Source organism: Bradyrhizobium campsiandrae (assembly GCF_014529705.1).
Lineage (GTDB): Bacteria > Pseudomonadota > Alphaproteobacteria > Rhizobiales > Xanthobacteraceae > Bradyrhizobium > Bradyrhizobium campsiandrae.
In genome coordinates this window covers 1-53522 of the sequence record NZ_JAANIH010000060.1, presented here as the reverse complement: position 1 = coordinate 53522, position 53522 = coordinate 1, and the positions used below count along the sequence as shown (strand labels likewise).

Sequence of the window (53522 nt, the reverse complement as noted above, 5' to 3'; positions counted from 1 at the left end):
CACGGCATCAATGGGCAGTCCGAGCAGTCCGTACAGGTCTCTCTTGGCCTCTCGATGATGGGCGCTCTCGTCAGCCATTTGCGGCTCCGAGCGCATGGCGGGGGCGCCGATCGGGCCGAGACGGGCAGTCTGGACGGTGTTCAAAATCGAGATCCCGCAAACTCAAGTATTAAATTGCCGAGCGAGCCGGCTTTAATCCTTATAAGGACACCGCTTGAATAACATAGGACAGGCGATGTCTGGAAGCCGATTTAATCGGGGTGATTAATGCCCGGGCCGGCCCGATCCGCGGGGGGCGGTTCACCTTAATCCGGCTTTCGGCGCCGTTGGGGTCGGCGGGCTCCGGGTTAATCTTGCACGGAAACGGCCTGCCGCGATATTTTGCCGAGCTGCAGCGGGACCGGACAGGCGTCGGGACCATTTATTCATGGCTGGCTTGAAGCGATGTTCGACAACGTCAGGGCCGATTATGCGGCGCATGGTCGCGACTGCGGGGCCCAGGGTTTCTGGGTCATGCTGGTGTATCGGTTCGGGCGCTGGCGTTATGGCATCCGGCCGGCGCTGCTGCGCAAGCCGGCCTCGCTTCTCTACAAGATCCTCTACAAGCTCGTTCAAATCCTGACCGGGATCGAGCTGCCTTGCGAGGCCGTGGTCGGGCGGAACTTCGTGATCGACCATTTCGGCGGCATCATCGTCAGCGGCTATGCCCGGTTCGGCGACAATTGCAGGATCCGCAACGGCGTCGTGGTCGGGCTGCGCCGGGTCGACGAGCCCTGCGCGCCCGAGATCGGCGACAATGTCGATATCGGCGCCGGCGCCAAATTGCTGGGCCCGATCAAGGTCGGCGACAACGTCGTGATCGGGGCCAACGCGGTGGTGCTCACGGACGTGCCGGCGAACTCGATCGCGATCGGGGTGCCCGCCATCATCAAGCCGCGCCGGGTCGAGGCGCTCAAGGGCGTGGCGCTGTGAGCGCGGCCGAGACGCCCGTCCCGTTGGCCTGCGGCGTGGTGGCGATCGGCCGCAACGAGGGCGAGCGGCTGAAGCGCTGCCTGAGTTCCGCCCGGCAGGCCGGGGCGATCGTCTATGTCGATTCCGGTTCGAACGACGGGTCGGTGGCGTGGGCGCGGAGCCAGGGCATCGAGGTGGTCGAGCTCGACATGCGCGAAGGCTTCACGGCCGCGCGCGCCCGCAATGCCGGGTTCCGGCGGCTGAGGGAACTATGCCCGCAATTGCAGCTGGTGCAATTCGTCGACGGCGATTGCGAGCTCGCCGCGGGCTGGCTCGCGGCGGGCATCGGGTTCCTCCAGCGCGAGGCGCATGCGGCGGCGGTGTTCGGGCGGCGGCGGGAGCGGCATCCGGAGCGGTCGATCTACAACCGGATCTGCGATGCCGAGTGGGACACCCCGCTCGGCGAGGCGCGGGCCTGCGGCGGCGACGTCATGATGCGCTCGCAGGCGCTCGAGGCGGTCGGCGGCTATCGCGACGACTTCATTGCCGGCGAGGAGCCGGAGCTGTGCGTGCGGCTGCGCGCGGCCGGCTGGACGATCTGGCGGATCGAGGCCGAGATGACGCGGCATGACGCGGCGATGACGCGGTTCGGCCAATGGTGGCGGCGCAACGTGCGCAGCGGCTACGCCTTCGCGCTGGGGCGCGCCGCGCACGGCGCCCCGCCCGAGCGGATGTGGGTGTGGGAGAGCCGACGGGCCTGGCTCTGGGGCATCTGGCTGCCGCTGGCCTGTGCGGCCGGCGTGATCGCCTTCGGCGCGCCCGGCCTTGCGCTTCTCGTGATCTACCCCCTCCAGCTCGCCCGCCGGATCCCGCGGCAGCACGGGGCCTTGCGCGAGCGGATCGGATTGGCGGCGCTGGAGCTGCTCGGACGGTTCGCCGAAGGCACCGGCCAGCTCCGCTTCGCGGCCGACCACCTGTTCAGGGGGCGGAGCCAGATCATCGAATACAAGTGAGGCGGAGGGGTTTTGTGGGCCGCCCTGATCATGAAAGTGAAAAACAACCCCATGCACAGTAGAACAGGGCACTTGAGGCAATTTACTAAACGGCCTCGAATTTCCTGTCATTCCAAGGGATTAAGCTAAGCGACCGGCCTCGAACGACCGGCAGCCTTTGCGAACCCTCTAGCGACCAAAATTTGCGCCGGGCGCGCCTGGTGAGAAGAGATGAGTACATTCATTATGGACCGTAACGACACCGATTTGGCGGCAAGTGCCCGCATCAAGGCTAGCGAAGTGCAGCTGGCTCCCAATCTAATCATGGGGTTCGCGACGAATACAGATGAGGCTTCGGTTCGAATTTTTGCCAAGTCCATCCGGCGAATCTACTCCCAGCAGGAGTGCCATATCGCCATCATCACAAATCGCTTCGAGCCCTATTTCGCAGAGTTGGCAGAGGACGGCGTTCAGTTCATTCCGACTTCGAACAACTACAGCAATCAGACGAGAGCCGTCTCGAAAGTCATCAATCGGGCTGCTCTTTGGAGCCTTCGTGCATTTCGTTCGATTCTCGAACGGGCGGCTCCTGAAATAGCTTCATCATATCCAACCCTGCTTGAGACATGGCACCACCCGCATTTCGTGCGATGGTTTGCCTATGAACGGTTTCTCGATCTGAACCGTCACTACAATCAGGTGATGCTTTCCGACGTCAAGGACGTCGTCTTCCAAGGCAGAATCTTCGACTACTCAGATCCCGATTTGGTTTGCCTTTGCGATCAAGGCCTGACCTATGGCGAGGCCAATTGGGACACGATGTGGTATCGGGAAGCTTACGGCGAAGAAGAATTGAAGAAGATTGCTGGACGATCTCCGATCTGCATTGGCACGATGATTGGCCCACATCACGGGATACTCAGCATTGTAAGAGAGCTCAAGGACGAGTTCGCTCAGCGTCCCTTTGGCCGAATTGAACAAGCCGTTTTCAATCACATGATCCTGAATGGAAGCCTGAAGACATCGTTCAAAGTCCTACCGAACGTGACGGGACCGATCGCCACCTTGTGTGGAGACAAGATCCAGCTGAATTTTGTCACAAACGAGGGATTCATCCTCCGAGCAGGTGACAATAGTATTGTCCCAGCCGTGCACATGTACGATCGACATGCCGCCCTCAATGACGTGGTTAAGGCGACCTTTGGCATCTAAATGCGTCAGATGATCGTAGGCAACTGGCCCAAGCCAGAGAGCAACCAGTTCGTGCGCCGGTTTTGTGACGCACTGGGGTGCCTTGATATCACCGCGAAATCCTTCTCTCATCCCGCCTTGTATAAGTGCACTCGGTCAGCATCCGCATTTGAGCTCCAACATGCAAAAACTGTTTCAAAACTTTGACGCCATTTTTCTGATCAACCTTCCTGAGAGGAAAGATCGGCTTGCCGCCACCGTCCGTGAGTTTGAAAAGATCGACTATCCGATCGCTCACCCTCACAATCGTGTCCGTATCATTCCCGGCACAAAATTCCTTAGCGCCGACGGTTTTCCTTCCATCGGAATGCGGGGCTCCTTCACCAGCCATTTATCTGCCATTCAGTCAGCTCAGGCTTTAAAGCTGCGTAACGTTCTCGTCTGCGAAGACGACATAAGGTTCAACAGTGTCGACGAAAGCACGATCGACCGACTGTCGAGCAGCATGCCGCCCGAATGGGACATAATCTATTTCGGATATCTTGAACCGAAGGAAGAAAATCGTGCTATCGGCTTCCTACCATACGCGAAGGGTACGATCGGTGGTCACTTCTATGCCGTGAATGGACCATTCTTTGAAGTGCTAGCTAACTACATGCTTGCGTGCCGAGATCGGCCTCCGGGCCACCCGCTGGGAGGAAAGATGGGAAGAGACGGGACGTTCAATCAGTTGTTGATTGTTCGGCCCGATACCAAAGTCTTCCTAACTTCGCCAAATCTCGCCGGGCAACGCAGTTCGAGAAGCGACATTACGCCGTCACGGCTAGATAAGATCGTCTTTCCGTCGCTGATGAGCTTCGCAAGATCGCTGCGGCACCGCCTAAAGAGGTAAGCGGTTCTATTGATCACTGCCGCTGCCGCCAGATACTAACCTGCTAGACCAATATGCCTCTTTACGGCATGAACCAGACCGCGGACCGATTGGCGACCACTTGGAGTGCGCGCGAGCGCGGAATCAACCTGTTTCCTGGCGCTCTCGATATTGTTCGAGTAGAGCTCCGGCAACACAAAATCTAAATCGGCAGGATTATCAACCGGCGCGATTCCGGAGGGGCATCGGTCGGCCCGACAATACACGACAATATTCTGGCGATACCAAGCCTCGACATCTTTGTTGTGGCGCACTATCGGTCGGATGAAGTCGAATGCCTTATAATCATAGGATAGAAATTTCTTGGCCCAGTAGGACTGCCATTGTTCGTTGATGTGGTCAGTCCCCCCTTGATCAGGGATTGCAGCCGAAAATAGTACAACTGGAGCAGATTTAATCAGACTTGCTACAAGAATATCTGCGCATTCAAAGGGCAGATGTTCTGCAACTTCGAGGCAGCAGACAACATCGAACTCGCCAACTTCAAAACGCTTGCTGAGATCTACGGCCTTGAACTTTTCACGCGGTATGAACAGCTTATCTCGCTCAACATAATCTCCGTCAATTCCGAGAAAATCGTTTACTCCAAGTTTGGCAAACTCACTCAACCAGGTGCCGAGACCACATCCTACGTCCAGCACGGATTTTGGCGAAAACACCTTGAGCACGTGCGGAACGATATTGCGAGCCGAACGATTCGATCCGGCGGATTGGCCATCGTAGAAGGCCGAATTGTAGATCGTTTCCATGCAACCCCCGAACCTAGTAAGGATGTACGCTAAAACGTTCGGCGTCTTGTCATTGACGCCCCGCGGGATACCTGCACCGCTCGACGAAGCGCAGCCTCGAATGCCGCCGCGCTATTTTCCCACGAACTCGCAGCTACAGCTTCATATGCACATCGGGAGAGCTCGCTCCAGCGCTGCTCAGAACAGCTGAGCACTTTTAAGATACTGTCGGCGAGTCCTTCAACATCGTTCACGTCGACCAAAAACCCATTCTCTCCTTGAACGATTGCTTCGGCAGGCCACCCTGTTCTAGTCGATACCACCGGAGTACGACAAGCCATCGCCTCCATAGCAGGTAGGTTAAATCCCTCGCTCGAGCTGGCCGTAACCCAAACATCGCAACGGCTGTAAATGTCACGAATTGCATGCTGGGCGGGAGAAAGGACAAACTCAGTACCGACAGGTAGCTGATCTGCGCCGGACGCGTCGCTTCCAAACGATAACAATCTGGCGTCAGGCAGCAATTGCCGGACACGCTTTAGCGCTGCGAGAGTAATGTCAAGTCCTTTGAACGGCACGCGCGAATAAAGAAACCCGACAGTCGGAGGGGTTTGTTTCGCCCTCGTTGGCGCGAAGAACTGTGAGTGATCAACCGCGTTAGGCACCAGATCTACGTCGAAGTCGCCGTACTCCGTTTCCATTACGTCCTTTAGCCATTTCGCGACTACAATCTTGTGGAGCGGCAACCGATAAGTCGCCCGACAGCGCTCAAATGGCAGGTAGGGGAAAATTTCATGGTGTTGGATAAAGTAAACCTTCGCGCCCTTTTGCGGGCCGAGCGAAGCTACCCATTCGGCGGTCTCCCACCAAGTCGCAATGACTACATCAGCATCGGGCAAGTCTTTATTCGTCACGGGACCAGGGTGGTTAAGCACTCGGTGATTGAAATCGCCATGATCCAGGTGTGATCCAGTGGGAGGGCGGTCCCACCATGAGCGACCTCGAAGGACGTCCCTCAACTTTGTCCGCATCGTACGCGTCGGCGCTTGAGGGGATACCAAATGAACGGTATGACCAAGCCGCACCAACTCGCGTGCGTAGATCGCAGCGACACGGATTCCCCCACTCATGTTTACGGTGGGAAGAACGAAATTAACTATCACCCATCATCCCCAGCTACGCTAGCTCAGGCTGATACTAGCACACTCCGCGAGTAGCGCGCTAATTAGCCATAGATTGAACTGCGATTGAAATCGACTTACTTGTACGATATCAAGCATTCCGATAATTTGGGCCCACGCAGCGAATGGACGATTACGTTTCAGGCAACTGGATCGCCTACGCTGCCTTGTTAGCATGGCCGCTGATCTCGATAGCTCTGTTCGCGAGTTTCCGACTCCCCACAGCGATCATCTGGAGCGTTCTTGGCGCTCTTTTGCTGTTACCGGCGCAAGTTCCCATTAAAATACCGATGATACCTGCCATCGACAAGAATTCGGTGGCTACTCTCGGTGTCCTGCTCGGCTGCACGATATTTGGTCGAAAGCAATCGCAAGGATCACGCCTCGGCTTAACCGAGTTTTTTCTCGTTCTGTATTTGGCGGCACCGCTAGTTACGTCAATCATGAACGGCGATACACTTTACCTCGGTAATCGAGCGATAGCCGGAGTAGGCCTGTACGATGGCATTTCCGCGCTGCTTAGCCAGGTAATCATGGTCTTTCCCTTCATCATCGGGAGGCGCTACTTCCGCTCTGCCGGCGAATGCATCGCGATTCTTCGCGGATTGACGTTCGGTGGATTGTTGATGACTCTGCCGATGCTCTTTGAAATCCGTATGAGCCCACAACTTGCTAACTGGATCTACGGGTATTTCCCTTCTTCGTTTGCCGTCGAGATGAGGAACGGAGGTTTTCGGCCAGTCGTGTTTATGAACAACGGGCTTTCGGCGGCATTCTTCCTCTCGACTGCAGTGCTCTCGGCTTGCGCACTTTGGCGCGCCCGCGTACGCGTGTTGCCCCTGCCGCGAGGTGCGCTGACGCTCTATCTTGGCGGCGTTCTGCTGCTGTGCAAATCCGCCGGCGCTTTGGTTTATGCAGTCGTGATGGGTCCAGTCATCCGATGGATGTCGCCGAAGTCGCAACTTCGGATCGCACTCTTCTTGGCATTGGTCGCGCTACTTTATCCGACCCTAAGACTCTCCGGTTATTTCCCTACTGGCGCCTTGCTGTCCGTGGCAGAAGACTTCAATCAGGAACGGGCGCGCTCTTTGAAATTCCGCTTCGATAATGAAGACAAGATGCTCGCGCACGCTGAAGATCGGCTGTTCTTCGGATGGGGGCGATATGGTCGAAATCGCATTTACGATGAGACCACAGGCTGGGAAAGCGTTACAGACGGGCTTTGGATCATCACACTTGGTCAATTCGGACTCGTTGGCTTCATTGGACAGTTCGGACTATTTACTCTTTCCGTCTTCAGAGCAGCTGCCGCGCTGCGCTATGCTCGTGCGTATCACGAACAACTACTGCTCTCCTCGCTGAGCATAGTTGTCGCCGTCACCGCAGTAGAACAACTTCCCAACGCATCGGTGAGCCCGTGGACATGGCTCCTAACTGGGGCCTTGCTTGGGCAAGCAGAAGGCTTGCGCAGAAGCACCAGGACCGCGGCCAGTTCACCAGCTCCAACGTCTCACGTCACTCACCTCGCTTAGATCGGGCTATTCCCCAGTTCGTATCTTTGCACCCGTAGTCTCGAACTCGCTTTATTTGGACCGGTCTCTAATGAGGACATTGCAGCTTCGAGCCATAATTGGGGGCGCATGGGTCTCGATTGGCTTTGGTACTCAGAAGCTCGTTCAGCTTGTATCGAATCTCATATTGACCCGCCTTCTCGTACCCGAGGCCTTTGGCCTGATGACGCTAGCGAACGTCATACTCATTGGCCTCTCGATGATCAGCGATATCGGCATCAAACCGTCTATCGTTCAGAACAGGCGGGGCCATTCGATTGCCTTTCTCAACACCGCTTGGACTCTGCAAATTGTCCGCGGCTTCTCGCTGTGGCTTCTTGCTTGCGCATTAGCATACCCAGCAGCTCTCCTATACGGAGAGAAAATACTGTTTCCCCTTATTTGCACGCTCGGCATCACTGCCGCAATCAATGGGTTCTCGACGACAGCACTAGCGGTCAAGGAGAAGCAGGTCGCCTTTGGGACGCTCACAATAGTTCAAACAATTGGAAGCATAGCGACTTTGCTGGTGACCACGATGTTGGCCTTGTGGCTCAGATCGGTTTGGTCGCTCGCCGGTGGCGCGATAGCCGGCGCCACGATCAATGTTTTGATCGGCTACTGGTTCGCTCCCTCCCATCGGCATCGCCTACAAATTGATCCAGAAGCGCTTTCGGCTTTGGCGCGCTTTGGACGATGGATTCTTTTGAGCACGCTTGTCACTTATCTCGGTGGCCATGGCATCCGAGCTTTCCAGGGAGCTTTGTTGCCGATTTCTACGTTTGGCGTCTTATCGATTGCGCAGACGATCGCGTGGATGCCTGGGGAGTTCGTTAGCCAGATTGTCGGCGCTGTTGGCTTCGCGTCACTATCAGAGGTGAGCGCCAAAGACGGGAACACCTTTAATGCTCTTCGGAAAATTCGAGCCGTAAGCCTGGGCATCGCCGTACCCTCTTTCATTTTTCTCGCATTGGCATCCCACGAAATCATTGGAATCCTTTACGACAGCAGATATTCACAAGCGGGTGACTACGTCTCATTAATTGCACTTGCAGGGGCGGTTGCGGTGCTCCCGATCGGATATCAGAACGCTTTTCTTGCCGAAGGCAGGAGCCAGCTACAATTCTACATACAATCCTTCCTCGCGGTAAGCCGGATAGCCGGAATGGGTATCGGCTTTACATTAGGGGGCGTTTACGGACTGCTTGTAGGCGACGGGCTCGCGATATTGTCGCTTTATCCAGTGGTTGCAGTGCTTGCGCATAAGAGAAGAATTCTCGATACGACTATGGATACTTTGTTGCTACTGGCCGTCATCGGTTCGGCAGGCTTGATCTACTGGCGAGATTATCATGTCTGACGCAATGTTTTGCGTAGATCCACCGCAAGCGGCCTTAATATAGAGCGATTGATTGCTGGCAGCAGGGCCAGCACACCAGGGAGCGGCACTTGCAAGTCAATTCGCCCGCTATTTCGGTCTTGTTGCCAGTCTACAATGCTGAACGCTTTCTTTGCGAAGCGGTCGAAAGCGTACTCGGGCAATCTTACTCGGATTTCGAGCTGCTAGTGCTGAATGACGGCAGTACGGACGGATCACTCGACCTATTGCGAGGCTTTGAGGGACGCGACTCGCGGGTAAAGGTCTTCACCCGCGAAAATCGAGGTCTCGTCTCCACCCTTAATGAATTACTCGAGACCGCGCGTGCTCCCTACATAGCCCGAATGGATGCAGACGATATCTGTGTGGTCGATCGTTTCGCAAAGCAGCTTGCATTTCTCTTGGCCAATCCCGGTCATGTTGCGGTCGGCGGATGGGTAATGCAGATCAATCACATTGGCCTGCCGATTGGACCCATTCGATCTCCTACCTCACATGACGACATAGATGCGATGCACTTAGTAGGCCATGCCTCAATTTGGCACCCTACCGCTATGGTCCGGAAAGACGCCATTTTGGCAATAGGTGGGTATAGTCCAGAATACCCCCACGCTGAAGATCTTGACTTGTGGTTGAGGCTTGCAGAACGGGGCAAACTCGCAAATTTGGCCGAACCCGTGCTCTTCTATCGGTTGCATGACCAATCTGTCAGTCAAGTGAATGGTTTAGCGCAACAATCCTCGGCCGAACGCGCTTGTCGGTCTGCTTGGGAGCGGCGAGGATTGCAGGCTCATTTCGAGGCGACTGATTTATGGCGAGCAACAGGGTCCGTGGAATCTAGGTACCAGTTCATTCTTAAATACGGATGGACTGCTTGGGCCAACGGATACCGTAAGACCTGGTGGTACTACGCGACTAAGGCTCTTCAAGCTCAACCCTTCAGTCAATCATCCTGGAAGTTGCTCTTGTTTGGTCTGAGGACCTCGCCTGCGCAACACGCGCATTCATCGGCCCGTTCAGAGCGCGTCGACTAATTCGAGTTCGTCGAATCTGGAGATCGAAAGTCACAAGATGCCAGTGCCAACCGCCAGCATATTGGTGCCTCTTCACAACGCCGAACGGTACATCCTAGAAACTCTTACCTCTCTTCTTACTGAACAACACGTCTCAATCGAAGTGATTGTCGTTAATGATCATTCGACTGACAAATCGGCTAGCATTGTAGCTGCCGTCGCCGATCCAAGGGTCCGCCTCATCCCAAGTTCTGGGCGGGGAATCTCAGCGACACTCAACACTGGGCTCGCCGCTGCTCGCGGGGACATCATTATGCGATGTGATGCGGATGACTTGTATCCAGTCGGCAGGATTAGATCGCAAGTAGATTGGCTGGCAGCAAATCCTGAATTCGATGCAGTATGCGGAAGCTATTCGACGATCAACGAACGAGCAAGATTGATTAGGAGCATGCCTTGTGGGGACCGTGAGGCGGAGATCACCGATGAATTGCGGGGAGGCGTATCACGCACGCATCTTTGCACATTCGGGATGCGGGCAAATGCTGTCAAGAAGCTCATCGGCTTCAGAGAATATTTCAAAACTGCGGAAGATCTTGATTTCCAATTTAGGTTCGCAACTCATGGGCGAGTCGCGTATTTGCCCGAAAATTGGTACCTTTATCGCATCCACGGCACGTCCGTGACGCACGTGCAAGCGACTAAACAACGCCTCTTCTTCGAGGAACTCGCTAGAGAGCTCGCAATTGAGCGCCGCGCGTATGGGCGCGATGCGATCGAAGTAGGAATAGCGCCCGAAGCTCCCGGTCTGGCTACCTCCCCCGCCTTAGATGATTACAAGCACCACATTCAAGGGCTGCTTCTGAGTAGAGCTTGGGCGGAGTTCGAACAAAGCCTACGGTTCAAATCGTTGCTAACGATTGCGAGGGCCGTTCTGGTCAGGCCAGAATCCTTAAGCACGTGGCGAAGCGCACTAGCGCTCGTGTGGAAGACCGTCCTAACTTCGTTCGCTCGACGCTGAACCGCGAGACGTCCAGGATGGCTCCTAGGACGTCAGCTGCGCGTCAGTCCCCGACGATTATCGGTTGCTCATGAATGGTTGAAGGACACGATGGCCTGCCACTGAGGAGAACTCGCCTGATAGATATCCTCCAGAACTGCCCAGGCGTTCTTCGAAGTCGCCATACCAGAGAACTGAAAGCAAGACGGGAATTCGGCGGTGAAGCCTGAATCGGTCAACCCGACAAACGAGTTGTAGTTCGTCAGTGTAAAGTTTGTCAGACTAGGAGCTTGCTTCGACGCTGCACGCAATGCGTTGATCTGCGCAGTCGAGTTGAGGTCCGGCGAATAACCGCCCTCATAAGCGCACATCTTTTGGACACCAAACCCCTTGGCCCAAGCCTTCCATTGCGCGTAGACCTTTGCAGCATAAGGTAATGAGATTTGAGCTGTGCCAGCGTAGGCGAACGCGATGTTTGCCTGCATTACAGTATCGTTGGCGGCAACTGCGGCAGCGAAGTTAGCGGCATCTGCCACTTCTTGGGAGGTGCCCTGTTCATTCGGATTGTAGTAGATGGCAATACTTACGTGTGTGACCCACTTGGACGCGGACGATTTAGTATAAGGTGCCTGGACAGGGGCAGTCTGAGCCAAGAATTTAGTCGAGGCGAGGCGATCGTTGCTAGTCGCCGTACCGGAAGCCGTTTGCCCAATGGGCGTCTGGACGCCGCATAGCACCTGATATTTCGCGCGGTTACCTGCGTACGTTGTGCTAACCGCCTGCCCAAGAACAGACAGGATTTTACCGTACCAGTTGTGGTAGTCTTGGCCCCAGCCATACGAGGATGCCTTGGCTTTCGCATACCCCGTCTGGAAAAATCCCGCGGCTGTATTCCACAACTCATTCGGTCCCTCGAAGCGAGGAATCATCCATAACGGCGCATTGTCGCGGCAATAGGCGGCCAAGCTTGTCATGTAGTCTGTTGCTGGATCAATTGCTAGATGCGGTGTCACGAAGTAAGGGTGCGCACCAATCTCAGCGCAAAGCCGGACCATCAACTCTGGAGGACATCCGTTGTTCAGACCCATACCGTTATAGGCGACATCGCCACCATGCTTTATCCAGGCTTTCAGATCGGCGTCGTAGACTAGCGTAGCGAAACTCTGCCAACTTCCGCCAACGATACTTGTGTAAGTGCCTAGTGGAGAAGCGTTCTCGGCAAGAATGTTTACAGGACCTGTTCCATTCACGTTCAAGGTGCATGGACCGGTGTTGCTGGCGTTGAATTTTACGATGACAGTGGCCTTATCGACGAGCTTGAAGTTCGGCAGACTAGCCGAGTAAGCCGTCCCAACATTCGTTGTTTGGCCTGCATATAGACTAGGCCGGAATTCGTGACCTGCATAGAATACATATGACAGAGGCTTTCGCGTCGCCCACGTCGTTACGTTTGTGGTGTTAGCACATTGCCAATTGAGGAAACGAACTACGCCAAAATTGGCTTCCAGCAGCCGCTGCTTAAACTTGACGCCGAACACTTGGCCTGCCTTGAGCGCCGCTTCGTCTCCAACATGAAATACCTGCAAGTTGGAAATGCGCGGGCTGCCTATGGCAGAAATGCCGATGACGAACCGTGAATCTGTCGTCGAGAACACATAGCGACCGCTGCCGTTGGTACTGGTTTTGCTGCCGCTAACGGGCGTGTTGTTCATGCCACAATAGATTGTACCATTGCCATTCCAGGTAATGACGTAATTCCCCGGGCGCACCGCCTGCGAGGGCACGAAGCACACGGTGTACACGCCTTTGTTGGTGATGACAGTCGGGTAGCCGTCGCTGTCGAGTGTACTCGGTTCCGGCCAACCACTATTGTCGATCAGTCCCCAGCTTTGCGCCGTTTTTAGGACATTCAGAAATGGAAAGTCGCCACCCGTCTGAAGGAAATTCAGATTGATTTGCGTCCGACCGCCATTGAACTTTGCAGCGACCAGCGAACCCAGAGCTGAGGTCGTGGTCATGCTCGCAGCGGCCGCGAGCGGCGCAGGGGCGGCGTCGGCAACCCCAAACAGTTCGCTGGGCACAGCGGTGCACAGGGCGGCAATGCTCGTTCCCTGAAGGAATGTTCTGCGGTCCATTCTGGTCGTCATGATGGGGTCCAAGGGTTAGAGAAATTAAATCCAGCTAACAGAAGAATTCAAGCGCGAGAGAGGCCAGGAAATCCTTCGAATTCGTCCTGCGATCCTGTTGGGCGACCCGTGACCAAAGGGTTGATGCGTGGAACTTGCCCGCGGAAAGGTCAATTTCAGGTTCCCGCGAGCCCCGCGCTGACCGTCACTTGTAAACCTGCGCTTAACTTCAATCCTGCCAACACCGATACCGACACGCATCCATGCCCGTGGCCCGTCCTCGCAACGGCCCCGTCATTTACCTGTTAACCGATCATCCGCGCAGAACGCGACGGGCGGTCGCGGCTCGCCATTGCTGGCCATGGCGCCATGGGATAATCCTGAAAATCAGGACACCGGGTTTTCCGGACAGGCTTTCCCTTTCAATTTGCGACATTGCGCGCCTCCACCCGCAACGCCTCGCGCGGCAAGATATTTCGAAAAGCACCTCCTTCATGCGCCTGTTGATCGTCATCGTTAACTTCCGCGTCGCCGCGCTCGCCGTCGACTGCCTGCGCTCCCTCCGGGACGAGATCGCCGGCCTGCCCGGCAGCCGCGTCGCCGTGTGCGAGAACGGCAGCGGCGAGGACCAGGCGGCGACGATCCGCCAGGCGATCGAAACCAACGGCTGGGGCAGCTGGTGCTCGCTGCTGGCGAGTTCCGTCAATCTCGGCTTTTGCGGCGGCAACAATGTGCTGATCCGCCCCGCGCTGGAGGCGGCCGAGCCGCCGGACTATGTGCTGCTGCTCAACCCCGACACCGTGGTCCGGCCGGGCGCGATCAAGGCGCTGGTCGACTTCATGGCGCAGCACCCCGACGTCGGCATCGCCGGCAGCCGCCTGGAAGACCCCGACGGCACGCCGCAGCGCTCCGCCTTCCGCTTCCAGTCGGCCTTGAGCGAGTTCGAAGGTTCGCTGCGGCTCGGCCTCGTCAGCCGGCTGCTGAGCCGCTGGACCGTCGCGCCGCCCGTGGTGGACGCACCCGTCGCGACCGATTGGGTCGCCGGCGCCAGCATGATGGTGCGGCGGCAGGTGTTCGCCGATATCGGCCTGCTGGACGAGGGCTATTTCACCTATTTCGACGACATCGACTTCTGCTTCAACGCCCGCAAGAAGGGCTGGGCCACCTGGTACGTGCCGGCGAGCCGCGTCGTCCACCTGGTCGGGCAGTCGACCGGCGTGAACAAGACGCCGCGGCGCCTGCCGGCCTACATGCTCGAGGCGCGGCGGCGCTATTTCCTGAAGAACCACGGCGCTGCGTATGCGGCCCTGGTCGACGGCGCCGCGCTGGCGGGGCTTGCGCTGTTCGGGTTGAGGAATGTCCTCAGCGGCCGCAAGCAGCAGATGATTCCGCACGTGCTGGGCGACTATTTTCAGCACAGCGTCTTCGCCAAGGGTTTTCGCGTTCCCGTCGTCCAGGCGCCGACGGGCCGGACGTAGCGCGCACGCGCCCGCAAGCGCCATTTACCGTGTCGAGATGCCGAGCTTGTGCGTCGCACACCGTTTGATAGTTTACGCCCGGTAAACCGGCGAGGGGCCATGAAAGGGATCATTCTTGCCGGCGGGACCGGCTCACGGCTCTATCCGGTCACGACGGTGGTCTCCAAGCAGCTGCTGCCGGTGTTCGACAAGCCGATGATCTATTATCCGCTGTCGACCCTGATGCTGGCGGGAATCCGCGAGATCCTGATCATCACGACGGCGCCCGACAAGCCGCTGTTTCAGCGGTTGCTCGGCGACGGCGCGGATTTCGGCCTGACGCTGTCCTACGCGACGCAGGACACCCCGCGCGGCCTCGCCGACGCCTTCATCGTCGGCCGCGACTTCGTCGGCGACGATGCCGTGGCGCTGATCCTCGGCGACAACATCTTCTACGGCCACGGCCTGCCCGAGATGCTCGCCAAGGCCGCCGCACGCCGGAGCGGCGCGACCGTGTTCGGCTACGTCGTCCAGTCGCCCGAGCAATACGGCGTCATCGCATTCGACGGCGCGGGCAAGGCGCTCTCGATCGAGGAGAAGCCGAAGGCACCGAAGTCGAACGTAGCCGTGACGGGGCTCTATTTCTACGACAACGACGTGCTCGACATCGCCGCCAATGTCCGCCCGTCCGCGCGCGGCGAGATCGAGATCACGGACGTCAACAACGCCTATCTCGAACGCGGCGATCTCTTCGTCGAGGTGCTCGGCCGCGGCTTCGCCTGGCTCGACACCGGCACGCACGCCTCATTGGTCGAGGCCAGCCACTTCGTGCAGATCCTGGAGCAGCGGCAGGGCATGCGCATCGCCTGCCCCGAGGAAATCGCGCTTCGGAAAGGCTATATTTCGCTGGACGCGTTCAACAAGGTCGCCGAAAAGACCGCCAAGAGTAGCTATGGTGAATATTTGAAGTCGGTTGCCCGGTCGTTCGGCCAGGGACCGTTTTAGCCCAAGGAATTTTCAGGTGCGGTTTTCCGGAGCTACGATCTTCGTCACGGGCGGCGCGGGCTTCATCGGATCGGCCGTCATCCGCCATCTCTTGCGCGACACCGGCGCGCGCGTCGTCAACATCGACAAGCTGACCTATGCCGCCAATCTCGATTCGCTGCCGGGCGCGACCGAAAATTCGCGTTACGCCTTCGAGCGACAATGCATCTGCGAAGCCGAGCCGATGCGTGTGCTCTTCGAGAAATACCGGCCCGACGCGGTCATGCATCTCGCCGCCGAAAGCCACGTCGATCGATCGATCGACGGTCCCGCGGAATTCATCAAGACCAACATCCTCGGCACGTTTACCTTGCTGCAGGAAGCCCTCCGCCATTGGCGATCGCTAGCTCCGGAGCGGAGCGCCCGGTTTCGCTTCCTGCACGTGTCGACAGACGAAGTGTTCGGGTCGCTGGGCGTTGACGGCTATTTTTCGGAACAGACCGCGTATGCGCCCAATTCGCCCTACTCGGCCAGCAAGGCCTCGTCGGACCACCTGGTGCGGGCCTGGCACGAAACCTATGGACTGCCGACGCTCGTCACCAATTGCTCGAACAATTACGGCCCCTATCACTTTCCTGAAAAGCTGATCCCTCACATGATCATCAAGGGTCTCGCAGGCGAGACATTGCCGGTCTACGGCGACGGGCAAAACGTGCGCGATTGGCTGTTTGTCGAAGATCATGCCGAGGCGTTGAGCCTTGCTCTCGAGCAGGGCCGGATCGGAGAAACCTACAATGTCGGTGGTCGCAACGAACGTTCGAACCTTCACGTCGTCGAGTCCATATGCGACCTGCTCGACCAGATGATCCCCCGGAGCGACGGCCCCCGAAGGCGCCTCATCACTTTCGTCAAGGACAGGCCCGGCCACGACCAGCGGTACGCCATAGACGCGACGAAAATCGAGAGCCAGTTGGGCTGGAAGGCCAGGGAAACCTTCGAGAGCGGCCTGACGAAGACCGTAGGCTGGTATCTGGAACACCGTGCATGGTGGAACGCGATCCTGGAGCGTGGCTACAAGCAGGAGCGCATTGGGCTCGGCTAGCACCTTTTTCAATTAATCTGGCAGCGTTTCGTCTCACCGCAAAAGCGTTATCGAACAACCTCTGACTTGATCAGCAAGAGCCCAACTCAGAACTGCCTGGGCTGAATTCTTCGCTGATCCGGGATCAAGCTCGTGGCTCAATCGCTCTATTCTCTCGGGAACGGCCTAAGGACCTTGCTTTTTCACCGGTTCTTCTTTGAGGGAGAAACGCGTGAGTTCGCACGCGACAGACTCAAACGCCAGTGCGACTGGCTCTCCAGAACATTCAAGCCATTGCGGCTCGGTGAAGCGGAAAAGGGCTTGAGTGCACGTGGCTTGCCGGAGGGTGCGGTGCTCGTCACGATCGACGATGCCAAGGTCGAAATCCTCGACATCCTCGACATCTTCCGCGCGTTCTCGATTCCGATCGCAATATTCGCCTGCGTCGGCTGGTGCGCCCAGGAAGAGACGTCCGAAACCGACGGCGAGGTCGCGCTCGCCCGGCTCATCGCCGACTTGAACTGGTACCGTGGGCCTGCTCGCAAGCTGAAGGTCGCAGGCATTGAACTTGTCGTCGGTCAAAGCGAAGAGCGGACAGCAGGCGAAATCGACCAGCTTCTTGATCGCATTCGATCTGCCCCAACGACGGCACACGACCTTCCGTCGCTTTGCGCCCACGCACCTCGAATATCTTGCACGTTCGCTGAATTGGCCGACATCTCGTCCGACTATGTTGCGATCGGCGGCCATTCTGTCAGTCACATCAATCTCGGCAATGCCAGCCCGCTACGGCAGGATTATGAAATCCAGACCACGAAGCGGATATTGGACAAAGCCGTCGGCCGGATCGGCACGTTCGCTTATCCTTACGGAATGAACAACACGCACAGTCCGGCCACCCGCCGCCTCCTTGAGGAAGCCGGTTTCGACTTCGCGTTTTTGACGCATTCCGGCCTCGCAACCTCGAAGACCGACCATTTCGCTCTGCCGCGCATCTCGATGCCGGACCGGGCCATGTCAGACTACGAATTCCGGACCCGTTGTGCCGGCGCGGGGATTCTTTACCGCAAGCTCCGGCTCGCCCTTTCAAGCCATCGGGTCTGATATGTGGCTCGTCATTTTGCTCGTCGTCTTTGCAAGCGCACTCGCCGTGCCTTCGCTGGTCCTGTTCGTCGAGACTCTGGCGGCTCTCAATCCGTATCGGGATCTGCTTCGGACAGGACCTCCAAGCAGCGCGGGGACGGTTGCGATCGTCATTCCCGCTCATAATGAGAGCGTGGGCGTGCTTCCAACTTTGTCGGACCTTCGACCACAGCTGCAGGAAGGAGATCGCCTGCTCGTGGTTGCCGACAACTGTACCGACGACACGGCGGAAGTCGCAGCCCATGCCGGCGCCGAAACTCTCGTCCGGAACGACCTCTCCAAGATCGGAAAAGGCTATGCGCTGGCCCACGCAATTGCCCATCTTCGGGACGCTCCCCCGGAGTTCGTCCTGTTCGTCGATGCCGACTGCCGTGTCCAGGACGACGTGGTCCCGCGTCTGAAGCAAATGAGCGCGCGCACGAAACGACCGGTCCAGGCTTGCTTTTTGATGGTTGCTCCGAGCAAAGCGGCGGTCGATCACCGTGTTGCTGAATTTTTCTGGCTTATCCGGAATTGGGTGCGCCCTCTGGGGCTAGCCGGTCTCGGTTTTCCCGTACAGCTGATGGGCACGGGCATGATTTTCCCATGGCATGTGATCTTGAAGGCCCCACTTGCACACGGAAATCTGGTTGAAGATCTCAAGCTCGGCCTGGACCTCGCGGCCGATGGACACGCTCCCGCTTTCTACCCCTTCGTTGTGGGCACGAGTGAATTCCCCATGACCAAGAAAGGCACCGATTCTCAGCGACAGCGTTGGATTCAGGGGCACATATCTGTAATTGCGGGCCTCATCCCGAAGTATCTTTTGCGAGCATTACTAACCTGTAATGCGGGTCTGCTCGCCCTGACACTCGATGCTCTTGTCTTGCCATTCTCGCTGTTCTTGCCGCTTTTGGCCCTATCGCTTGTTGCAAGCCTTGCATTCCTGTTGCTCGGTTTCACCACACCTGCCATTATTTCCGCTGCGAATATTCTGATCGTAGCTTTGGCGCTTGTGTTGAGTTGGCTAAAGTTCGGTCGAGAGGTCCTTCCGGCACGTGAGGTTGGATCTGCGGCTGCGTCGCTGATAAAGCGCCTCACCTTCTATGGGCGGCTGTATTTTGGACGAAAGGCGAGCTCGTGGATCCGAACTGATCGATCGGAGAAGGATTAGGATAACAGTAGCCCGAACCATGCAATCGCCGTCTCATGACATCCTCTTGAAGACGCTCGACGAGCAGCCAAATCCAGGAGTCTTGCGTGCTCTCGCATTGGTGCTCGTTTTGACCTGCGTCGGTTCCGATAAACTACTCGGCGGGACCTGGGTCGCGGTCTTTATTTCGATGTTCTTGTCAAGCGCTGCATTTTTCGTTCTGCCAACATCGAGCAACGCTCCTCGCCTCCGGCTCGTTCTCGCCGGTTACATTTCCCGCCTCTACGCCGTTTCAACCTTGGTGCAAATCGGACTGGCGCTCGGTGCGTTTATCCTGATTGAACTGCTGGACTATCGAGTCGGCGGCCTCCTCCTCGGAAGAACCTTCAACCTCTATCTCTGCGCCATCTTCATTCATTCGCTCTGTTTCGGACTACGAACCTCCCTGATCGTGTGGCCCATCGCATCAGCGGCTGTGTATTTTTTTGAGCTGCCTCCCGAATACTCATTCAAGCTCGAGAGCCTGCGCGACTACCTCCATCTTCTGCTTTTCATTTTTCTCGGCTTGGCATCGGCGTCATCGGCATTTCTCATTCGCGTCAGCTCTGTTCTATACGACAAGCTGGACGAGCGGCACTAAGCGACCCTCTTCGGGCAGAGCTCTCGAGACCATTGAGGCTCCCCACTCGGGCCCCCCAATCGACCGCCGAGCCCTCAGAAACCGCAACCTCCATAGCTTTGTGACCGGCGGTTCACACGCCGTGCATATGCGTGCATATAAATGTTATCGAGACGCCAATTTTAATCCTATTTTACCCTTATGCGTTGACCGGACTATGGAATTGGCCTAAGCGAAAAATCGCAGCTTAAATAAAATTTAAACCAGAAAATTCGAGCAGGCAGAAAACAAAATGAAGAACACGATCTTGGCTGGCTTTGTTGCTACCGGCCTCCTTTGGAGCGCATCGAGCCAGGCTGCGACCTACACCTATTATTCGACCGGATGTTTCACAGACACCAGCTGCTCGCCTTCATCGCAGACGGCATCGACGGGCGGCGCGCTCCACGGTGAGGGCGGCCTGACATTCAAAGGCGCGGGCACACCGAAATCGGAAATCAGCAGTTCGGGACCGAACTTGAATCTCGGGACTATGTCACTCCAGAATTTCCTGTTCGACGATCCGTCCGCGACGAAATTCGACCTGCAGGTGACTTTCACGACTCCTCAGGCAGGCTCGCATATATTTTCCGCGGATCTCCTGGGCTTGATCGTTTTCGGTCTCGGCTTCGTGGAGATCGATTTTGGCGGCCCCCGGACCTTTAGCTATGACGGCGGCTCATTCAAATTGGCGGTGAAGGACGTCTACCTGTTCTCGCTCGACGCCAAGGATCCTATCATCGGACACATCTCCGACGTGAGGTCGGACCCGCCTCCGATTGCCGGCGCGGTGCCCGAACCCTCCACCTGGGCCATGATGCTGCTGGGTTTTGGCGGACTGGGCTTCATGACCTATCGCCGCAAGCGGACAACGGCGATCGCTCGAGCTGCATTGGTCAGAAGCTAACGCGGACGAGTTCGATCATCGTCCCGTGACGGGTCGTGTTCGAACCGCAGCCGGTCACCTGGAGGAGCCGGACGGCGCGCCACACCGCTCGCCCAGCTAGCTTTCGTCGGCGTCTGCAACCTTGCCGGCGCACCGCAGTCCTCCCATTCTCGGCGCGCTCGGCGATGATTCCAGGCACAGCGCCTCCCCCGGGGCGCTCGAACCTTCCAAAGTGCGGTCTTCATGCCTTTGACAAGGCGGCTTGAAAGGATTAGCGTCCATTTAATTAAGAAGAAAAAGGGACGATTTAATTTAAGAGGAAACGCAATATGATGAATAGGTTTATCGTTGCGCTTGGCTTCGCATTCATTGCCTCCGCTGCACAGGCGTCGAATGTTCTTCCGGGATCCGGCGCGACAGTAACAGGGACCTCGCTGTATCCGGGCTTCGACTCGACGGCGGCTGCCCACAATCTGATCGAAGGGCCGCCATACCAGCAGGCCTACTTCAACACCGACACGCGGTGGGTTTTTGCCAATGGCGACATCAGTCAGGCTCTTGTCGTCGACCTCCACACCCCCACGGCTCTGAATTCGTTCTCGATCCTGTATGGTGCAGACCGGGCTCCCGCTTTCTTTGAGATCTTGACGTCGAACGACGGCACGCATTTCACGGCCCTCGGATCGACGATTCCCTTCTTTGATGGATCGCCCCACCTGTTCACGGCCACCGTCAACGGCTTCGTCGACGCCCGGTATATCGAGTACTATTTCGGGATCGCTTCGCCAGCCGCGCCCGATGGCGGCAACGGCGCAGGCATCGTTCAACTGACGGCGTCCATTCCCGAACCATCGACCTGGGCCATGATGATCCTTGGATTCCTCGGTGTCGGCTACATGATCCGGCGCAGGAATCGGCAGTTCTCCCTGCCGGCTTGATTCCGGCGCAGGCTGTTACAGGCCGCAAAGCCTGGACCACCTCGGCAACGACAATGCCTCGGCGGAAGATTTGACGGGCGCGAGCAACCTGCCGCGTCCTTTGGTGTGGGAATGTCTTCATCTTTGCCGGAGGCTTGGAGCACAGGTCTCGGCGCCGCATCAGATGCCGGCGATCAGCACTGGCCCATCCTTCGCCTCTCCGCCGGCACGCTGCCTTAACCGTCGGAGGCCCGGAGCGCGCTATTCATCGTTTTGCATCACGTCCACCGTCTTGCCCTCGCCCGGTTGATTTTCCGGCCCCGACCCAACAAGCTGGCGGGCCATGTTCTCGATCTCCCAGCCCTTCATCCGCAGGCCGGTCGGCACGACGCTGCTCTCGATCGGGCTGTTTCTGCTTGGCATCGTGGCTTACCGCTTCCTGCCGGTTGCCTCCGTCCCGAACGTCGATTTCCCCGTCATCTTCGTGTACGCGTTTCGCCCGGGCGCGGACCCCTCGATCATGGCTGCGACCGTGGCCGCGCCGCTGGAGCGACGGCTCGGCGAGATCGCCGGGGTCAATCAGATCACCTCGACCAGCACGCTCGGCCTCAGCAGCGTCCTGCTGCAGTTCGACATCGGCCGGAGCCTTGATCGCGCCGCGCGTGACGTTCAGGCCGCGATCAACGCGTCGCTGCCCGATCTGCCGGGCGACCTGCCCTCGCTGCCCCGCTTCGGCAAGGCAAACACCTCCGGCGCGCCGGTCTACGTCCTGGCCCTGACGTCCGGGACCCGGTCAACCGCCGCCCTCTACGACGTTGCCGACACTGTCTTGCTCCAGCGCATCGCCCAGGTGCCGGGCGTCGGCAACGTGACGGTCAGCGGCGCCGACCAGCCGGCGGTACGGATCCAGCTCAACCCGGTGGCGCTTTCGAATGCGGGCATCGCCACCGACGACGTGCGGACGGCGATCATCAATGCCAACCCGCTCGGCCCGATCGGCATCTTCAACGGCGAACGCCAGAGCGAGACGCTCGCGCTCAACAGGCAGATGCGCACGGCCCAGGAATTCCGCGACATCGTCATCAAGAAGGCGAATGGAAGCTTCGTGCGCCTTGCCGACGTCGCCGAGATCGAGGACTCCGTCAAGAATGTGCGCTCGGTTGCCTGGTTCAACAAGCAACCCGCCGTGCTGATCGAGATCAGGAAGCAGGGCGACGCCAACGTCATCGAGACCGTCGACAAGATCAAGGCGCTGATCCCCGAGTTGAAGCAATGGATCCCGGCCGGCGTCGAGATATCGACGCTGGTCGACCGCACCGGCACGATCCGCGCCAGCGTGACGGACATGCAGTGGACACTGCTGGCAACAGCCGTCCTCGTCATGGTCGTGGTGTTCGTGTTCCTGCGGCGGCTGACGCCGACGATTGCCGCGGGCATTTCCGTGCCGCTGGCGCTGGCCGGCACCTGCGCCGGGATGTGGCTCGCAGGCTTCTCGATCGACAATCTGTCGCTGATGGCGCTGGCGATCTCCGTCGGCTTCGTGGTCGACGACGCCATCGTCATGATCGAGAACATGTACCGCAATCTCGAGCACGGCATGCGGCCGATGCAGGCGGCGCTGGAGGGCGCCAGACAGATCGGCTTCACCGTGGTGTCGATCAGCCTGTCGCTGATTGCGGCCTTCACGCCGCTGATCTTCATGGACGGCATCGTCGGCCGCCTGCTGCGCGAGTTCTCGCTGACGTTGACCTTCGCGATTCTGGTCTCGACCCTGGTGTCATTGACGGTCACGCCGATGATCTGTGCTCACTACATCAGGCGGACACCCTCGGGCAGCGCGACCCTGTTCGATCGCATGATCGAGGGATCGTTGTCGCGCATCGTGGCGTTCTACGCCCGAACCCTGCGTGCGGCTCTGGACTTCCCGCTCATGACGCTGCTGGTGTTCTTCGCCACCATCGGCCTCACGGTGCTGCTCTACGTCAAGGTGCCCAAGGGCTATTTCCCCACGGACGATTCCGGCTTCATCATCGGCGCAACGCGCGCATCCGCCGATACGTCATTTCAGTCGATGCTGGGGCTGCAGCAGCAGCTCGCCGACATCGTTCTCGAAGATCCGGCGGTGGCCGGCCTCGGCTCCGTTGTCGGAAGCGGCGGAGGTCCGGGCGGCCAGGGCGCCAATCGCGGCACCATGTACATCAACCTGAAGCCGCCGGAAGAACGCGACCACGTTTCGACCGAAGTCGTGATCGATCGGCTGCGGAAAGCGCTCTACCGCGTTGCGGGCATCCGCCTTTTCATGTTCGCGGCCCAGGACGTGCGCGCGGGCGGACGGCAGAGCGACTCCAATTATCAATACACGCTCTCCAGCGCCGATCTCGACCTGCTGCAGCAATGGGCACCTGTGGTCGCCAAGCGCATGGAAACGGTCGAAGGCATCACCGACATTTCGAGCGATCGCGATCCGAACGGCTTGCAGCTCAATCTCGTGATCGATCGCCAGGCGGCCTCCCGGCTCGGCGTCCGCGTCCAGGACATCGACAACGCATTGAACAACGCGTTCTCGCAGCGGCAGATCTCGACGATCTACACCCAGCGCAACCAGTACATGATCGTGCTGGAGATCGACCCCAAATTCCAGGTCGATCCCTCCAACCTCGATCGCATCTATGTCGCCGGCGCGGGTGACGTGCAGGTGCCGTTGTCGGCCGTGGTGCGCGTCCAGCGCGGGCTGGCAGCCCTTGCGGTCTATCATTCGCAATCGTTTCCCTCGACCACGGTGTCGTTCAACACCTTGCCCGACGTGCAGCTCCAGACGGCGACGCAAAACATCCAGCGCGCGGTCGACGAACTGCACATGCCCGAGGGCATCCGCGGCAGTTTTGACGGCAATGCCGGCGATTTCGCCAGGACCAGCGGACGACAGCCGCTTCTGATCCTCGGCGCGCTGGTGGCGATGTATATCGTGCTGGGGGTGCTCTACGAGAGCCTCGCCCATCCATTGACGATCATCTCGACACTGCCGTCGGCAGGACTCGGCGCGCTGCTCGCGCTGCAGATCACCAACACCCCGCTGACGGTGATCGCCTTTGTCGGCATCATCCTCCTGATCGGCATCGTCAAGAAGAACGGCATCATGATGGTCGACTTTGCGCTCGATGCCGAGCGCCAGCGCGGCCTGTCGTCGGCGGAGGCGATCTTCGAGGCCTGCCAGGCCCGCTTCCGCCCGATCCTGATGACGACCATGGCGGCGCTGTTCGCAGGCATTCCGCTCGTCGTCGCGACCGGTCCCGGCACGGAGCTGCGGCGCCCGCTCGGCATCACCATCATCGGCGGTCTGTTCGTCTCGCAGGTCCTGACGCTCTACACCACGCCCGTGATCTACCTGTTGATCGACCGCCTGCGGCGGTCGCGAGCCCCAGCGCCGAGCGTTGCGGCGGCGGAATGATCCGGACGGGTCGCTAAAGCATGATCCGGAAAAGTGCGAAGCGGTTTTCCGGAAAGATCATGCTCAAACAATAACCTAAAGCGCGATGACGATTCATCCTGACCTCATCGCGCTTTAGACCGCGTCGTCAGGCCGTCCGATGATCTGCAACTTCCATTTCATCTGGGGCTGGCTTTGCCTGATGCAGAATCGTCCATCGATGACGGGAAGCTTGAGAACGGAGCTGGGCTGGCTATGACAGCAGCTCTGGGTGCTGTCGGGAAAGCCCGGCTGGTAGACGTAGAGCCGGGTGTAGAAGGGCTCGACGGAAATCAGCAGATCGATCGTCTTGATGGCACGCGGAAGCTTGCCGCTGAGATCGATCAACCGATCTCCGGGATTGCAGGCGAGCGCTGCGAGCGCGAGAACCCAAGATACCATCTGAGCTTAGCCGCAGGAATTGGAGGACGTCGGAGAGCAAGCGCCGCTCGACCATCGGGACCGCGACGGAGCCATACCGGAATTTATATGCGATCTTTCTCTGCCGAACAGAGCTCGCCGCCAAGTTGATCAGGCTAATCAGCAACGCCCGGTTCGGTCCTGCCCCCACGCGGGTCGTCCTCGCCCCTGCGCATCGCACAGACAACTCTCTGAGCCAGGACCACGCCGTCGGCCGCGTTCCCATCCGCGCCATTCTCGTCATCTGCCGGCGGTCGCAGACTTGAAAGCTCGGAAAGAGACCTCAGGGTCAGCTTTGACTTGAGGCGCACACCACGCGAATGAAAAAGGGCCATGGGTGTTATCTCATCAAAAAAGCCGAGTTTAACCGCTGTGCCGCCGCCGTCAATTCGGTCGGGCGGAACAGTTACCGCGCTAACGCCGGCTTCAGTGAGCGAACAGCTCGATCGTTTTACCCATTGTCAGCCCAAGCACGGTTCGCGCTCGCTGCAGAGGTCGGCTTCCTGGCTCCCTTCCCGTTTGGTCCGAGCGAGTAGACATTGTACTCGCCCTGATCCGTCACGGAATACTGGTAAGGCCGCCCCCAGGGATCGAGCAGAGTCTTGGCATTCTTCAGGTAAGGACCGTTCCAACGCGGCGCCTCGGGTGTTGCCTCGACGAGCGCCCTGAGCCCGGCGCTCGCGCTCGGATAGGAGCCGTTCTCGACATAGTACATTTCAAGCGCGGTGTTGATGTTCTCGATCTGGAGCTGGGCGGACTGCGTTTTCGCTTTTCCGAAATATCCCATCACTTGCGGCGTCGCCATCGCGGTCAAGGCTGCGAGAATGCCCATCACGACGAGGAGTTCGAGCAAGGTGTAGCCAGCTTGCTTGCGACGCCAATCGCGATTGCGGAGCTTTGCGATGCGCGACGGCCTCACGGACGTAGTCCTGACGATGGTCATGATGCCCCCAAACGATGCCTTTGTATTTCGGGGTATCCTCAATGCCGCCCGTGTCTACGGAGTTAATGGAACCCGCAACCTCGCGCCAGTCTGAATACGGGGTGAGCGGAGCCGCGAAGATCTTCGGCCGCACGAAAGGCGTTCGTTAATCTTCCCTTCAGGTACGGTTGTTCAGGCTAGGCCTGCGATCGTTGTCAAGCTTAACTGCCGAGTTCATTTGTCTCGATATCGGGCCGTTCATATAGTCGCCGCATCCATGGCGAAGCCAGAAATTAACCTAATAGTTGCCGGAGAAGCCGACTTTGCAGCGCATAACCACCAAGACGGATACTGCTCTGGACGCGTCCGATAAATCGCTGGGCCTGCGTTACGCCGAGGTCCTCGCGCTCCGTGACGCCATCCAGAAGGAAATTTCAGCGGCGACGGAATCGAAGAAGCCGAAGCGGACGAACTCCAAGTAGGATCTCGTTCGCGCGGCGTGAATGCACGTTCACACGTGACGTCCGGGGACGACTCCGATCGCTCTCAGGCGCTGCCCGCAAATCTCATGCGCCCACGATGGCCAACCCTCGGCAACATCGCTCGCTCCTCACTCGCACCGGTTCAGACTGCGCAGCCGGGGACCATCGAACCAAACGAGACGACAGCGAACCACGTCGGGGCGACCGTAGCGATCGAACGCCCATCTGCCATAGATGGCATATTCGCCGTAGCCAACCGGATAGTCATATCCATCGTCGAGACGGTTGTAGACGTAGCGCGCGACTGGCGCGTCGAGGTCGGGTGTGACCACGGTCACGACCGGAGGTGCAATCTGCGCAAACCGGTGCCAATTCCTGTGGGCACCGTGCCAGCGATACGCTCGCGCGCTGTCGCGGGCCTCTGCTTCTGCGGCGATCTGCGCGACCAGCAAGGCGACCGCGGTCAGCACAAATGCTTTCGTTCTCATCGACACTACTCGCTGGTACACGTCGCTGAACTGGCGTCAGCTCGAAGGTTCTACCCTATCGCTCCGCCCGACGAGTACCATTCGCCCAAGACGTGGTTAAGTTTCCCGACAGAGCTGCCGGTTAAGAAACACCTGCCATGTGCATCTGCGGCTTACCCAGGTGCCATCGGCGGGCCATCAGGAGCGAGCGAGCTCGCGAAAGATCTGGAAGGCCCACGCTTTCCCCTGCATAGGTGTGGCATGAACAAATCGATCGTCACCACTGCCCTCACTCTTGCTGCCTGGGCAACGATTTCCTTGATCGGCTACGCCACCCTCACAAGGGTGCAGTTCATCTATGTCGTTTACGGCTTGATCAAGCCATTCCTGTTCGGCGTCGATGTCGCCACCTGGGCTCACATCGAGCACGCAATCGCCTTTCTGACGTTGGGCGTTCTCTTTGCGCTGGCGTATCCGCGGCGCTCACTCATGACCTACGCGATCGTCATCGGCAGCGCGGTCACATTCGAGCTGCTACAGACCCTCACGCCCGACCGGCACGGCACCCTGATTGACGCATCCGAAAAGATCCTTGCCGGCTGCATCGGCATTACCCTCGTCAAGCTGGTGCAATTCATTCGAAGAGGCAAGAAGCCGTCCTGAATGCAATGGGAGCATCGTAGGGCGCCAGGCGCGGCTCGCCATCCTACCCCAGGACGAACGACATGGGATCGAACACCCACGCCAACCACAGGCCAACGGCCAGATGCGGTCCAAAGGGAATGGCATGCCGGCCGTCGACCTCATAGCGCTGCACCCTGAGCAGAAACGCACTGGCGAGCGCCGAAGCGACGGCAATCAGGAGCAATGCAGGCAGCGACCGAACGCCGATCCAGAATGTTGCAGCGGCAATGAATTTGACATCGCCGAAGCCGAGGCCGTCATAGCCGCGCAACCAGCGAAAGGTCGATCGAAAGGCGGCGATGGCTGCCGCAACGAATACGACCTCCAGAATGCGGGAGATGCCCTCGTCCGGCTCCTTGAGCAGCACAGCAGCAAGCCCACCGACAGCCATGAGCACGACCAGCTTGTCCGGAATGATGCCGAAGCGGGCGTCAATGGCGCAAATCGCAGCGAGAACTGCGAACAGACCCGCGGCCAGCGCGACGTTCGCGAGCCATTGCGGCTCCGGCTCCGCCGCGCTGTTCAGGAAAGTCCAGATCAGCCCCACGACCAGACACCAGGCGACCAGGACCTGATCTCGATAAGGCTCGCGGCATAGGAGGGCATTCGCCAGGAAGCGGCCGGTTCGCTGTGCGGTCTTGCGCAGCTCTGCGATCATTTCGCGAGAACGTTGAGCGGCAGCGTCTGCCGCTCACCCTGGGCTTCCAGCACGACCTCGTTGGGCCTGATCTCCGCAATCCGCCAGCCCGACCATTGCTCGTTGGCCGAAATCCAGACCCCCACCGGATTGTCCGACGAAGTCAGAAACGCCTTGGCCTGATCGCCATTCATGAAGACGCCTCTGAGCGCAACACTGGGATCGAGCATGACGCGGCTCGGCGCGACCGTCTCGGGGGCTGCAAGGGCCGGCGTCGTCGGCAGGCTCTGTCGATTTCTCGAGAACAGGGGGCGCTGCAGAATATTCTCATAGACCGCAGCGGACCGGCTTTCCTGACGCCCAGTACCGGATGTGCCCGGGCCGCCCGAGATCGATTGGCTGGCGATGGCAATCTCCAGTGCGACGATGGTCCCGACCGGCGCTATGACGGCAAGGCCGACCAATGCAACAAGAGCCATCAACATTCCCCGCCTGAGAGGCGTGATTGCCATCATCTCGCGACGGCTCGGAAAATCATCGCGCAGGAACAATCGCGAAGCCATCGATGCGACCAGCTCGCGCGGCGTCAAGATGGCCTGCCACGTCCGCCGGTGGCCGGATTGGGAGACGATCTCCGTCATCGGCCTGCCGCCGTCGCGGTTTCGCCTGGCCGGTTTTCGCTCATGAGCGGCCCGGTCGGCGGACTCTCCGGATTGCGCATGGCGCCCTCGATCGTCAGGCTCACCCGCAGCCGGCTGTCATCGCCATCACCAAGCGAACGGAGGGAGAAATCCGTAATGAACAGGAAAGGGGTCTGCATTTCGACGGCAGAGACCAGTTCCCGCACGGCCGTCGAAGACCCTTCGACCTCGAGCCGCACCGGGATTGCCCGCCATTGCGCTGCCTGCCGGCCCGGAAGACCGCGAACGGTCTGGATCGAAAGCCCCTTGGCGCCCGCCAGAGCCTGCAGGCCCGCCTGAAGATCGGCGCTGGCGACCCGCTCTTCCGTCGCCGGCAAATAGGGGTCTACCTCTTGTGTGGTCGTCTTGGCGAGCCTCGTGGCCTCATCCGCGACCCGCTCGATCTGGGCCAACTGTGCCGCATTGTCGAGGATGTCGTCGTTACGCTCGCCGAAATGCGCGATGACCGGCCCCAGGATCAGGAAGCAAACGGTCAGTACGATCGCGCCATTCAATCCGACGAAGAGAAGGCGCCGCTTCAGAAGCCCGTCGCCATTCATGATTCCGGCCTCTCCGCCATTTTGACGGCACGGCCCACGCCGGTCTTTCGTATCTTCAATGTCATGCGGAAGCGATCTTTGCGCTCAGCAGTGTCCGGCGTGATCGGACCGGCCAGAGTCGCGCCGGCAAAAAGGCGGGAGGCATCCAAAGTGCGTACGAGCCGGGCCGCGTCGGATGACAGACCCGCGAGGCTGACCACATTCCCATTGATCCGCAGCTCGGTGAGGAAGGTGTGGTCCGGAATGACGCGCGAGAGTTCGTCCCAGATCGCGAGATTGCCGGGCACCGCCTTGAGCGCGAGGAGACGAAGCGAGACGCCGGCGCCCTGAGATCCATTCTGGACTCCCTGTCTGGCCTCGTAGAGCGCATCTTCAAGCTGGCCCGCCCTGATCGATTGCCACGTTTCGACGGCGACCAAGGCGAGAACGATGGCGGCGAGCGAAGCCAGCGCCAGCGTGCGGGTCGCCCGAAAGGCCCATGGCGGATCCCGATCCTGCGCGGCGCCGAACGTGACAACGGTGAGCGGCTCACCGCCCGGCTGCTTCGCGGCGATGAAATCGATGTCCGAACCGCGCCACCCAAGGCGGGCGAACTCGGATTCCGCGCGATCCCTCGGAATGATCCAGTGACGAAACTCGACCACGCCAGCGTGCGGTGTTTCACCGACCGGCCTTGCGCCATGCCAGATCTCGGCGGGCTGGAACGGCGTGCGATGGATGACCTCCTGCGCCAGAATTCGCGGCAGGGCGTCGAGCTCCGATCGAGGCAGGTTGAGCCGACGCTGAAAGAAATGATCGGCCTCCAGTGCGATACCGATCTGCACGGCATCGCGCTGGCAGCCAAGCTCGGCGAGCCAGGCATCAACCTGCGAACGCCCCGAACTGCCGACCGCGAACCGCTTCTCGTGCACGCCCGACGGCGTCACCAGATGACATGTCAAACCGCCCTGCTCGTCCCAGATGAACAGGCGAGGAGCAGTTTTCGCCTGGAGCAGATGCCGCCAGGCTTTCGGAGTGCACTCATGCAGCTCGTTCAACCACCAACGCGAAAGCCATCGCCACGCCGCGGTCAGCATGCCGAGCCGTTCCAACCGTGCCACCGTGACCTCGGTCATCGGCTTGCCTTCCCGCCAAACCAAGCTGTCGATTCGGCGATCCTATTTACTAAATCTTTACGAGAGGTAACGCCGGGCGACGATCCGCGGGCTCAAGACCCCGGCTGATTGCGGAGAGCGATGATGACCGCCGGACCGTTCCGCACCGAATCCTCGAATTCGCAGCCGACCTCGATCAGCAATGGCAACTGCTCCGCCTTGACCCAGTCGTTGCGCCACCCCATCTCGCCTTGCGAGCCGGAGACACCGAAATAGCGAAAGTGTATTGCGCGAACGCCTTTCAGGACGACAGTTGAGGCTAACGGCGATTTGCGCTCGCCATCCTTCGGCGCCCCGAAAGTATCGAGGATCAGTTCGTCGCCGGTGCGGCGAATGCGAATGTCCTGCAGGCCCCCCGGCAATCCGCGTCCCTCGCTCAGCGCCACGAACCGCATTCGCTCGCGCCCGCCCTCGAACAAGATGCCTCCAGCCTGAGACGGATTCGCCGTCGGCATTGCCGAGGCGATGAAGCCACGCAAGCTCTCGAGCGCGGAGTTTGTTTCCACTTCCACGCTGTTGCGACGGTCAGCATCAAATGCCCGGATGGCCATCGAGAATCCTCCGACGATGAAACCGGTCAATAGAGCCAAAAGCGCCAGCGAGACCAGGAGCTCGATCAAGGTCAACCCACGTTCGCTCTCGCGGCCGGCCGGCGCGCGGATTGTCCAACGAGGCGATCGCCGCCTCATTGCGCGGCTCCCTTGGCGAGCTTCAATGCCGCCAATCTCGTCTCAAATCCGCCCTCCGCCTGCACGACGATCTCGACCCACATGGGGATGGGTTGAGACGTCGGCCTGGGCGCAGCATCCTGCTGGCGCGATTTTCCGAGATCGACGGGCGTGACAATCTCCTGCCACTGATATCGTCCGATACGCCCCTCGCGACGTCCGCTCTTCAGCGAAGTGGCCCGTCCCGCGGCTTCCAGCCGGGATTCCGCGATCCGATCGAGAACATGCCTGGTCTGAACTTTGGCGTCGGAGCGCAGCGCGGCCGTGATGCCGGCGGTCAAAGCACCGAGACCGATCGCGAGCACGGCAAACGCCACCATCACTTCGATCAACGTGAAACCGCGTTGTCGCCGCAGGACGGCGCTGGCGGTCATGGATCGACGCAGGCCGATGCGAGCGGCAATCATTCAATCCTCGGCTCGCCGGTGAACCAGTTGACGACGATCCGCTCCTTTTGTCCCTTGTAGCTGAGCAGGATCTCGCCGCCGCTCGACTGACCGTCCGGATAGAATCGCAGCCCACCGATGCGGCCACGCCGCTCGGATTCTGCAACGGTCAGGGCAATCTCCATCCCATCGGGCAATTGGCGCATGGAACGGGCCGCCCCTATGCGTCGATTCCGCGTATCCACGTCGACAACAATTTCGGCATTGCCGGCCCGCGCGCGGCTTCGGGCAAGTTGCAGGGTCGCCGCGATTGCGCGTGCTTCGGCACCGGTGCGCGCGGCCGCCGATCTCGGTTTGGCCGCGAGAACCGACACCACGACGAACGCCATGATCACGAGCACCACGAGTGTTTCTATCAGCGTGAACCCCGCCGATGAGGTGTCGTGCCGCCTCATTGATAGGCCAGATTGTTGATCGAGAGGACCGCACTCATCACTTGAAGGATGAGAGCCCCGACGAGACCACCGATTCCGACCGTGAGGAGCGGCGTGAGCAACCCTACGAATTGTTCGATCTTGCCCTGGACCTCGGTTTCCAGATTCGCGGCGACGCGAGTCAGCATCTTGGCCAGTTGCCCGGTCTCCTCGCCGACCGCGACGAGGCGGATGGCAGCCGGAGGCAGCAAGCCATCTCCATCCAAAACCTGGCTCAACGCGTTTCCTTCCGGTACGCGAGCGATGGCGTCTCCATATCGAGCCTTGAGATGCCGGTTACCCACCAAGGAAAGCGCAGTCTGCAACGCCGTCATGAGCGGAACTCTCGCGTCAATCAAGCTGCCCACCGAGCGGGTAAACTGGCCGGCTTCGCGACGCTGAATGACGGGACCAACCACGGGCAGGCGGCATTTGAGACGATCGAGCCTTGTCATCATCGACGCATCGCCGGCGATCCTGCGGTAGACGATCAGGCCAGCTGCCGTCAGGCCCCCGAGCCAGATCAGGAGCTTCGGCCAACGCTCCGGCAGATCAGCCAGCGCCGCCAGGATGCCTGGCAACGGCAGGCCCGCATCGGAGAAGATCGGCAACAAATTCGGAATGAGCACCAGAACGATGACGGCGATCGATACCAGCGACATCATCAGGAGAATGGCGGGATAGACCAAAGCTGCCCGGATCTTGTTTCGAACCTCGACCCTGCGTACGAGCATCTCGCTGATCTGCGTCAGCGCCTGCGAGGCTTTGCCGCCGGCTTCGCCGCCAGCCAGGATCGCGACATAGTCGGCGGGAAACACCTCGGAGCGGCGCGCCATCGCTTCCGAAAGCTGGAGGCCGGCCAGGATGTCCTTGAGCAGGCCATTCGCCAGACCGACCTGTCTGCGCGACGCACCGGCACCGGCCAGCACCCGGAACGACGCATCGACCGGCACCCCCGAGCTGACCAGCGACGCCAGCTCGGTCGTGAACGCAGACAGCTCCTTCAATCCGATCCGATCGGAAGAGATCCAGCTTCGTGCCGGCGCCTTCTTTTCGCCCCGATGCAGCTTCGACGATGCGTCGTCGTCGCATGGCGTGGTTTCGACCGGCGTCAGACCGGACCCGTAAAGCGCTTCGATGGCAGCATCGAGCTCGTCGGCGACGATCTTCCCCGAAGTGATGACGCCTTGGCTGGTGTAGGCGCGATACTGGAAGGTGGACAAGCAAAGCTCCCTAGCTCGTTCGCGACACCCTGAGCACTTCCTCGATGGTCGTCTCGCCCTGCGTCACCTTGACGAGACCGCTCTCATAGAGGCTGCGGAAGCCGGCATCTCGTGCCCGCGACATCAACGCCCGCTGATCATCACTTCTCCTGCCGATTGCTTCCCGCATCTCGTCGTCGATCACGAGAAGCTCGACGACACATGTGCGCCCGAGATAGCCGGTCCCATGACAGGCTGCGCAACCAACGGCCTCGCGTGCGCCTGACCAGTCGAGCTCGAGCGTATCCGGGACCGGCCAACGCAGCCGCGATGGGGCCACGGTACGATAGGATGCGGGCCGCGCGCAGCTTGGGCACAGGCGGCGGACCAGGCGCTGGGCCATGACGCCGGCGACCGTCGATGCAAGCAGGTAACGCTCTATACCGATGTCGATGAGACGGGTGATGGCGGCAACCGAACTGTTCGTATGCAGGGTCGAGAACACCAAATGACCGGTCAGCGAGGCCTGAACGGCAATGCGAGCCGTCTCCAGGTCGCGTATTTCGCCGATCATGATGATGTCGGGGTCCTGACGCAGGATCGAGCGAAGCGCCGCGGGAAAATCGAAACCGATCTGAGGCTGGACCTGAACCTGGTTGATACCACCGAGCTGGTATTCGATGGGATCTTCGACGGTGAAAAGCTTGAGCTCCGGACGGTTCAATTCCTTCAATGCCGTGTAGAGCGTCGTGGTCTTGCCGCTTCCCGTCGGTCCGGTGACCAGAATGATGCCGTTCGGCAGCGACATCAGCCCATGCAGACCGGCTTGCACGGCCGGGTCCAGGCCGAGCTTGCCAAAATCGAGTTCGACCCTCGTGCGGTCGAGAATTCTGAGGACCAGACTCTCGCCAAACGCAGTCGGCAGCGTGGCCACGCGAATGTCGATCTCGACGCCGCGAACGGCGGTCTTGATCCGGCCGTCCTGTGGCAACCGTCGCTCGGCAATGTCGAGCCTCGCCATGATCTTGATTCGGGTCGTCAGCGCGGCCTTGAGCGTTGGCGGAACGACACGTTCCTGCTGGAGGAAGCCGTCGAGCCGGAAGCGAACCAGGACTGCATCTCGTCCCGGCTCGATGTGAATGTCGGATGCCCCGCGTTCAACAGCACTCGCTATGATCTGATTCACCAGGCGGATGATCGGCGCTTCGTTCGCGATGTCGCGAAGGCGCTCGACATCAATCTCATTTCCATCGAGCTGGCCGGCAACGATTGCGTTCGGATCCCCATCGACCGACTGTGGCGCCGTGTCCTGATAGAGCTTGCGGAAGGCGCGCTCCATATCGGCAGGCGCAATCACTGCGAGGTCGACGCGACAGCCGAGCATGTAGCTGATGGCCTTGCGCGCCTCCTCATCGAGGGGATCCACCGCGGCCAGCACGAGGGAATCACCGGCCACCGAGATCGGCAGCGCACGACTGGCTTTCAGAAAAGGCAGTTTCAGACGATCGGGAAGCACCGGCTGCAACGGAATGTCGGCGGGCCGGACGACTGGAAGTCCGCAATAATCGGCGTACGCTGCGCAGAGATCCGCTTCCGAGATCAGGCCCAGCTTCACCATGACGACGTCCAGTCGCTCGGACGTTGCGTCAGATGCCCGCCGGGCGCGGGCGACCGCGCCGGCATCGACGAATTCTCCACGCACCAACAGCTCCGCGAACGCATCGGCAAAGCCGTCGTTCAGAGGGCCCAGGATCTTGGCCGGGCCGGTCGCCGGCTTAGCCGGGCGTGTCGGTGTCTGTGTGTCGCCTAGCATTGGCTCGTGAAGGTCCGGATCTCGCACGTGGACCACGACGCTAGAGCGATTTTGTTAAGGAAGGCTTTTCACACTTTATTTGCCATTTTCATTTACCAACCGGCAGTCAATGCGGCTGACAGAGCATTCCACCTTGCAACCAGGGTCCAGGCCGATTGCGTCGGCTTACGGGCGCGCTCATCCTGACCGCCGCGGCTTCGCTCTGGTTACGGTGATCTGGGGGCTCGGCCTCCTGACCTTGCTTGGAACCGCCGTCATTGTCGGCGCCCGGTACCGAGCCAAGACGGCCATGACCGACGGCATCGTCGCATCCACTGCCGCGGCGGCGGAAAGTGCCGTCAATTTGGCCATCGCAATCATTCTCGACCCCACCTCGGGTGCGAGCTTTCCGCTTCGCTGCCGAATGCCGCAGGGGGAGCTCCTCGACATTGCCGTCGAAGAGGAGATCGGCAAGGTCGACCTCAACGCCGCCAGTTCGTCCACGCTTGAGCGTTTCTTCGTCGGGCTGACGCGGGACAAGGCGCTGGGCAGCAGGATCGCCCAGAACGTCGTCGGCTTTCGCAAACCTCCGCAGGCCGCCAACGCCAAAAACCCGGCCAAAAGCTCCGGTTTTTCGACCGTCATGGAGCTTGATCAGATCGAGAACGTCTCGCCTTCGATATTCCGCGCGGCCGCCCGCTACACCACGGTGCTCTCGGGTCGCGAGCAACCCGCACCCGAAGCGGCAACGGCGGCCTTGCGGTCTCTGATGAATTTCGATTCCGGCCGACCGGAACGAAGACGGCCGACCCTGCCGGGCAGCCTCACCATCCGGGCCGACGTCAGCGCGCCTGATGGTTCACGATACATTCGGGAAGCCTTGGTCTCGCTCGGGGCCGCATCCGGACAACTCTACGTCGTCCGCGAGTGGCGTCGCGGCGACATCGTAGGTGAGCCCGTCAAGCGGTCCAACGGCGAGACACTGCAAGCCTGTTTCAAGCTCTGAAGCTAGACTAAAAGATGCCGTGCCGCTTAGCCCTTCGAATGAAGAACCTGTTGCGAACGGGACGTTCTCGCGGATTCCTCGAGGCGCTCCCGCTCCTCCACGACTGCCGGTCCGGGCTCAAGCACCGTGCAGCCCTTTGTGCGCTGGAGATCCGTCAAGGCATCCAGCCGTCGGCGTTCTTCCATCAGCTGCTTGGGCGCATCGAGCGGAAATCTGTCGGAATCGTAGCCGGCGAGCGATCCCGCGGCGAGCCAATATTCGAGGCGCGCCGCCCGCCTGACCGAATAGCGAAATGACCCAGCGATGGCGTTGCAGGACATGGACTCGTCGACGGGCAGAAGCATGTAGGGCGGTGGCGGATCGATCACCAAAGGCTGGTCGGTGACGCAGCCAGCCAACAGCAGCGGCAAAGCGCAAACCCTTCCCAACCAGCAGATCGTGAGGACGGAGCGCGTCACGGCGTCACCAGACGCTGCGCCGTGTTGAACGGCGCCCGCTGTCGCGTCGTCGCGTGCGGCATATAGACGTTCATCTTGCGCCGGTATTCCTCCGTGACCAGCCGGCTTTCCGTACCGTCGCGAACCACTTTCGGCGTGATCAGGATGACGAGCTCGGTCTTTTGGACCGAGTCCTTCCTGTTTGCGAACACCGCGCCGATACCCGGGATATCTCCCAGGATCGGCAATTGGTTGCTGCTCTTGTTCGCGCTGTCCTGGATCATGCCGCCCAGGGCCAGTACCTCGCCGTCACTCACAACAACCGTCGTCTTGACGCGCCGCTGCTGAATGGTCGGAGAATCGATGTTCGACGTCGTCGTCTTTACGACGCTGCTGACTTCCTGCTCGATATCGAGCTGCACGCGCCCGCTCTCGTTGATCCGGGGCGTCACCGAGAGAATCACGCCCGTATCCTGCATCGTGATGGAATTCACGATCGCGGTCTGCGCGGTGACGGTGCTCGTCGCCGTCTGGGTCGTGATCGGAACCTGATCGCCGATCTGGAGGCGCGCGGTCTTGTTGTCGAGCACCATCAGCGACGGTGTCGAGATGATGTTGACGTGCGTCAGCGCGTTGAGAGCGCTGAGAGTTGCGGCAATGTTCGCGGTATTGACCGCGTAGTTGAACCCGGGAAACGCGGCTGCCACTGCACCGGTGGCAGCATTGGAGAATGTGGCTGTCGGCGTACCGTTCTTGGCGAACTGCCATTGCAGCCCAAACTGGAGGTCGTCATTGAGAGACACCTCGGCGATGACAGCCTCGATCAAGACCTGGCTCGCGACCACATCGAGCCCCTGCACGACACGCAGCACGCGCTGGTAGTCGCGATCATTCGCCATGATCAGCAGCGAGTTCTTGGTGTCATCGGCAACGATCTTCATCATCGGCTCGGGAGCGCCGTTCGATGTGGAGCCATTGTCGGCGATATCCGTAGCCTGGCCATCGAGATCGGCGTTGGAGGAACGCGATGTTCCCATCGGATCCGCCGTCTTTCCCAGCCCCGCTTGTATTGTCGGATCCGGACCGGCCGGGCCGGCCGTTGAAGATTTCGTCTGATCGCTCGCGAAGGAGACCTGCTTTGTTTTTGGCGAAACGTTGCGGCTCGTCGGACGCACGACCTTCATCTCTTGCGAGAACATGGATTGAAGGATACCGGCGAGTTCGGCGGCCGTCCGATTTTGGACCTGGTAGACGTGCAGTTGCGGTTCGGTGCCGCTCGCCCGGGCATCAAGGCGACGGATCCAGGACTGCGCCCGGGGCAGATAGCTAGGATTGGACGTCACGACCAGGATCGCGCCAAGTCGCGTGTTCGCAATGAACCGTACCCTTCCCTTCAGCGGGCCTTCCTTGTCGGAGGCGAAGACGGCCTTGAGTTCGTCGACCAGCTTTTCCGGCTGAGGCCCTTTTACGGGGACGACCGCGAAGGACATGCCCTTCATCACGTCGACGTCGAAGATGGAAACCGAATCGAGCATGGACTCGATTTCAGCCGGAGATCCCTTCAGCGCGATGATATTGCGGGCATCATCGGCCTGCACGATGGCGCCCTTCGGCACCATTGGCTCGAGCACACGCGCAACCTCTGTGGCAGCCACGTATTTGAGCTGCACGATACGGACGCCGTTGCCTGTGACGGCACTGCTTGTGGCATCGCGGACCGTGCTGACCGCTCCGGTGGCCGCCTGGTCCGTCGGCGCGATCCGGTAGATGCCGCGGTTCTGCACCAGCACAGCACCGATGGGTGCGAGGGCGGTCTGGAACAGCTCCAGCGCCTCCGCCTTGGAGACCGGCGTGCTGGTCTGGACCGAAACCACGCCATCCACGCGTGGGTCGACGACGTAGTTGACCCCGATCAGGTCACCCAGGACGGTCTTGGCCGCCTGTTGCAGCGGGACGTTAGCGAGATTGAGGACCACGTTGCCGTTGGCTGCGGAGCTCGACTTCGTGGATGTAGAACCGATCATCCGACCATCGCCGCCCTCGACCGTTGCGACCGCCTTCGATGACGGTGTCGGGAGAGCGATGGCCCCCGTCGGCATCAAATCCTGAGCGTTCGCCTCAAGGGAAACCGGCTGTGCCGATAGCCTAGGCTGGGCGTTGAGCGTTGGGCTGATGAGACCAGGGCCACCACAGCCAGCGACGAGGCTTGCCGCCAGGCAAACCATCAGACCCGTGACAAAACCACGAGAGACCGGCAATGAAAGCTCCGAACAAAAGAAGACGCGCGCACGATAATTCGAGCGTAAAAAATGGGTAAATCATCATGGTTAACCCAAAGTAAAAGTTCCATGCGCCCGGGATTATACGACCGGTAGTTCGTTACGAGACGGCCAGCGGGCCAAGGCGCGCCGGTGGCACGCGAACTGGCGGATCAAAATGCAAGGCCGGTTGATCCCGAGCGATGCCGCGGAACACACAAGGCCCCGCGCCCCGCGTGGCCCAGCCCGCGCTGATCGGCAACTGATAGGCGAGCCCCGAGGGGCCGGTCACTTTGATTGGGATTGGCAGCTCTGACGACAGACCTGTGCCTGGCTGTCGCAGGAGGCAAGGCAGGGCGCGCCGAGGGTGGTCGGGCAAACCCGCTTACATGCCGCGTTTTGATTGTCGCAGTTCGATATGCAGACTTCGGTGGCAGCGTCAGCCAGTCGAAGCTTCGCCGGGCTGAAGTTCGCGGCCGAGACGCTCCCAAGCGGAGACCACGCGACGCAGACAAGTAGGGCCAGAACGATTCTCATGAGAACCTCGCACGCGCCGCGTATGCGGCGGCAGCCGAATAAGCTATCCGTTCGGAATTAGGAAATCCTCGATCGAGCGGCCGGTTCGCAGGGCAGCGGCCAGCCATTTCGGCTGTTTTCCGCGACCGGACCAGGTCTCGTGCGGAAGGTTGGGGTTCCGATATTTCGGGTGAACCCGCGGATAAGGGCGCCTCGGCCGCGGCGACGGTTCTGCCGGAGCGCTGGCAGCTTCATTTTCGCGGCGGAGCTGTGCCAGGCGAGTTTCAAGGGCACGCTTTTCGGCGGTCAACCGAACTGACAGCAGCCGATTGAGCTCCTCGTGCAGCTGCCAGAGCTCATCTAGGGATAGGCCTTCCAGGTTCGGTTTCTTCATCCGCTCGTCATAACGCCGGTGTTCTCGGCTGCCCATAGAGCAACCCCTGATTCGGTCCGCCAATAATGTTGCAATTTTCTTCCTTTTTCCAATCGCCAATTATTTTGGTCATAGCATGGCGAACCCGGAAAAGCTGGTGAACCGACCAAATGACGGGAAAACCGGCCCTTGTCAGGTTGCGCCGACGCAGAAATTCAACCCCCAGCTTCAGGAAGCAACTGCAAAACGGTTCAACTAATACGCGTTTCGCTTCCGCGCGACCTCGAAGAAGGTCTTGATCAAGATCTGGATATCGAGCCAGAGGCTCCAATTATTGACATACCAAAGGTCGAGCCTCACGCGTTCGGCGACATCCTCGACCGTGGGCGTCGCGCCCCGCGAACCATTGCACTGGGCCCATCCCGTGAGGCCCGGCTTCACGTGGTGTCGAAACGCGTAGTCTTCCAGGATCTTTTCGAAATAGCTGTCGTGAGCCAGAGCATGCGGCCGGGGGCCGATCAGAGACATCTCCCCCTTCAGAACATTGAAGAGCTGCGGCAGCTCGTCGATGCTGGCGCCACGCAGCACGCGTCCGATTGACGTCACGCGCGGATCCTCTCGCGTCGCCTGGACTACAACGGGACCATCCTCCTGCACCCTCATGGTGCGGAATTTCAGCATTACAAATTCCTTGCCATTGAAGCCTTTGCGACGCTGGCGGAAAATGATCGGCCCCTCGCTATCCAGCTTGATGGCGACCCCGGTGAGAATCAGAATTGGAAACAGGAGGGCCAAGGCGACGCTTGCGACCACCACGTCCATGGACCGCTTGACAAAGCGTTCCGCCGCGCTGAGGGGCGCGCGCTGCACCTCGACCGCAAGCACGCGTTGCCGAGCGGAGGACACGAAATTGGACAATGACCGGATGTGCGAGTCGGGCAGCAATCGCGCCGAAACCGGGAGGTTCTTGAGGTGTTCGCGCACGAAGTCGATCCGCGCGTCGTCATTCCACGGCAGCACAAGCAAGACTTCGCGGCAATTGTTGCGGCGAATAAAGTCTCCAACCGCCCCGAACGTAGTCTTATCTGCAGCCAGCCGCTCACCGGGATCGGCGTCTCCGCTCAGGCGGAACTCCTTGACATCCGTGGCGCCGAGGAGAGCAAGGCGATCACGAGGGCCAAGGGCAGCCAACTCCCGATGGTCTCCGACGAGAACGACATCCAAGCGCCTGATGCCCCCCCTGGTCACCGCCAATGCCAGGTTCAATTTCGTGAACTTGCGCACGGCGAGCAGACCCACCGGAGCAATGAAATAAAACGTAACGAACGCGCCTCGAGAATAATTGCCGCCGACCTTGAGCAGGAATGCGAAGAAAGCCAGCAGGATGCCTGTGCTGAACCAACAAACCAGGATCTGCGTAATTTCGACCCCGGGCTTGGCGCTGTCGGGCAGGTCGTAATAGCCGATCCCGCTCATCCTCAAAATGTAGATGAAGCTCGCCATGAGACCGACGGCGCAGCACGGAAGCAGATTCGGAATCGGTGTGCCGGTGACGACGTGATACCCTATTCCGCCACCGACGCAGGCAAGGATGATAACGAATGCATCCAAGGTGGAAAGCACATAGGGAATGAGGTCCAGCGACCACAGAACTCCCTTGCCGTGCGTCTGGTCGGCCTTATGCGGCTCTTCGCGGAGATCCGACCCGATTGACATCGAACGCCCACCCAATCCCTAATGACTGATTAATCAAGAGTTTCAACCACAAACTAAATCTGGTGACAAACAGTCGATAACTCTTTGTTAATGTATTTTAAAATAGGCTTAATGGAAGTGCGAAGCAACAAGATAGTTCGCTCCCACATTGCTCCCTCGACCAGATGGGCCGTCGCGCGGTCACGCCCGCGGCCTAAATAATCAGCAGTTTTCCGAGGCCTCCAGCTTGATGGAGCCGAGGCTCCTCCGGGCAAACGCTCGCTGGAATGGCCAGCCCAAGAATGCTCGCGTATCGGTCGCCAATGGCGTCCGGACCAAGGGGGCCATCCGATGCGCGCCTGACAGGATCCCGTTCGGATGGCGCGCCTCCGGCGCTTTTTCCTTGGCTTGATGAGAAGCCGGGGATCCGGCCGAGAAAGTCAGCACCCAGTGCGCCTCCCTGGCCCTTCAACCACACGATGCCGGCGAGGGCCGGCTTCGGTCCCGATTGAATGTCTTTGCAGGATTATCGCGCGCAAGAATTGCGCGTTACATCACTCGGGGACTATAAGTTTTCGAGGTTTCCCGTCCTTTGCGCCTTGAGTGGCCTTGGAGAAGTTTAAGTGGTTCATCGCGAAGCTCCGAAATCGTTTCTGGTGAGTTTTCTTTTCACGGTGAGGCGATTACTCGGAATTGCAACTTTCGCTCTTGTTCTCGTCCTGCTGGTCCCGAAGCTCTTTCTGCTCTTCGACAATCCCAAGAACGCGAGCTTTTCGGCGACCTTGCTCGAGGCGCGCGACCTTGTCCTGAAGAAATCGGCGCCGCTTCTACATCATTACATTCCAACCAATATCGCTGGCGCAGACCGCTCCGACTGGATTTTGATCGGGCTCGCCCTGATCGTCACGTTCATCGCCGGCTCGATCGCGCAGAGAAGCCAGCAATCGCTCAATCGACGGCTCCTGCGGAAATCGGCGCAGGCCTGGCGCAGAAAGGAGGGCGTCAAGCCGGGGTCCAAGCTGGATAACGAGCTGGAAAGCACCCTGAGGGCCGCGGAGGCCGGAAACACGGTCAATCGGCAAGAGCTTTTGCGTGTCTTCGCCGAAACCAAGAAAAAGCTCGACTCCTTTGGCCGCGAAGTCGCCTTTCTCGCCATCGACGTGGTCGGCTCAGCCGCAATGAAGGCGGGCGAAGATCCGGCATCCGTTCAATACGACTTCGCGGAATATCGAAAACTGGTCGAGCGCATATTCCGCGCGCGTGGCGTCCTGAAGTCGGCCTGGACCCCCGACGGCGTGATGGCTTGCTTTGCTCACGTGGAGGACGCCTGCCAAGCAGGAAAGGACGTGATCAAGAGCCTGAAGGCGTTCAATAGCGAGGTGAAGATTTCCAAGGCCGATTTTTCGGTACGCTGCGGGGTCAATGCCGGCCTGGTCTATTTTGACGATTCGACCCCGCTGGAGACCATATCGGATCGTGTCATCGACATTGCGGGCCACATGCAAAAACACGCCGAGCCCAACACTGTTCTCATCGCGAGGAAGGTGATCGAGCCCCTGCGGCAATTGCAGGAGTTCACCCACACGAACCAGATCATCGATGGTTACGAGGCAAGCGTGTGGCGCGACCAGCCAGCTACTTAGGTCGCAATTGCCGGGGATTGGTAGCGGCCGCGGCCGGCGCGCCCCTTATTCTAATCTCTTTGGCCGCCTAACCCGACAATATTTACCCTCTCCAATCAATCCTTTGAATTTGGCGAGAAAATACCGAAACTTCAATTGTCTGGCGCAGGCGCCCAGTTTAAACTGTCATCTCGATTAAACCTTGAGAGATCAAACCGGCCTTGCGCGGCAGAGATTCGGCGGCGCTAGCAAGTCGTTTTTTTTTGGGGCTTCTGGCATGCATCACCCGCCTCAGGTTCAATTTTCGCGTTCTATTCCCATTCGGACCTTTTTAATTGTCATCGGCACCCGGCCGGAAGTTATCAAGGTCGCGCCGATTATACGCCGCCTGCGAAGCGCGAGCTGGGCGCGCGTCAAGATCGTTGCCAGCGGCCAGCAAAGCGACCTGCTCGACCAAACCCTGGCCGAGTTCGGCCTGCGGCCTGACATTACGATTCGCCATCGCGATGCGTCATGCGGTCCTGCGCAGGTCGCCAGCCGTCTTATCCATCGATTGGACCGCATCCTCGCCGACACGAAGCCGGACTGCGTCCTCGCCCAGGGCGACACCACGACGGCCTACGCAGCTTCGGTTGCGGCATTCTATCGGAAGATCGCCTACGCCCACATCGAAGCCGGATTGCGAACGTCCGAACTCGATGCGCCGTTTCCCGAAGAATTTCATCGACGGGCCATCGCGGTGTCTGCAACGCTCCACTTTGCTCCGACTTCGGCCGCGGCAAAAAACCTGATCGACGAGAACGTGCCAAAGGACAAGGTGCATGTCTCGGGCAACACGGTCATCGACTCGCTGCTGGAGGTCGCGGCGACCAAGCCCCCGCCGCCGGCCGAGTTCGGATCTCGTCGGATGATCTTGCTGACGGCGCATCGCAGGGAGAATTTCGGTGCGAAGTTGCGGGATGCCCTCACGGGCGTGCGCGCATTCGTCGATCTGGCGCCGGACGTCGGCGTGTACTTCCCGGTTCATCCAAACCCGAACGCGCGCGACGCCGCCTTCGAGATTCTCTCCGGCAATCCGAGAATCCATCTCGTCGAACCGCTTGGGTATCAGGAAATGGTTGCCGCGATTCAGAACGCATGGTGCGTCGTCACTGACAGTGGGGGCCTGCAAGAGGAGGCTCCGGCTCTCGCCAAACCCGTCCTCGTCCTACGCGATCTCACCGAACGCCCCGAGGCCGTGGCCTCCGGTGTCGTCGAACTCGTCGGCACCTCGCGCGAGGCTGTCTTCAAATCGCTTTACGAGCTGCACAAATCACCGGCAAAGTACGCGCAAATGGCTCGTCCGGTGTTTCCCTATGGGGACGGACATGCCAGCCGAAGGATCGTAGACACTCTCTATCGACATTTTTCGGCTGCTCCAGAGCAGCGAGACGCGACCACCGTTCCCCTTCAATATGCATCGTAGCCGATGGTAAATGTGACTGGCTTCCTGGCCCAATATCTCTATGTGATCGAGATCATGATGCTCGTGGCGGGCATCATCATCGCCGTCTCCAGCCTCGACGATCTCTTGGTGGATCTCTTGTACTGGGGTGGCAGGCTGCTCGGCACCACCGGAGCCAGATCGAGCGAATTGCCAGACGTCGAGCTTCTCGAGCAGCTGCCGGAGCGGCCGTTCGCGATCATGATCCCGTGCTGGAAAGAGCACGATGTGATCTTCTCGATGCTGTCGTCCAATTCGCGGCTTATTCGCTATGGCCAGGCTCACTATTTCGTCGGCGTCTATCTCAACGATCCTCTGACCCAGGACGAGATACGCAAGGCGCAAAGCCTCTATCCCAACATCCACATGGTTCTGGTCCCTCGCGACGGCCCGACCAGCAAAGCGGACTGCCTCAATCAGATCACCTCGGACATCTTCATGTTCGAAGCCGAGCACGGAATTCAATTCGCCGGCCTGGTGATGCACGACTCCGAGGATCTCATCCACCCCCTGGAGCTGAAGCTCTTCAACAAGCTCGTCGATATCTACGACTTCGTTCAGCTGCCGGTCTATTCGTTCTCCCGTCCGATTCTGTCTCTGATCGGCGGCATCTACATGGACGAATTCGCGGAAATGCACACCAAGGACCTCGAGGTCCGTCAACGCATCTCAGGCGTAATTCCCTGCGCCGGCGTTTCAGCGTGCTTCAGCCGCGAGGCAATCCTTCACCTCATCGACAAGAATCAGGGTGAAGCGTTCCGCGTCGCTTCCTTCACCGAAGACTACGACATCGCGTTCCGCGTCTCCGAGCTTGGCTTCAAATCGGCTTTCATTGCCTATCCGGCAAGCTATGCAATCGACGTCGACATCGACGCGGGCGCACCCGGTATCCTGCACCGAAAGCTTCCGATTGCCACTCGCGAATTCTTTCCCTCCGGGCTGGAGGCTGCATACCGGCAGCGAGCGCGGTGGCTGTTGGGAATTGTCTTCCAGGGCACCGAGGAAATTGGCTGGAAGGGCACGTTCGGAACGAAATACTTCCTGGCACGGGATCGAAAGGGCGTGATCACGAGCCCGGCCGTGATGCTCGCATATTTCGCGATGGCCAATCTGGTTGCCTTCGAGATGTTTCGATGGTTCTTCGATCCCAACCTCGAGCTGAGCTATACGCTGCTGTCGGCCGAATGGGTTCGAACGCTGTTTTGGGTGACCTTCGCGTTCCTGATCTGGCGCCTGCTAAGTCGCATGATTTTCACAGGCATGATCTACAACCTGCGGCACGCGCTGATGTCGGCTCCGCGTCTCGTGGTCGGCAACTTCGTCAATTTCTTCGCGACATGGCGTGCGGTTCGCATCTACACCAGTCATCGGGTGTCCGGTCAGCCATTGGTCTGGGATAAGACGTCTCATTCCTATCCAATCCAGATGGGCGAGCTTCAACTCCCCGATCCAGCCGCCAACGCTCCGAGCGTCACTTAAGTCGGAGCCGCCGAACCGGATTGAGCCGACTTAACGATATGCCGGCTCCGATGCGCCGAACGCGCTTCGGAATGCCGTGCGGGTCACCATGAAACCGCCACAGAGGCCGATTGCGACGAGTTGCACCTCCGGATGCAGCACGACCGTCACAAGCGCCGCCCAACCGCAGACGATTGCAAGCACGTCAAGCAATTTCCCTCCGCGTGGAGAAGGCACAGTATCCAGGCCCTGATCGAGCGCCGAAGCGATCGCTGCCAGCCCGTCCACGGCATCTCTGCCTGGAGGGACGGCGAAATCGGTCAAAGCGCGGTAGTTGCTAGTAGACATTAACGCCCCCGTCGCAAGCCTCTTGCGGGCTCCACGAGGGCATTTGATCTCCGGGCCTGTTTCGCCCGCCTCAAATCGATTGCTACAGTTTTACGGACATCCCGCATTCCAGGCGGCGAGCCCGGCACTTCGACGGAGATGAATAACGCCTGCTTAACGGACTCCTTCCAAAGCTCGCCTTCTGCGATCGGGACGGCTACGCCCGTGCAGTTCTGAACGCGTGAAGAGTGGACACGTTCCGAAACATGCGAAGCTGTGGTCGCATTCGGATCCATGGAGATGGACGTCGTTGCCGTTGGTAGGTACGGCGAAGCCGGCAAAACCTTGTGTTCCGTTACCGGACCTTAACGCTCGGCCCGCAATCTCACCGACTGGACCGGCGGGCCACGCTGCCCTGTAGAGATTAGCGACCCATGCTCACCGCAACCCTGGAGCAGATCCAGGCTTCGCCCCGGAAACGGATGACCTATGTCTGCGTCATTCTCGCGCTGCTGGTGGCCATCCTCGGATTCAAAACAGTCCGGTTCCTCGAAGGCGGCCTCTGGTACGGCGGCCAGACCGCCGACTTCGCCGCCTTCCACATTGTCGCGCAGCGGATCTGGCTCGGCGATCTCGATCTGACTTACCAGCTCGCATCGTTCACCAAGATGCAGTTGGCGGCGGCCGGCGGCACGACTGGCATCATGCCCTGGACTTACCCGCCGCAATTCGACCTGCTCGTTGCTCCCCTCGCATTCCTGCCGGGCTGGGCCGCCTATTTTCTTTTCACGACGGTCACGCTGACGGCCTATCTGATGACGCTGCGCGCCATCACGGGAAACAACTTTGCACTCGTGCTCGTCGTCTTCTTTCCGGCCATCGCGATCACGATCGGCATCGGCCAGAACGGCCTTCTGACCGGTGCGCTGATCGGGCTGGTCTGCCTCAACGCGGAACGACGCCCGGCGCTATCAGGCATCGCGCTCGGCATGATGGTCATCAAGCCGCACCTGGCCGTCGCGGCCGGCATCTACATGCTGTTGACACGCAACTGGCGAGCGGTGCTGACCGCCGCAATCGTGGTGGTCGCAAGCTCGATCGTCTGCACGCTCGCGTTCGGTCCGCAAATCTGGATCGCATGGCTCGGCAGCGTCCGCGAAGCCGCCAGCTACCTGGAAGAAGGCCGTTATCAGCTGTTTCGGATGATCTCGGCCTATGCGGCCTTGTACAAGGCCGGCCTCCCCGCAGCCGGAGCGTTCTGGGGGCAAATGGCCATGGCAGCGTTGGCGCTGGTCGCCGTCGCGCTCGCGATTGCCCGCGGACCATCAGCCCGCTTCGCGCTCGGCATCGTCGCGGTCGCCTCGGTGATGATCAGCCCTTACGCCTACGACTACGATCTGCCGATCGTTGGGATTGGACTTGCACTGCTTCTTCCCGACCTTGCCCGCCTCGCGAGTTCGCGCGAACGCGGCGCCGTCTACGCCCTCCTCCTGCTGGCCAATGTCTATGGCCTGCTGCAATCGGCACGGCTGTCGGCGGGAAGCGCCAATTCGAGCGGGATCGAGCGCTACATGACGCCGGCCATCGGGGGATTCACCCTCATGGCGGTGCTTGCAATGCTGTTGTGGGTCCTGCTGCGAGAGACCAAGCCCGCCACGATCAGCCTGCACAGCGAGCCTGCTTAGCTCGAAGCCTGTTACCTGCGTCAAAGAATCACCGCAGCTGACGCAGCCACGCCATGGCAACCGATGGAACCGGAACGGCCGGCACCCGTTCAGTTTGGGAGCGGCAAACGCCGCAGCGCAACTGACGGAGACCAGCGATGCCCGCAGCCGAGAAGGATCACGTCTACAAGATCCTGGAACTGGTCGGATCGTCCGAGACGTCGATCGAGGACGCGATCAAGAATGCGATCAGCCGCGCCTCCAAGACCATCCGCGAGATGAAATGGTTCGAGGTGGTGCAGACGCGCGGCCATATCGAGAACGGCACCGTGCGCCACTACCAGGTGACGCTGCGCGTGGGATTCACGCTGGAGGAATGAACCCCGCTCACCAGGCGTAGCGCACGCTGCCCTTGCCGGCGTAGCTGCGCGTGACGTTCGAGAACTCGCCTTCGAAGGTTGCGGAAGTGGACCAGCCGTTCAACCATTTCATCTCCAGCGATGCGGTGGTGAGCGCAGAGTCGCGCGCCTGCGCTGCGCCGTTGACGACGAAGCTTGCGCCTGGAAGTGCCTGGAAAGTCGTCGCAATCGAGCGATCCGGATTGAAATCGTGCGCCCAGGCGATGCGGCCGCGCAACGTCAGCACGCCGTCCTTCATGGCGAAGGATTTGTCGGCGCGAAGGCCGAGCTCGCTACGCGTGTCCGTAACGCTCCTGGCGGCATAGCCGAGCGCAAACGCGGCCGAGCCCGCGACGACTTGCTCGGCATAGGCCGGCAGATCGAGCGTCGTGACCTGCGCGGCGCCATAGGGGGTGAGGCCAATCCCGCCGATCCAGGCCGCGACGAAGCGATAGCCGCCCTCAAGACGCCCCGAATAGGCATTGGCCTCGAACTCCGCGCGCAGGCGATCGGGGCCGGCGATCGTCACGGTTCGATCGGTCGTGACGTCCTGCCAGCCATAGGCCATTGCGGCGGAGACGTAGGCGGGACCGTCGGCATGACGCAGATAAGCGCCGGCCTGGAACAGGTCGGAGCGGCCTGAGCCGAGACCATTCACGCCGAAGCTGGTGCCACCGCCGGCAAGCGCAAAGCCGAGCAACGTGTTCGGCGAGAGCAGATAATCCGCGCCAACCGCCGTGCCCGCAACGCGGCTCGTCGTGTCGTTCGAACCGGCAACCGCATTGCCGTTCGTCGACTGCGAACCGCCAAAGCCCGCGGCCCACACGCTCCAGCGCGGTGTGAAGACTGTCGGTGCCGCCTTGGTCATCATGGCAAATGCGTCGGTGCGCGAGCCGGCGGCATAGGCAATGGCCTGATCGTCCTCGGCAAAGCCGGCCGCCCCCATCCCGCCAGTCGCGCCGTCGCGCGGTGCGAGGGGATCAGTCAGCAGACCCATGAACTGGCTCATGGCGCTGAACGTGGCTTGTTGGGAGCCCGTTCCGGATTCGCCCGAGGCCTGCGTCAGCCCCGCGGAGGTCAGCGCAGCATAGACGGTCGCGATACCGCCATTGGTGTTGAAGAAATTGGTCAGGGCATTCGCGACCGCCTGCTGGTTGCCGTTGAGGGCGGCGGGAAACCCGAACCGAAGCGCGAGGTCGAGATAGACGTCGTTGGCGTCATAGCTGAGGCTGGAGACGAACGTCGAGGGAAGGTGGCTGTTGACGATGACCGGATTGAAGCTGCCGCTGACGCCGCCGCTCGCGGTCAGGATCGTATACCGCTTCGCGACATAACTGCCGGCGGCGAAGTTCGCTGCCACAGTCGCGCCGCCGAGTTGGGCTGCCCCCGTGACATTCGCGTAGGATGCAGTCGTCGGATTGAGTTGGACCAGATAGATCGCGCCGGACTGGAAAGCGAGACTGCCGTTCACCGTCATCGAACTGCCGGGCGCGCCGTTGCCAGGCGCGAATGTGCCGCCGGCATTCACCGATGTCGCGCCGACCGAGCCGCTGCCCGTCAGCATGCCGCCGCCATTGACGGTCGAGGCGCCGATCGAACCTTCGACATCGAGCACGCCGCCGTTGATTGCCGTGCCGCCGCTATAGGGGTTGGTCCCCGTCACGATCGTGGTCCCGCTCGTCGTCGTCAGGCTGGCGGTGCCGCCGATGCCGTCGACGGTGCCCCCGCTCGAAGTGATAGGCGCGGCGAGGCTGCCGTTCCGGATCCTGCCGCCGGCAAGGTTGACCGCCGCCTGTGTCTGCGACGTGCCGCCGAGATCCAGCGTTCCGCCGAACACCGTGGTCGTGCCGGTCACGGCGCCGAGCGTCCCCGCGCCGGAGAGCAGGAGCGTACCGGCCGCAACAATGGTCCCACCGCTGTAGGTGTTTGCGCCGGAGAGAACGAGCGTTCCGGAATAGCCACTCGTAGCGTTCACGACCACGTCGCCCGTGCCCGACAACACGCCGGTCAGGTTGACCGTGCCGCCCGTCACGACATTGTAAGTGGGATCGCCGGTCGCAACGATATTGTTGGCGATGCTGAAGCTGCCGTTGAAGGTCACGGTCACGCCCGTGGTGCCGCCATTGAGCGTCAAGGCACCGCTACCGAGCGCGCCGCCATTGCCGACGACGAGTGTCGTTCCCTCGTTGATGGTTGTGCCGCCGCTATAGGTGTTGGCGCCCAAGAGCGTCAACGTGCCGCCAGTGTTCTTGGTAATCGCGACGCTGCCCCCCTGGTCGGCCGCGTTGGTGCCGCCGCCGGGGTTGGTCCCGCCCGAGCCGATGTAGTCGGCGATGCCGTTCGCGATGGTCTGGTTGCCGGCGCCGAAGCCGAGCGTGGTCGTGGTGCCGGGACTGCCCTGGAAGAAGATGCCGGAGCCGAAGGCTGAGCCGGCGCCGCCGCCAAGAAAGCCAGTCCCGCCCGCGCCGCCGCCCGCCTGCTGCGAAAGGTCGCCTTGGACGGTCACCGCGCCGCCGCTCTGCACGAAGATCGCGCCGCCGGCGCCGAGACCGCCACCACCGCCCGAGGTGGAATTCACGCCACCGCCTCCACCACTGCCGGCTCCGAATCCGCCAACGCCCCCAGTGCCACTCCCTGGCGTTTGGCTATACGTGAATCCGCCGCCTCCGCCGCCAAAGCCGCCAGCGCCCCCGGTCTGAACGTCGCTGCTCGACGCCGAACCGCCACCTCCGCCATAACCACCAGCGCCGCCTGTGGCGGATGACCCTGCATTGCCGGCACCGCCGCCTCCGCCGAAGCCGCCTGCACCTCCGACCGTAATACCCGGAGAGGAACCACCGCCACCTCCGCCGCCAAATCCGCCCGCACCGCCGGTCGCATTGCCTGAGTTGGCATTGTTGGGTGCCCCCCCATTCGGGCCTCCCCCGTGGAAAATAATCGCGTCGGAGCCAACGAAGAGACCTCCGCCGCCGGCTGGCGTTGCGTTCAGGGTGCTTTGTCCTCCCATTCCGCCGCCGCCGGCTGCCCACCCCTGAGATCCAATGACGACGCTGCCTCCGTTGGCCTGCGTGTTCGAGACGACAACGTTCGATAAGGTCAGCGCCCCGTTACTCGAGACGAAGATTGCGCCGCCCAGGCCGGCGCCGGCCCCGGCGCCGATCCCCGCACCGCCCTGCGCCACCGCGTTGGCGATCGTCAAATTCTTCAGCGCGACCGAATAGGTCGAGCCGGTGGTGCCGGCGTCGCCGATGAAGAACGGTCGATATGTGCCGGCGCCACTGATGGTTGGGTTGTTGCCGTTGCCGTCGATGGCGATGTTCTTGGTGATAATCGGCAACTCGCTGAGGAGCGTGATCGTGCCGCCGACCTGGAATTGGATGTTGTCGCCACTTGCCGCGCTGGTGATCGCGGCACGCAGGCTCCCGGCGCCGCTGTCGGCCGTGGAGGTCACCAGCAAGGTGGATGCAATTGCCTGCACAGGCGGCACAAACGCCATCGCAAAGGTCGCAGTGCCTATCAGGGCGCCAGACACGCGGCGTCCGCCGGAGCTTCGCGTCGTCGCCATGCGCGCCGGCCGATGCAATCGAATTGTCATTTATTCCTCGACCAGAGCCGCGCCACTGGCAAACGACGCCGTGCGTCCATTCCACGATGCTAGCTAGCAAAGGCGGGCTCGGGCCGATGTGCCCGGAGTCTCATGACCGCTTTTCGAGCGCAGGTGATGCCGTCCCGACACAGTTGATGTTCGCGGACTTCCAGCCGACCTGCCCTGCTCGCATCCACTTGCCATCGGCAGTTCCAATTGGATATGCAACGCGCGACGACGCGGCTCAATGCCGAGCCGCGCCGTTCGACCCGACGTAAACGGTGCCGCCTTGAACAAAAGCATGCCGATTGAAGAGCCCGGGCGCGGGCCGCGCGCCCTTGCGAACATGCGGGCGGAAGCCAGGGACATTTGCGAAGTCATTCCGCTCACCTCGGAGAATGAATTCCACGTCACCACGGCGACGATGATGACGGGTAATGCGGTGTTGTTCGATTCCCGCATCACCGACGTGGAATATGCGAGAACACCCGGCCACGTCGCACGCGGCGTCCTCGATCACTTCCAGATCAGCCTCTGCATCGACGGCGAAATGCGGTTCAGCTCCGGCCGGCGGGACGTCACGATGATGCCGGGCGACATCTGCCTGATCGACATGGCCCAGCCCAACCACACGGTGCTGCGTGGCGGCGGCGGCCGGTCACGGCTGATGGCCCTGATCCTGCAACGGGCCATGATGGCTCCTCGACTGGCGCACCCGGACTCGTCGACCGCAACGCTCCTGCCCGCAAACCATCCGCATGCGCGCCTGATCGCGAACCATTTCGCCGAACTCGCGGCGAATGCGAGACCCGGAATTCCGAGCGTCGATGCCACGGTCGAGGCGATCGCGGACCTGGTCGCCGCAGCCGCCGGCGGCACGGCAGACATCATGGTGGGAGTCGACCGGGCCGAGCGGCAGCTTTATCTTGCGATGATCAAACGCCACATCGCTGCAAACCTGGAGACCGCGGCGCTTACGGCAGGCGAACTCTGCCGCGAATTCGCGATCTCGCGCGCCACGCTGTATCGCCTGTTCGAGGCAGACGGCGGGCTTGCACATTACGTTCGCGAGCAGCGCCTCAACCGCGCCTTTCAGAAGATGATATCGCCGCTGGAGCAGGACAAGGGACTGATGAATCTTGCCGTCACCATGAGGTTCAGCAGCGATTCCACCTTCATCCGCGCCTTTCGCCGCAAGTTCGGCGTCACACCGGGCGACCTCAGAGAGGTCGCCGACAGATGGTTGCAGGAGACCGGCGCAATTCCGGAGATCGACACTGTGCTGCATCAACTGGCGAGGCAGCGGAAATCGCACGCCAAATGATACCGCTCACGCCAGATGGCAAG

At 60.3% G+C, this 53522-nt stretch carries 44 protein-coding genes and 4 pseudogenes; 26 read left to right on the top strand and 22 right to left on the bottom strand.

Annotated elements, in window-relative coordinates:
- The first annotated feature begins 444 nt into the window (after positions 1-444).
- The 4 genes from G8O24_RS32900 (at position 445) to G8O24_RS32885 (ending at position 4026) form a co-directional block, all read left to right on the top strand.
- On the top strand, positions 445-972 hold the full coding sequence (locus G8O24_RS32900) for a serine O-acetyltransferase (protein WP_188106661.1): 528 nt from the start codon (positions 445-447) through the stop codon (positions 970-972).
- Complete coding sequence (locus G8O24_RS32895) at positions 969-1964, top strand: glycosyltransferase family 2 protein (RefSeq protein WP_311972309.1); 996 nt, start codon at positions 969-971, stop codon at positions 1962-1964. Before G8O24_RS32900 ends, G8O24_RS32895 begins: the two co-directional genes overlap by 4 nt.
- 210 nt (positions 1965-2174) lie before the next feature.
- Positions 2175-3155, top strand: coding sequence for a hypothetical protein (locus tag G8O24_RS32890; RefSeq protein ID WP_188106659.1), 981 nt, complete (start codon positions 2175-2177; stop codon positions 3153-3155).
- A gap of 160 nt (positions 3156-3315) precedes the next feature.
- Complete coding sequence (locus G8O24_RS32885; RefSeq protein WP_188106657.1) at positions 3316-4026, top strand: glycosyltransferase family 25 protein; 711 nt, start codon at positions 3316-3318, stop codon at positions 4024-4026.
- A gap of 35 nt (positions 4027-4061) precedes the next feature.
- Here the strand turns inward: G8O24_RS32885 and G8O24_RS32880 are convergent, their stop codons facing one another.
- Both G8O24_RS32880 and G8O24_RS32875 read right to left on the bottom strand, forming a co-directional pair.
- The gene (locus G8O24_RS32880) at positions 4062-4814 is read right to left on the bottom strand and encodes a class I SAM-dependent methyltransferase (protein ID WP_188106655.1); all 753 of its coding nucleotides are present in this window, start codon (positions 4812-4814) and stop codon (positions 4062-4064) included.
- A 29-nt stretch (positions 4815-4843) separates the two neighbouring features.
- Positions 4844-5923 (bottom strand): glycosyltransferase family 4 protein, encoded by a 1080-nt coding sequence (locus G8O24_RS32875; RefSeq protein WP_191093423.1) that lies wholly within the window; start codon positions 5921-5923, stop codon positions 4844-4846.
- 176 nt (positions 5924-6099) lie between these two features.
- Between G8O24_RS32875 and G8O24_RS32870 the strand changes: the two genes are divergently transcribed.
- The 4 genes from G8O24_RS32870 to G8O24_RS45730 all read left to right on the top strand — a co-directional run bounded on the left by G8O24_RS32870 (position 6100) and on the right by G8O24_RS45730 (position 10936).
- Positions 6100-7506: a hypothetical protein gene (locus G8O24_RS32870; RefSeq protein WP_188106651.1), complete on the top strand. Its 1407-nt coding sequence runs from the start codon at positions 6100-6102 to the stop codon at positions 7504-7506.
- 70 nt (positions 7507-7576) lie between these two features.
- Complete coding sequence (locus G8O24_RS32865; RefSeq protein ID WP_244646125.1) at positions 7577-8884, top strand: oligosaccharide flippase family protein; 1308 nt, start codon at positions 7577-7579, stop codon at positions 8882-8884.
- Positions 8885-8931: 47 nt separating this feature from the next.
- Positions 8932-9936 (top strand): glycosyltransferase, encoded by a 1005-nt coding sequence (locus G8O24_RS32860; protein ID WP_497717862.1) that lies wholly within the window; start codon positions 8932-8934, stop codon positions 9934-9936.
- A 37-nt stretch (positions 9937-9973) separates the two neighbouring features.
- Positions 9974-10936: a glycosyltransferase family 2 protein gene (locus tag G8O24_RS45730; RefSeq protein WP_188106646.1), complete on the top strand. Its 963-nt coding sequence runs from the start codon at positions 9974-9976 to the stop codon at positions 10934-10936.
- A 68-nt stretch (positions 10937-11004) separates the two neighbouring features.
- Here G8O24_RS45730 and G8O24_RS32850 read toward each other — a convergent pair whose 3' ends face one another.
- Positions 11005-13062, bottom strand: coding sequence for a hypothetical protein (locus tag G8O24_RS32850; protein ID WP_188106645.1), 2058 nt, complete (start codon positions 13060-13062; stop codon positions 11005-11007).
- Positions 13063-13535: 473 nt separating this feature from the next.
- On the opposite strand from G8O24_RS32850, the gene G8O24_RS32845 reads away from it, so the two are divergent.
- The 10 genes and pseudogenes from G8O24_RS32845 to G8O24_RS32805 all read left to right on the top strand — a co-directional run bounded on the left by G8O24_RS32845 (position 13536) and on the right by G8O24_RS32805 (position 24747).
- A complete protein-coding gene (locus G8O24_RS32845; protein ID WP_188106643.1) occupies positions 13536-14519 on the top strand; it encodes a glycosyltransferase family 2 protein in 984 nt (327 codons plus the stop codon).
- A gap of 99 nt (positions 14520-14618) precedes the next feature.
- Positions 14619-15503 (top strand): glucose-1-phosphate thymidylyltransferase RfbA, encoded by an 885-nt coding sequence (gene rfbA / locus G8O24_RS32840; RefSeq protein ID WP_188106641.1) that lies wholly within the window; start codon positions 14619-14621, stop codon positions 15501-15503.
- Positions 15504-15519: 16 nt separating this feature from the next.
- Positions 15520-16584, top strand: coding sequence for a dTDP-glucose 4,6-dehydratase (gene rfbB / locus G8O24_RS32835; RefSeq protein ID WP_188106639.1), 1065 nt, complete (start codon positions 15520-15522; stop codon positions 16582-16584).
- A 132-nt stretch (positions 16585-16716) separates the two neighbouring features.
- The gene (locus G8O24_RS32830) at positions 16717-17667 is read left to right on the top strand and encodes a polysaccharide deacetylase family protein (protein WP_188106637.1); all 951 of its coding nucleotides are present in this window, start codon (positions 16717-16719) and stop codon (positions 17665-17667) included.
- A gap of 1 nt (position 17668) precedes the next feature.
- On the top strand, positions 17669-18859 hold the full coding sequence (locus G8O24_RS32825) for a glycosyltransferase family 2 protein (protein ID WP_188106635.1): 1191 nt from the start codon (positions 17669-17671) through the stop codon (positions 18857-18859).
- Positions 18860-18905: 46 nt separating this feature from the next.
- Complete coding sequence (locus G8O24_RS32820; RefSeq protein WP_188106633.1) at positions 18906-19478, top strand: DUF4118 domain-containing protein; 573 nt, start codon at positions 18906-18908, stop codon at positions 19476-19478.
- Positions 19479-20286: 808 nt separating this feature from the next.
- Positions 20287-20403 (top strand): annotated as a pseudogene (locus G8O24_RS46410) (PEPxxWA-CTERM sorting domain-containing protein); the annotation flags it as partial.
- A gap of 308 nt (positions 20404-20711) precedes the next feature.
- Positions 20712-21140: pseudogene (locus tag G8O24_RS32810) on the top strand (discoidin domain-containing protein); the annotation flags it as partial.
- A gap of 81 nt (positions 21141-21221) precedes the next feature.
- A pseudogene (locus tag G8O24_RS46405) lies at positions 21222-21320 on the top strand (PEPxxWA-CTERM sorting domain-containing protein); the annotation flags it as partial.
- 322 nt (positions 21321-21642) lie between these two features.
- On the top strand, positions 21643-24747 hold the full coding sequence (locus G8O24_RS32805; RefSeq protein WP_188106628.1) for an efflux RND transporter permease subunit: 3105 nt from the start codon (positions 21643-21645) through the stop codon (positions 24745-24747).
- A gap of 114 nt (positions 24748-24861) precedes the next feature.
- On the opposite strand, the gene G8O24_RS32800 is transcribed toward G8O24_RS32805, so the two are convergent.
- The 3 genes from G8O24_RS32800 to G8O24_RS32790 form a co-directional block, all read right to left on the bottom strand.
- A complete protein-coding gene (locus G8O24_RS32800; RefSeq protein ID WP_188106626.1) occupies positions 24862-25167 on the bottom strand; it encodes a hypothetical protein in 306 nt (101 codons plus the stop codon).
- A gap of 469 nt (positions 25168-25636) precedes the next feature.
- Positions 25637-26128 carry a type II secretion system major pseudopilin GspG gene (gene gspG, locus G8O24_RS32795; RefSeq protein WP_188106624.1) on the bottom strand — a complete coding sequence of 164 codons (492 nt, stop codon included), beginning with the start codon at positions 26126-26128 and terminating at the stop codon, positions 25637-25639.
- A 589-nt stretch (positions 26129-26717) separates the two neighbouring features.
- The gene (locus tag G8O24_RS32790) at positions 26718-27077 is read right to left on the bottom strand and encodes a hypothetical protein (protein ID WP_188106622.1); all 360 of its coding nucleotides are present in this window, start codon (positions 27075-27077) and stop codon (positions 26718-26720) included.
- Between the two features lie 240 nt (positions 27078-27317).
- Between G8O24_RS32790 and G8O24_RS32785 the strand changes: the two genes are divergently transcribed.
- Positions 27318-27719: a VanZ family protein gene (locus tag G8O24_RS32785; RefSeq protein WP_188106620.1), complete on the top strand. Its 402-nt coding sequence runs from the start codon at positions 27318-27320 to the stop codon at positions 27717-27719.
- Between the two features lie 43 nt (positions 27720-27762).
- On the opposite strand, the gene G8O24_RS32780 is transcribed toward G8O24_RS32785, so the two are convergent.
- From G8O24_RS32780 to G8O24_RS32740, 10 genes and pseudogenes are all read right to left on the bottom strand, one after another.
- Entirely contained in the window at positions 27763-28398 is a 636-nt protein-coding gene (locus G8O24_RS32780; RefSeq protein ID WP_188106618.1) for a prepilin peptidase, read from the bottom strand.
- Positions 28395-29018: a hypothetical protein gene (locus G8O24_RS32775; RefSeq protein WP_188106616.1), complete on the bottom strand. Its 624-nt coding sequence runs from the start codon at positions 29016-29018 to the stop codon at positions 28395-28397. The genes G8O24_RS32780 and G8O24_RS32775 overlap by 4 nt, the downstream gene beginning before the upstream one ends.
- Positions 29015-29617: a type II secretion system protein GspM gene (gene gspM / locus G8O24_RS32770; protein ID WP_188106615.1), complete on the bottom strand. Its 603-nt coding sequence runs from the start codon at positions 29615-29617 to the stop codon at positions 29015-29017. Before gspM ends, G8O24_RS32775 begins: the two co-directional genes overlap by 4 nt.
- Positions 29614-30732 carry a PilN domain-containing protein gene (locus G8O24_RS32765; protein ID WP_188106613.1) on the bottom strand — a complete coding sequence of 373 codons (1119 nt, stop codon included), beginning with the start codon at positions 30730-30732 and terminating at the stop codon, positions 29614-29616. The genes gspM and G8O24_RS32765 overlap by 4 nt, the downstream gene beginning before the upstream one ends.
- Before the next feature lie 92 nt (positions 30733-30824).
- Complete coding sequence (locus tag G8O24_RS32760) at positions 30825-31460, bottom strand: prepilin-type N-terminal cleavage/methylation domain-containing protein (protein ID WP_283815612.1); 636 nt, start codon at positions 31458-31460, stop codon at positions 30825-30827.
- Entirely contained in the window at positions 31457-31906 is a 450-nt protein-coding gene (locus tag G8O24_RS32755) for a type IV pilus modification PilV family protein (RefSeq protein ID WP_188106609.1), read from the bottom strand. Before G8O24_RS32755 ends, G8O24_RS32760 begins: the two co-directional genes overlap by 4 nt.
- Positions 31903-32340 carry a GspH/FimT family pseudopilin gene (locus tag G8O24_RS32750; RefSeq protein WP_244646123.1) on the bottom strand — a complete coding sequence of 146 codons (438 nt, stop codon included), beginning with the start codon at positions 32338-32340 and terminating at the stop codon, positions 31903-31905. The genes G8O24_RS32755 and G8O24_RS32750 overlap by 4 nt, the downstream gene beginning before the upstream one ends.
- The gene (locus G8O24_RS32745) at positions 32337-33365 is read right to left on the bottom strand and encodes a type II secretion system F family protein (protein WP_188106606.1); all 1029 of its coding nucleotides are present in this window, start codon (positions 33363-33365) and stop codon (positions 32337-32339) included. The genes G8O24_RS32750 and G8O24_RS32745 overlap by 4 nt, the downstream gene beginning before the upstream one ends.
- A 105-nt stretch (positions 33366-33470) precedes the next feature.
- Positions 33471-33581 (bottom strand): annotated as a pseudogene (locus G8O24_RS47015) (hypothetical protein); the annotation flags it as partial.
- Positions 33582-33591: 10 nt separating this feature from the next.
- Positions 33592-35373 (bottom strand): GspE/PulE family protein, encoded by a 1782-nt coding sequence (locus G8O24_RS32740; RefSeq protein WP_188106604.1) that lies wholly within the window; start codon positions 35371-35373, stop codon positions 33592-33594.
- A gap of 289 nt (positions 35374-35662) precedes the next feature.
- Between G8O24_RS32740 and G8O24_RS32735 the strand changes: the two genes are divergently transcribed.
- Positions 35663-36358 (top strand): helix-hairpin-helix domain-containing protein, encoded by a 696-nt coding sequence (locus tag G8O24_RS32735; protein ID WP_188106601.1) that lies wholly within the window; start codon positions 35663-35665, stop codon positions 36356-36358.
- A gap of 26 nt (positions 36359-36384) precedes the next feature.
- Here the strand turns inward: G8O24_RS32735 and G8O24_RS32730 are convergent, their stop codons facing one another.
- The 4 genes from G8O24_RS32730 to G8O24_RS32715 form a co-directional block, all read right to left on the bottom strand.
- Positions 36385-36816 (bottom strand): hypothetical protein, encoded by a 432-nt coding sequence (locus tag G8O24_RS32730; RefSeq protein ID WP_188106599.1) that lies wholly within the window; start codon positions 36814-36816, stop codon positions 36385-36387.
- Positions 36813-38819, bottom strand: coding sequence for a type II secretion system secretin GspD (gspD, locus tag G8O24_RS32725; protein WP_188106597.1), 2007 nt, complete (start codon positions 38817-38819; stop codon positions 36813-36815). The genes G8O24_RS32730 and gspD overlap by 4 nt, the downstream gene beginning before the upstream one ends.
- A gap of 814 nt (positions 38820-39633) precedes the next feature.
- On the bottom strand, positions 39634-39963 hold the full coding sequence (locus G8O24_RS32720; protein ID WP_188106595.1) for an H-NS histone family protein: 330 nt from the start codon (positions 39961-39963) through the stop codon (positions 39634-39636).
- Between the two features lie 234 nt (positions 39964-40197).
- Complete coding sequence (locus tag G8O24_RS32715; protein ID WP_188106593.1) at positions 40198-41658, bottom strand: undecaprenyl-phosphate glucose phosphotransferase; 1461 nt, start codon at positions 41656-41658, stop codon at positions 40198-40200.
- Positions 41659-42260: 602 nt separating this feature from the next.
- On the opposite strand from G8O24_RS32715, the gene G8O24_RS45430 reads away from it, so the two are divergent.
- The 3 genes from G8O24_RS45430 (at position 42261) to G8O24_RS32700 (ending at position 46221) form a co-directional block, all read left to right on the top strand.
- Complete coding sequence (locus tag G8O24_RS45430) at positions 42261-43280, top strand: adenylate/guanylate cyclase domain-containing protein (protein ID WP_188106591.1); 1020 nt, start codon at positions 42261-42263, stop codon at positions 43278-43280.
- A 181-nt stretch (positions 43281-43461) separates the two neighbouring features.
- Positions 43462-44724 carry a non-hydrolyzing UDP-N-acetylglucosamine 2-epimerase gene (gene wecB / locus G8O24_RS32705; protein ID WP_188106589.1) on the top strand — a complete coding sequence of 421 codons (1263 nt, stop codon included), beginning with the start codon at positions 43462-43464 and terminating at the stop codon, positions 44722-44724.
- Positions 44725-44736: 12 nt separating this feature from the next.
- On the top strand, positions 44737-46221 hold the full coding sequence (locus tag G8O24_RS32700) for a glycosyl transferase family protein (RefSeq protein ID WP_188106587.1): 1485 nt from the start codon (positions 44737-44739) through the stop codon (positions 46219-46221).
- Between the two features lie 30 nt (positions 46222-46251).
- Here the strand turns inward: G8O24_RS32700 and G8O24_RS32695 are convergent, their stop codons facing one another.
- On the bottom strand, positions 46252-46488 hold the full coding sequence (locus G8O24_RS32695) for a hypothetical protein (RefSeq protein WP_188106585.1): 237 nt from the start codon (positions 46486-46488) through the stop codon (positions 46252-46254).
- Positions 46489-46961: 473 nt separating this feature from the next.
- On the opposite strand from G8O24_RS32695, the gene G8O24_RS32690 reads away from it, so the two are divergent.
- The gene (locus G8O24_RS32690; protein ID WP_188106584.1) at positions 46962-48212 is read left to right on the top strand and encodes a glycosyltransferase family 87 protein; all 1251 of its coding nucleotides are present in this window, start codon (positions 46962-46964) and stop codon (positions 48210-48212) included.
- A 137-nt stretch (positions 48213-48349) separates the two neighbouring features.
- Positions 48350-48571 (top strand): dodecin, encoded by a 222-nt coding sequence (locus G8O24_RS32685; RefSeq protein ID WP_188106582.1) that lies wholly within the window; start codon positions 48350-48352, stop codon positions 48569-48571.
- Positions 48572-48578: 7 nt separating this feature from the next.
- Here the strand turns inward: G8O24_RS32685 and G8O24_RS32680 are convergent, their stop codons facing one another.
- A complete protein-coding gene (locus G8O24_RS32680; RefSeq protein ID WP_244646122.1) occupies positions 48579-52184 on the bottom strand; it encodes an autotransporter domain-containing protein in 3606 nt (1201 codons plus the stop codon).
- Positions 52185-52476: 292 nt separating this feature from the next.
- Here G8O24_RS32680 and G8O24_RS32675 point away from each other — a divergent pair, with 292 nt between their 5' ends.
- Positions 52477-53499 (top strand): helix-turn-helix domain-containing protein, encoded by a 1023-nt coding sequence (locus G8O24_RS32675; protein WP_188106580.1) that lies wholly within the window; start codon positions 52477-52479, stop codon positions 53497-53499.
- Positions 53500-53522 lie beyond the last annotated feature (23 nt).

What these genes read in the sequence shown, in the direction of transcription:
- G8O24_RS32900 (WP_188106661.1), top strand. Translation starts at nt 445, where the DNA reads ATGTTCGACAACGTCAGGGCCGATTATGCGGCGCATGGTCGCGACTGC.
- G8O24_RS32890 (WP_188106659.1), top strand. Translation starts at nt 2,175, where the DNA reads ATGAGTACATTCATTATGGACCGTAACGACACCGATTTGGCGGCAAGT.
- G8O24_RS32885 (WP_188106657.1), top strand. Translation starts at nt 3,316, where the DNA reads ATGCAAAAACTGTTTCAAAACTTTGACGCCATTTTTCTGATCAACCTT.
- G8O24_RS32880 (WP_188106655.1), bottom strand. Translation starts at nt 4,814, where the DNA reads ATGGAAACGATCTACAATTCGGCCTTCTACGATGGCCAATCCGCCGGA.
- G8O24_RS32875 (WP_191093423.1), bottom strand. Translation starts at nt 5,923, where the DNA reads ATGAGTGGGGGAATCCGTGTCGCTGCGATCTACGCACGCGAGTTGGTG.
- G8O24_RS32870 (WP_188106651.1), top strand. Translation starts at nt 6,100, where the DNA reads ATGGACGATTACGTTTCAGGCAACTGGATCGCCTACGCTGCCTTGTTA.
- G8O24_RS32865 (WP_244646125.1), top strand. Translation starts at nt 7,577, where the DNA reads ATGAGGACATTGCAGCTTCGAGCCATAATTGGGGGCGCATGGGTCTCG.
- G8O24_RS45730 (WP_188106646.1), top strand. Translation starts at nt 9,974, where the DNA reads ATGCCAGTGCCAACCGCCAGCATATTGGTGCCTCTTCACAACGCCGAA.
- G8O24_RS32850 (WP_188106645.1), bottom strand. Translation starts at nt 13,062, where the DNA reads ATGACGACCAGAATGGACCGCAGAACATTCCTTCAGGGAACGAGCATT.
- G8O24_RS32845 (WP_188106643.1), top strand. Translation starts at nt 13,536, where the DNA reads ATGCGCCTGTTGATCGTCATCGTTAACTTCCGCGTCGCCGCGCTCGCC.
- rfbA (WP_188106641.1), top strand. Translation starts at nt 14,619, where the DNA reads ATGAAAGGGATCATTCTTGCCGGCGGGACCGGCTCACGGCTCTATCCG.
- G8O24_RS32825 (WP_188106635.1), top strand. Translation starts at nt 17,669, where the DNA reads ATGTGGCTCGTCATTTTGCTCGTCGTCTTTGCAAGCGCACTCGCCGTG.
- G8O24_RS32805 (WP_188106628.1), top strand. Translation starts at nt 21,643, where the DNA reads ATGTTCTCGATCTCCCAGCCCTTCATCCGCAGGCCGGTCGGCACGACG.
- G8O24_RS32800 (WP_188106626.1), bottom strand. Translation starts at nt 25,167, where the DNA reads ATGGTATCTTGGGTTCTCGCGCTCGCAGCGCTCGCCTGCAATCCCGGA.
- gspG (WP_188106624.1), bottom strand. Translation starts at nt 26,128, where the DNA reads ATGACCATCGTCAGGACTACGTCCGTGAGGCCGTCGCGCATCGCAAAG.
- G8O24_RS32790 (WP_188106622.1), bottom strand. Translation starts at nt 27,077, where the DNA reads ATGAGAACGAAAGCATTTGTGCTGACCGCGGTCGCCTTGCTGGTCGCG.
- G8O24_RS32785 (WP_188106620.1), top strand. Translation starts at nt 27,318, where the DNA reads ATGAACAAATCGATCGTCACCACTGCCCTCACTCTTGCTGCCTGGGCA.
- G8O24_RS32780 (WP_188106618.1), bottom strand. Translation starts at nt 28,398, where the DNA reads ATGATCGCAGAGCTGCGCAAGACCGCACAGCGAACCGGCCGCTTCCTG.
- G8O24_RS32775 (WP_188106616.1), bottom strand. Translation starts at nt 29,018, where the DNA reads ATGACGGAGATCGTCTCCCAATCCGGCCACCGGCGGACGTGGCAGGCC.
- gspM (WP_188106615.1), bottom strand. Translation starts at nt 29,617, where the DNA reads ATGAATGGCGACGGGCTTCTGAAGCGGCGCCTTCTCTTCGTCGGATTG.
- G8O24_RS32765 (WP_188106613.1), bottom strand. Translation starts at nt 30,732, where the DNA reads ATGACCGAGGTCACGGTGGCACGGTTGGAACGGCTCGGCATGCTGACC.
- G8O24_RS32760 (WP_283815612.1), bottom strand. Translation starts at nt 31,460, where the DNA reads ATGAGGCGGCGATCGCCTCGTTGGACAATCCGCGCGCCGGCCGGCCGC.
- G8O24_RS32755 (WP_188106609.1), bottom strand. Translation starts at nt 31,906, where the DNA reads ATGATTGCCGCTCGCATCGGCCTGCGTCGATCCATGACCGCCAGCGCC.
- G8O24_RS32750 (WP_244646123.1), bottom strand. Translation starts at nt 32,340, where the DNA reads ATGAGGCGGCACGACACCTCATCGGCGGGGTTCACGCTGATAGAAACA.
- G8O24_RS32740 (WP_188106604.1), bottom strand. Translation starts at nt 35,373, where the DNA reads ATGCTAGGCGACACACAGACACCGACACGCCCGGCTAAGCCGGCGACC.
- G8O24_RS32735 (WP_188106601.1), top strand. Translation starts at nt 35,663, where the DNA reads ATGACCGACGGCATCGTCGCATCCACTGCCGCGGCGGCGGAAAGTGCC.
- gspD (WP_188106597.1), bottom strand. Translation starts at nt 38,819, where the DNA reads ATGATCGGTTCTACATCCACGAAGTCGAGCTCCGCAGCCAACGGCAAC.
- G8O24_RS32720 (WP_188106595.1), bottom strand. Translation starts at nt 39,963, where the DNA reads ATGAAGAAACCGAACCTGGAAGGCCTATCCCTAGATGAGCTCTGGCAG.
- G8O24_RS32715 (WP_188106593.1), bottom strand. Translation starts at nt 41,658, where the DNA reads ATGTCAATCGGGTCGGATCTCCGCGAAGAGCCGCATAAGGCCGACCAG.
- G8O24_RS32690 (WP_188106584.1), top strand. Translation starts at nt 46,962, where the DNA reads ATGCTCACCGCAACCCTGGAGCAGATCCAGGCTTCGCCCCGGAAACGG.
- G8O24_RS32685 (WP_188106582.1), top strand. Translation starts at nt 48,350, where the DNA reads ATGCCCGCAGCCGAGAAGGATCACGTCTACAAGATCCTGGAACTGGTC.
- G8O24_RS32680 (WP_244646122.1), bottom strand. Translation starts at nt 52,184, where the DNA reads ATGACAATTCGATTGCATCGGCCGGCGCGCATGGCGACGACGCGAAGC.
- G8O24_RS32675 (WP_188106580.1), top strand. Translation starts at nt 52,477, where the DNA reads ATGCCGATTGAAGAGCCCGGGCGCGGGCCGCGCGCCCTTGCGAACATG.